Annotated in this window: 51 protein-coding genes, 3 tRNA genes, 1 pseudogene and 2 riboswitches; of the genes and pseudogenes, 19 read left to right on the top strand and 36 right to left on the bottom strand. The window is 65.0% G+C overall.

Features of this window, described 5'->3' with window-relative positions:
- The first annotated feature begins 470 nt into the window (after positions 1-470).
- The gene (locus tag V9L18_RS12835; RefSeq protein WP_337347555.1) at positions 471-917 is read left to right on the top strand and encodes a hypothetical protein; all 447 of its coding nucleotides are present in this window, start codon (positions 471-473) and stop codon (positions 915-917) included.
- 301 nt (positions 918-1,218) lie between these two features.
- Here V9L18_RS12835 and V9L18_RS12830 read toward each other — a convergent pair whose 3' ends face one another.
- A complete protein-coding gene (locus tag V9L18_RS12830; RefSeq protein ID WP_337347554.1) occupies positions 1,219-1,449 on the bottom strand; it encodes a hypothetical protein in 231 nt (76 codons plus the stop codon).
- 115 nt (positions 1,450-1,564) lie between these two features.
- The gene (locus V9L18_RS12825) at positions 1,565-2,458 is read right to left on the bottom strand and encodes a hypothetical protein (RefSeq protein WP_337347553.1); all 894 of its coding nucleotides are present in this window, start codon (positions 2,456-2,458) and stop codon (positions 1,565-1,567) included.
- Positions 2,459-3,314: 856 nt separating this feature from the next.
- On the opposite strand from V9L18_RS12825, the gene V9L18_RS12820 reads away from it, so the two are divergent.
- Entirely contained in the window at positions 3,315-4,157 is an 843-nt protein-coding gene (locus V9L18_RS12820; protein ID WP_337347552.1) for a class I SAM-dependent methyltransferase, read from the top strand.
- A gap of 145 nt (positions 4,158-4,302) precedes the next feature.
- Here the strand turns inward: V9L18_RS12820 and V9L18_RS12815 are convergent, their stop codons facing one another.
- Both V9L18_RS12815 and V9L18_RS12810 read right to left on the bottom strand, forming a co-directional pair.
- A complete protein-coding gene (locus V9L18_RS12815) occupies positions 4,303-6,651 on the bottom strand; it encodes a DUF262 domain-containing protein (RefSeq protein WP_337347551.1) in 2,349 nt (782 codons plus the stop codon).
- On the bottom strand, positions 6,648-8,492 hold the full coding sequence (locus V9L18_RS12810; RefSeq protein WP_337347550.1) for a DUF262 domain-containing protein: 1,845 nt from the start codon (positions 8,490-8,492) through the stop codon (positions 6,648-6,650). Before V9L18_RS12810 ends, V9L18_RS12815 begins: the two co-directional genes overlap by 4 nt.
- Positions 8,493-8,927: 435 nt before the next feature.
- Here V9L18_RS12810 and V9L18_RS12805 point away from each other — a divergent pair, with 435 nt between their 5' ends.
- The 3 genes from V9L18_RS12805 to V9L18_RS12795 all read left to right on the top strand — a co-directional run bounded on the left by V9L18_RS12805 (position 8,928) and on the right by V9L18_RS12795 (position 9,888).
- Entirely contained in the window at positions 8,928-9,119 is a 192-nt protein-coding gene (locus V9L18_RS12805; protein WP_337347549.1) for a hypothetical protein, read from the top strand.
- A gap of 164 nt (positions 9,120-9,283) precedes the next feature.
- Positions 9,284-9,733 carry a hypothetical protein gene (locus V9L18_RS12800; protein WP_337347548.1) on the top strand — a complete coding sequence of 150 codons (450 nt, stop codon included), beginning with the start codon at positions 9,284-9,286 and terminating at the stop codon, positions 9,731-9,733.
- Positions 9,734-9,741: 8 nt separating this feature from the next.
- Positions 9,742-9,888, top strand: coding sequence for a hypothetical protein (locus V9L18_RS12795; RefSeq protein WP_337347547.1), 147 nt, complete (start codon positions 9,742-9,744; stop codon positions 9,886-9,888).
- Positions 9,889-9,980: 92 nt separating this feature from the next.
- On the opposite strand, the gene V9L18_RS12790 is transcribed toward V9L18_RS12795, so the two are convergent.
- From V9L18_RS12790 to V9L18_RS12770, 5 genes are all read right to left on the bottom strand, one after another.
- A tRNA-Ile gene (locus V9L18_RS12790) sits at positions 9,981-10,054 on the bottom strand.
- A 79-nt stretch (positions 10,055-10,133) separates the two neighbouring features.
- Positions 10,134-11,330, bottom strand: coding sequence for a glycosyltransferase (locus tag V9L18_RS12785; RefSeq protein ID WP_337347546.1), 1,197 nt, complete (start codon positions 11,328-11,330; stop codon positions 10,134-10,136).
- A 96-nt stretch (positions 11,331-11,426) separates the two neighbouring features.
- A complete protein-coding gene (locus V9L18_RS12780; RefSeq protein ID WP_337347545.1) occupies positions 11,427-12,335 on the bottom strand; it encodes a DMT family transporter in 909 nt (302 codons plus the stop codon).
- A complete protein-coding gene (locus tag V9L18_RS12775; RefSeq protein WP_337347544.1) occupies positions 12,335-12,958 on the bottom strand; it encodes a CDP-alcohol phosphatidyltransferase family protein in 624 nt (207 codons plus the stop codon). The genes V9L18_RS12780 and V9L18_RS12775 overlap by 1 nt, the downstream gene beginning before the upstream one ends.
- A 45-nt stretch (positions 12,959-13,003) precedes the next feature.
- The gene (locus V9L18_RS12770; protein ID WP_337347543.1) at positions 13,004-13,858 is read right to left on the bottom strand and encodes a phage holin family protein; all 855 of its coding nucleotides are present in this window, start codon (positions 13,856-13,858) and stop codon (positions 13,004-13,006) included.
- A 178-nt stretch (positions 13,859-14,036) separates the two neighbouring features.
- Between V9L18_RS12770 and V9L18_RS12765 the strand changes: the two genes are divergently transcribed.
- The 3 genes from V9L18_RS12765 (at position 14,037) to V9L18_RS12755 (ending at position 15,984) form a co-directional block, all read left to right on the top strand.
- A complete protein-coding gene (locus V9L18_RS12765; protein WP_337347542.1) occupies positions 14,037-15,260 on the top strand; it encodes a multidrug effflux MFS transporter in 1,224 nt (407 codons plus the stop codon).
- A 41-nt stretch (positions 15,261-15,301) separates the two neighbouring features.
- On the top strand, positions 15,302-15,481 hold the full coding sequence (locus V9L18_RS12760; protein ID WP_337347541.1) for a hypothetical protein: 180 nt from the start codon (positions 15,302-15,304) through the stop codon (positions 15,479-15,481).
- 95 nt (positions 15,482-15,576) lie between these two features.
- Positions 15,577-15,984: a hypothetical protein gene (locus V9L18_RS12755; protein WP_337347540.1), complete on the top strand. Its 408-nt coding sequence runs from the start codon at positions 15,577-15,579 to the stop codon at positions 15,982-15,984.
- An 85-nt stretch (positions 15,985-16,069) separates the two neighbouring features.
- Here the strand turns inward: V9L18_RS12755 and V9L18_RS12750 are convergent.
- The 6 genes from V9L18_RS12750 to V9L18_RS12725 form a co-directional block, all read right to left on the bottom strand.
- Positions 16,070-16,142, bottom strand: a tRNA-Asn gene (locus V9L18_RS12750).
- A 127-nt stretch (positions 16,143-16,269) separates the two neighbouring features.
- Positions 16,270-16,342: transfer RNA gene (locus V9L18_RS12745), tRNA-Asn, on the bottom strand.
- An 88-nt stretch (positions 16,343-16,430) separates the two neighbouring features.
- Entirely contained in the window at positions 16,431-18,362 is a 1,932-nt protein-coding gene (gene dnaG / locus V9L18_RS12740) for a DNA primase (RefSeq protein WP_337347539.1), read from the bottom strand.
- A 49-nt stretch (positions 18,363-18,411) separates the two neighbouring features.
- Complete coding sequence (locus V9L18_RS12735; protein WP_337347688.1) at positions 18,412-19,710, bottom strand: deoxyguanosinetriphosphate triphosphohydrolase; 1,299 nt, start codon at positions 19,708-19,710, stop codon at positions 18,412-18,414.
- Complete coding sequence (gene dusB, locus V9L18_RS12730; protein ID WP_337347538.1) at positions 19,694-20,872, bottom strand: tRNA dihydrouridine synthase DusB; 1,179 nt, start codon at positions 20,870-20,872, stop codon at positions 19,694-19,696. The genes V9L18_RS12735 and dusB overlap by 17 nt, the downstream gene beginning before the upstream one ends.
- Before the next feature lie 80 nt (positions 20,873-20,952).
- The gene (locus V9L18_RS12725) at positions 20,953-22,476 is read right to left on the bottom strand and encodes a YibE/F family protein (protein WP_337347537.1); all 1,524 of its coding nucleotides are present in this window, start codon (positions 22,474-22,476) and stop codon (positions 20,953-20,955) included.
- Between the two features lie 115 nt (positions 22,477-22,591).
- On the opposite strand from V9L18_RS12725, the gene V9L18_RS12720 reads away from it, so the two are divergent.
- Together V9L18_RS12720 and V9L18_RS12715 are read left to right on the top strand one after the other, a co-directional pair.
- Positions 22,592-23,320 carry an alpha/beta hydrolase gene (locus V9L18_RS12720; protein WP_337347687.1) on the top strand — a complete coding sequence of 243 codons (729 nt, stop codon included), beginning with the start codon at positions 22,592-22,594 and terminating at the stop codon, positions 23,318-23,320.
- Positions 23,317-24,117, top strand: a complete 801-nt coding sequence (locus tag V9L18_RS12715) for a DUF1295 domain-containing protein (protein ID WP_337347536.1) — start codon at positions 23,317-23,319, stop codon at positions 24,115-24,117. Before V9L18_RS12720 ends, V9L18_RS12715 begins: the two co-directional genes overlap by 4 nt.
- Positions 24,118-24,196: 79 nt before the next feature.
- On the opposite strand, the gene V9L18_RS12710 is transcribed toward V9L18_RS12715, so the two are convergent.
- From V9L18_RS12710 to V9L18_RS12700, 3 genes are all read right to left on the bottom strand, one after another.
- Entirely contained in the window at positions 24,197-25,228 is a 1,032-nt protein-coding gene (locus V9L18_RS12710) for a GNAT family N-acetyltransferase (protein WP_337347535.1), read from the bottom strand.
- A 2-nt stretch (positions 25,229-25,230) separates the two neighbouring features.
- Positions 25,231-26,616, bottom strand: coding sequence for a glycine--tRNA ligase (locus V9L18_RS12705; protein ID WP_337347534.1), 1,386 nt, complete (start codon positions 26,614-26,616; stop codon positions 25,231-25,233).
- Between the two features lie 148 nt (positions 26,617-26,764).
- On the bottom strand, positions 26,765-27,754 hold the full coding sequence (locus tag V9L18_RS12700) for a DMT family transporter (RefSeq protein WP_337347533.1): 990 nt from the start codon (positions 27,752-27,754) through the stop codon (positions 26,765-26,767).
- A 33-nt stretch (positions 27,755-27,787) separates the two neighbouring features.
- Between V9L18_RS12700 and V9L18_RS12695 the strand changes: the two genes are divergently transcribed.
- On the top strand, positions 27,788-28,021 hold the full coding sequence (locus tag V9L18_RS12695; RefSeq protein ID WP_337347532.1) for an RNA-binding S4 domain-containing protein: 234 nt from the start codon (positions 27,788-27,790) through the stop codon (positions 28,019-28,021).
- A gap of 76 nt (positions 28,022-28,097) precedes the next feature.
- On the opposite strand, the gene V9L18_RS12690 is transcribed toward V9L18_RS12695, so the two are convergent.
- Positions 28,098-28,748, bottom strand: coding sequence for an alpha/beta hydrolase (locus tag V9L18_RS12690; RefSeq protein ID WP_337347531.1), 651 nt, complete (start codon positions 28,746-28,748; stop codon positions 28,098-28,100).
- A 95-nt stretch (positions 28,749-28,843) separates the two neighbouring features.
- Between V9L18_RS12690 and V9L18_RS12685 the strand changes: the two genes are divergently transcribed.
- Genes V9L18_RS12685 through V9L18_RS12675 form a run of 3 tightly spaced genes read left to right on the top strand, consistent with a single transcriptional unit; the run spans position 28,844 to position 31,453 of the window.
- Positions 28,844-29,695, top strand: coding sequence for an SGNH/GDSL hydrolase family protein (locus V9L18_RS12685; RefSeq protein WP_337347686.1), 852 nt, complete (start codon positions 28,844-28,846; stop codon positions 29,693-29,695).
- Between the two features lie 44 nt (positions 29,696-29,739).
- Positions 29,740-30,945: a winged helix DNA-binding domain-containing protein gene (locus tag V9L18_RS12680; protein ID WP_337347530.1), complete on the top strand. Its 1,206-nt coding sequence runs from the start codon at positions 29,740-29,742 to the stop codon at positions 30,943-30,945.
- A gap of 13 nt (positions 30,946-30,958) precedes the next feature.
- Positions 30,959-31,453: a hypothetical protein gene (locus V9L18_RS12675; protein ID WP_337347529.1), complete on the top strand. Its 495-nt coding sequence runs from the start codon at positions 30,959-30,961 to the stop codon at positions 31,451-31,453.
- A gap of 52 nt (positions 31,454-31,505) precedes the next feature.
- Here V9L18_RS12675 and metX read toward each other — a convergent pair whose 3' ends face one another.
- Together metX and V9L18_RS12665 are read right to left on the bottom strand one after the other, a co-directional pair.
- The gene (gene metX, locus V9L18_RS12670) at positions 31,506-32,621 is read right to left on the bottom strand and encodes a homoserine O-acetyltransferase MetX (RefSeq protein ID WP_337347528.1); all 1,116 of its coding nucleotides are present in this window, start codon (positions 32,619-32,621) and stop codon (positions 31,506-31,508) included.
- A 12-nt stretch (positions 32,622-32,633) separates the two neighbouring features.
- Positions 32,634-32,749, bottom strand: a riboswitch (SAM riboswitch).
- Positions 32,750-32,871: 122 nt separating this feature from the next.
- Entirely contained in the window at positions 32,872-34,191 is a 1,320-nt protein-coding gene (locus V9L18_RS12665) for a bifunctional o-acetylhomoserine/o-acetylserine sulfhydrylase (RefSeq protein WP_337347527.1), read from the bottom strand.
- Between the two features lie 43 nt (positions 34,192-34,234).
- A riboswitch (SAM riboswitch) is annotated at positions 34,235-34,350 on the bottom strand.
- A gap of 172 nt (positions 34,351-34,522) precedes the next feature.
- On the opposite strand from V9L18_RS12665, the gene V9L18_RS12660 reads away from it, so the two are divergent.
- Complete coding sequence (locus V9L18_RS12660) at positions 34,523-35,161, top strand: VOC family protein (RefSeq protein ID WP_337347526.1); 639 nt, start codon at positions 34,523-34,525, stop codon at positions 35,159-35,161.
- Between the two features lie 138 nt (positions 35,162-35,299).
- Here V9L18_RS12660 and V9L18_RS12655 read toward each other — a convergent pair whose 3' ends face one another.
- Positions 35,300-36,076 carry a CPBP family intramembrane glutamic endopeptidase gene (locus tag V9L18_RS12655; RefSeq protein WP_337347525.1) on the bottom strand — a complete coding sequence of 259 codons (777 nt, stop codon included), beginning with the start codon at positions 36,074-36,076 and terminating at the stop codon, positions 35,300-35,302.
- An 85-nt stretch (positions 36,077-36,161) separates the two neighbouring features.
- Here V9L18_RS12655 and V9L18_RS12650 point away from each other — a divergent pair, with 85 nt between their 5' ends.
- Positions 36,162-36,842 carry a histidine phosphatase family protein gene (locus tag V9L18_RS12650; protein WP_337347524.1) on the top strand — a complete coding sequence of 227 codons (681 nt, stop codon included), beginning with the start codon at positions 36,162-36,164 and terminating at the stop codon, positions 36,840-36,842.
- 12 nt (positions 36,843-36,854) lie between these two features.
- Here the strand turns inward: V9L18_RS12650 and V9L18_RS12645 are convergent, their stop codons facing one another.
- From V9L18_RS12645 to tdh, 5 genes are all read right to left on the bottom strand, one after another.
- On the bottom strand, positions 36,855-37,643 hold the full coding sequence (locus V9L18_RS12645) for a DeoR/GlpR family DNA-binding transcription regulator (protein ID WP_337347523.1): 789 nt from the start codon (positions 37,641-37,643) through the stop codon (positions 36,855-36,857).
- 95 nt (positions 37,644-37,738) lie between these two features.
- On the bottom strand, positions 37,739-38,950 hold the full coding sequence (gene hutI / locus V9L18_RS12640; protein ID WP_337347522.1) for an imidazolonepropionase: 1,212 nt from the start codon (positions 38,948-38,950) through the stop codon (positions 37,739-37,741).
- An 11-nt stretch (positions 38,951-38,961) separates the two neighbouring features.
- Positions 38,962-40,074 carry an NAD(P)/FAD-dependent oxidoreductase gene (locus tag V9L18_RS12635; RefSeq protein WP_337347521.1) on the bottom strand — a complete coding sequence of 371 codons (1,113 nt, stop codon included), beginning with the start codon at positions 40,072-40,074 and terminating at the stop codon, positions 38,962-38,964.
- Between the two features lie 65 nt (positions 40,075-40,139).
- Positions 40,140-41,336 carry a glycine C-acetyltransferase gene (locus V9L18_RS12630; protein ID WP_337347520.1) on the bottom strand — a complete coding sequence of 399 codons (1,197 nt, stop codon included), beginning with the start codon at positions 41,334-41,336 and terminating at the stop codon, positions 40,140-40,142.
- 8 nt (positions 41,337-41,344) lie between these two features.
- Complete coding sequence (gene tdh, locus V9L18_RS12625; RefSeq protein ID WP_337347519.1) at positions 41,345-42,391, bottom strand: L-threonine 3-dehydrogenase; 1,047 nt, start codon at positions 42,389-42,391, stop codon at positions 41,345-41,347.
- Positions 42,392-42,526: 135 nt separating this feature from the next.
- On the opposite strand from tdh, the gene V9L18_RS12620 reads away from it, so the two are divergent.
- Positions 42,527-43,447 (top strand): LysR family transcriptional regulator, encoded by a 921-nt coding sequence (locus tag V9L18_RS12620; protein WP_337347518.1) that lies wholly within the window; start codon positions 42,527-42,529, stop codon positions 43,445-43,447.
- Positions 43,448-43,491: 44 nt separating this feature from the next.
- Here the strand turns inward: V9L18_RS12620 and V9L18_RS12615 are convergent, their stop codons facing one another.
- From V9L18_RS12615 to V9L18_RS12595, 5 genes are all read right to left on the bottom strand, one after another.
- The gene (locus V9L18_RS12615) at positions 43,492-44,094 is read right to left on the bottom strand and encodes a hypothetical protein (RefSeq protein ID WP_337347517.1); all 603 of its coding nucleotides are present in this window, start codon (positions 44,092-44,094) and stop codon (positions 43,492-43,494) included.
- A 198-nt stretch (positions 44,095-44,292) separates the two neighbouring features.
- Positions 44,293-45,801 (bottom strand): Asp-tRNA(Asn)/Glu-tRNA(Gln) amidotransferase subunit GatB, encoded by a 1,509-nt coding sequence (gene gatB, locus V9L18_RS12610; protein WP_337347516.1) that lies wholly within the window; start codon positions 45,799-45,801, stop codon positions 44,293-44,295.
- Positions 45,801-47,390, bottom strand: a complete 1,590-nt coding sequence (gene gatA, locus V9L18_RS12605) for an Asp-tRNA(Asn)/Glu-tRNA(Gln) amidotransferase subunit GatA (RefSeq protein ID WP_337347515.1) — start codon at positions 47,388-47,390, stop codon at positions 45,801-45,803. The genes gatB and gatA overlap by 1 nt, the downstream gene beginning before the upstream one ends.
- Before the next feature lie 7 nt (positions 47,391-47,397).
- Entirely contained in the window at positions 47,398-47,694 is a 297-nt protein-coding gene (gatC, locus tag V9L18_RS12600) for an Asp-tRNA(Asn)/Glu-tRNA(Gln) amidotransferase subunit GatC (protein WP_066286151.1), read from the bottom strand.
- Positions 47,695-47,840: 146 nt separating this feature from the next.
- Positions 47,841-49,310 (bottom strand): CitMHS family transporter, encoded by a 1,470-nt coding sequence (locus V9L18_RS12595; RefSeq protein ID WP_337347514.1) that lies wholly within the window; start codon positions 49,308-49,310, stop codon positions 47,841-47,843.
- A 181-nt stretch (positions 49,311-49,491) separates the two neighbouring features.
- Here V9L18_RS12595 and V9L18_RS12590 point away from each other — a divergent pair, with 181 nt between their 5' ends.
- Both V9L18_RS12590 and V9L18_RS12585 read left to right on the top strand, forming a co-directional pair.
- Positions 49,492-51,222 (top strand): sensor histidine kinase, encoded by a 1,731-nt coding sequence (locus V9L18_RS12590; RefSeq protein ID WP_337347513.1) that lies wholly within the window; start codon positions 49,492-49,494, stop codon positions 51,220-51,222.
- Complete coding sequence (locus tag V9L18_RS12585) at positions 51,215-51,877, top strand: response regulator (RefSeq protein WP_337347512.1); 663 nt, start codon at positions 51,215-51,217, stop codon at positions 51,875-51,877. Before V9L18_RS12590 ends, V9L18_RS12585 begins: the two co-directional genes overlap by 8 nt.
- Positions 51,878-51,892: 15 nt before the next feature.
- Here V9L18_RS12585 and V9L18_RS12580 read toward each other — a convergent pair.
- From V9L18_RS12580 to ligA, 4 genes and pseudogenes are all read right to left on the bottom strand, one after another.
- Positions 51,893-52,276: pseudogene (locus V9L18_RS12580) on the bottom strand (RidA family protein).
- A gap of 46 nt (positions 52,277-52,322) precedes the next feature.
- Positions 52,323-52,826, bottom strand: coding sequence for a GNAT family N-acetyltransferase (locus tag V9L18_RS12575; protein ID WP_337347511.1), 504 nt, complete (start codon positions 52,824-52,826; stop codon positions 52,323-52,325).
- A 108-nt stretch (positions 52,827-52,934) separates the two neighbouring features.
- Positions 52,935-53,744, bottom strand: coding sequence for an inositol monophosphatase family protein (locus V9L18_RS12570; RefSeq protein ID WP_337347685.1), 810 nt, complete (start codon positions 53,742-53,744; stop codon positions 52,935-52,937).
- A 5-nt stretch (positions 53,745-53,749) separates the two neighbouring features.
- Positions 53,750-56,032 carry an NAD-dependent DNA ligase LigA gene (ligA, locus tag V9L18_RS12565; protein WP_376046385.1) on the bottom strand — a complete coding sequence of 761 codons (2,283 nt, stop codon included), beginning with the start codon at positions 56,030-56,032 and terminating at the stop codon, positions 53,750-53,752.
- Between the last annotated feature and the right edge of the window lie 96 nt (positions 56,033-56,128).

Here is a 56,128-nt window from a genome sequence, read left to right as displayed (position 1 = left end):
GGGATGGATGTCCCCGGAGTAAGTTACTGGTGAGTAACATACCGCATTGTCGGCCTTAAACAAAAGAAGCCGCGGCCTGATGTGGCCACGGTCCTCCGGCGGCATCCAGCCATGCCGCGCTCTCATGTAGATCATCATCAAAGAGCCCCGCGTAAGTATCCAGCGTAAGAACTGCTGTGGCATGGCCCGCTATCCGCTGCACAACGTCCACATTTGAGCCTACGCGGACATGCAGGCTAACAGCAGTGGGCAGGAGGTCATGCGGCGTCAGGGTAGGCAAGCCCTTTAGAGCGGCGCGGGGTGGCCGTCCAGTCAACCCGGGGAAAGCTGTTCACTCTGGCCCTGGTTCAGGTATTGCCCTGATCACCCGGGAGGAGTGCAATAGTACGAAGACACCACCGAGCGGGAGCCGCCATGATAGTCCGGGACACTTTTGTCATCCCAAGCTCAATATGGCTCGGTGCGACGTCATGAAAATGAAGGAGCATGCCGGTCTCATCTGGGGCCTTATAGGTGCAGCCATCGCAGTCTTGGGGACGATCAAGACGCTCCTGTCCATCTCGACCGGTAACGATTTCAGCCTGCAGAAGGCCGGCTTCTACGTGGGAGCCACTGCCGTGATCATTTACTTCGGCGCCTTTATGGCGATAATCGTCGCTGCCATTCTCCTTATGATCGCCAAGCTGATGGTAGGCGAGGAAAAGAGCGAGGGTGACTCCGTCATGTATCCAGTTCTGTGGGTCGCGGGAGCTGTGGGCCTGTGGTTCGCCGGGGCGATAGTGTTCTCAGACTGGCTGAAATACGAGGATACCGATGCTTTTGGCCAGGGCGCTTTTGCGCTTCTTGGCCTTGCGGCCCTAGCCGGAACAATTTATATGTGGCGCCAGAAGACGAAAACGGCGCAGACGGAACAGTAGGCCTCGCCCTGGGTGCGCATGCGCCTGCTTTAGCCTTACCCCACCCCACCTCCACTGGACGGCGGCATCGCTGGCGTGCAGACCTGCGCGTCGATTGCTTCCTGGTTTGCGTCCTACGGCTCGACAGTCTTTCGGTGCTGGAATACCGTGGCAGCAGAGCCAATCTTTGAGGTCTGGGTTCGCCCAGTGCTGCGGGAGCCGTGCCAGGCATGGGTGCAGGCGGCAGGCCCGTAACCGTGACCGCCGTCTCCGAAGGTGGCATCACGCCGCGGTCCCTGGACGGCGTCCGCTGGTCAACGACCTACCCGAAGGCCTGCCGTTCGGTGGCCTTCTCCTCGCAAGTCTCGGAGCAGAAGCCGCCGTCGAGTCGTGGCATGTGCCGGCAGTAGAGGCAAAGCGAACCGCGCTGCTCGAACCAGCGCGCAATGCGATGGACCACAGGCAGTTCGGTTGGGCTGGTGGCTGTATCGCCGACCAAGCCCGTCCGCCAAGGCGTCCCAGGGACGTGGCGGCCAGGTTTCATGACGCTCACGAGCGAAGTATATCCACGCGATGGACATTATTGACTTGACCGTCACGTAACAAAGCAGGTAGAACGCGCGCGCGCCCGTTTCACTTCTATGGGACGGGCGCCTTTGGTTGTTTGGTTAGGCCGTGCAGCCGACGGCGAAGGCTGCCAGGTCGCGTCCGTTGAAGTGGGACGCGTCGCCGTGTTCTCCGCTGACAGTCATCGATGAAACGCTGAAGCCGGCTGTCGAGAGGTATGCCGCCAGAGAGTTGGCGTTCGAGGCGGCGGGGACCATGGTGTCACCGGGCGATGCGACGATCCGGTACTGAGTGTTCTTAGGTAGGGCCGCTAAGTGGGCGGCCGGGTTGCCAGACGATAGCAGCGCCCCCGCGTAGGCTTCCGCGATCTGCTTAGCCGAATTCTGCACGGATCCAACGGCACTGAGATCAACGACAGGGTCAACGCCGTACCAGCACGACGGCGAGGCGCCATCGATCAGGGTGTTGAGTGACGTCGTGGAACCCATCGACGCCGCGATGAACAATCTGACAGGCTGCCCGGACTTCTCTTGGGCCCACGCCATCAGCTCCTTCGTGTCCTGCACGGCGGCGGCGTTGCCCCATGCGTTGCGGTGGTAATCCGACGATGCGATGGCCCAGCCCTGCGCCCGGATCGAGTTCAGCCATGAGGAGTTCATACGGCCGTTGGCGTCGCCACCCTGGCCGTGGAACCACAGTGCAGTACCAGCGGGGACGCCGCCTGTCGGCAGGTCAATGCGGACGGTCTGGCCGTTCAACCTCGCCATGATGGTCCGTTCGCCATCGGCGTTTGCGGGAAGGCCAGTCGTTATCGGCACGGCAACCGGGCCGCTCGGCGCCGAACCAGCAGGACCAGCGGGTCCCTCGGTCGCGACGGCTGTAGGAGCCGGCACGGCCACCGAGGCCTCCTTGGGCTTGTCGGATACAAACACCCAGGCGAGGACGCCGAGGACGGCAATGGCGAGCGCTGCCCGGATTCGATCAGTCGCGGTCACTCGACAACCATAGCGAAGAGGGATAGCCCCTAGCTCCCACTCGAACCAGCCCCAGCGCGGCCCCCATGGGCCGCGCACAAAAGCCGCTGTGACGCCCGGGGAGAGCCTCGCGCAAAGATCGAGGGGCTACCCCCACAGGAGCCACACGCGGCCTGCTGATAGCCTGCCGGCGGCGAATGTACGGCCGCCCACTGAGGGCCTTAGATAGGCAGTTGCGGCCGTGCGCCGTCAAGCCCCTTTTGACCACCTGCGCAGAACAGGCCTCCTTCCCTTTATTGCAAGGGATCCAGGCCTTTAAGGTTGGTAGGGCTACTCGGACTTGAACCGAGGACCTTAGGATTAGCAATTCCTGTCTTTCGTCCGTTTCCGGTGGATACCGTTCCCCCGTAGATCCCAGGCGATAACGCCCTTCGAGTGGTTCCAACTGATCGTTGTCTGTCGACCCTGCTCGTTGTTTCCGGTGGGTAAGCGGTGGGCGAAAGCCACCGTCTGTGTCTACCCCATTCGATGGAGGGCTGTCGGCAAGGATCTCGGTCGGCGGCGTCAGACGGGGAGCTTGGCACCCGGGTCGCCCGTGACCTCGGCAGGTCCAGGGCGACCCTGTACCGGCGATCCGAGAGTTGCCGCAAGCGTCGACCATCTGAGTTCGCCTTCTGCGGTGGATGGGTGGCGGTCTACGGGCATCTGCTGCGTCCCTCCGGGCCCGCCTACGAGCAAGACATGTCATCTATCGGTGCATCAGTCACCAGCACGCCAACGTCGCGACACCCTCCAACGACGTTGAGCAGCGGTTTTGTCGGAGGTGCCGTGCATCCTGAACTTACGAGACCGGACGCACGTAACTAGGAGAAGACAGATGACTGAGGGCCGGATTACCCAGCAGGACCTGGATTGGTGGCTGGAGTTTGCAACCTCCCGGGAGTGGACGTTCGCTAAGACCTATGCCGAGACGGCACCCCACCACTACATCGTCGAAGGGCGCACCTCGGGCGTGACCCACGAGGACATGGTTCGCGCCGCGCGCGTGATCCACACCTTCGGGCAGCCGGGCAAGTACTACTCGCTGACCAAGATCTATCTCCTCAGCCCCGACGGGAAGTACCGCTGGTGGACCGAGGACAACCACTTCACCGACACCACACTGGTCAACCGCGCAACCACTCGGCTGTTCTACGGAATCCAGAACGCACTCTCCACGGTCAGCGACATCGAGTCGCCGTACGACGCGGTCGCCACTATCTGGGACGTCGAGCACCCCATCGGCTCCGGGGAATCGAACCGTGTCAAGCGGCTCCTCGATGGTGCGCGGGGAAAGTACCCGCCCCACGTTCTCGACATCGGCTGCGGCACCGGTCGAGTGCTCGATCTTGGGCTCGCAAGTGCTGACCGCTACGCGGGCGTTGACTCCAGTCAGGCGATGCTCAACCTCCTGATCCGCAAGCACCCGAAGGCCGCAGCAATCTACCCGGTCGATTTCCGCGATGCACTCACCGCCAACACTTTCTCCCCGGGCCAGTTCGACTGGGTCTTCCTCGATGCTGCGGTCGAGATGACGGCCGAGCAGCGTGCCCAAGTAGAGCACATCGCCCGACTCGCGATGATCATTGTCGACGGGCACGAGTGGACTCTTCGTAATGTGAGAGAGAACTCTGCGGAGCGCGTCCGCGCGGAGTCCAACTCGATGAGGGCCGCGCCATGAACCGGACATCGGAGCCCTCATCGCTGTAGACCCTAGGACTTACGGATGGGGTTACACCCATCTCCTGCCGCCGGTATCTCCGTCACGATGCGCCATTTTGGAGCGAAGGTCGCAAACGCTCGGCTGGGGCGTCCTGCAACGACCGTCAGAGGCCCTCATCTGCTAAGGCGCGCACCAGTCGCACGCAGAGCTGTATCCGGTCCTCGCTATCCACTAGCCGGCCGCCTTGGGGATTCTGCTGGATCAGAACCCGCAACTGGTCATTAGAATCGAACGCCGTCAAGGCCTTGGCGACCTTGGTCTCGACGGTCTCACGGTCGTCTGGAAGGACGAGTTCGAAGGAGTCGTCATCACAGCGAATCTCGATGCGGGACTTCTTGAGCGTGAGGCCTGGGTCGTCGCGGCGCCACCAACTTGGTTTTTCGGCATCAGAACCAAGCGAGCCGTCGATCCAGGCCGCATGTAGCAGCGCGTCGCTGAAGTAGGCGGTGTAGTCGCTGCCGTGAAGCATCCGGAGGCGCTGATAAGCGAACCCGCCGGTCGTGGTGTCGTAGGTGCCGTGGTAGTAGCCATCACCCTTTGAGCTGCGGGCGCCGGAGTAGCGGACGAGGTAGTAGCGCCAGTCGTAGAAGTTGCGGGACTCGCGTTCAGGGAGCCACTGGGCGTGGATCGCATCGAGGGCGTCGCCCGGCTGGTTCGTGCCGGTCGCCGCCCGCGTGGCGACGTCGTCCAACAGAGCCATCAGCGGCTCGCGGATGTTCGCGAGATTCGCCCGAGACCCCGTGGTGAGCATGTCAGTCCAGGAGTCGTCCTTCTGGGAATTTCCGAGCTGGCGACGCGTTCCCTTCCAGCCAACATCGCGTGAGTAGTCCCCTTTCGTGAGCAGCGCGGCGCCGAGCAGGTCGCGCAGTTCCGGTCGGCTCACGTCTGCGAATGCTTCAGCCCGTGCTTCCAGCGTGGCTGCATCGAGCTCGAACGCCATGATGCGTCCCCGAACCAGTGGGTGGTCTTCGAGTTGATGCACGGCGTCAATGGCTTCTGGGTGCTCGTCCAGAAAGGACCACTTGAGGACCTCATCAGCGACCCAGTCGCTTCGGAAGGCCCCTGAATCCTCCAGTTCGCCGTGAACGATCAGCTTCTCGGTCTGTGCGACGTAGGCAGGCATGCGCTTGGAGTCGAGGAATGCGGCAGTGACATTGCGTAGAGAACGCAGGCGCTTGGCGATCTCGTCCTGACTGATCGTGTCGTCGGCCTGTCGCGCGAGCAGGACTCCGAAGAGGAGCAGCGTCTCTTGTGCCGTGAAGTCGGACCCGTACCGGACTATGCAGCCACCGAACAGGTCAGGAGTTGTGGAGAAGAGCGGAATCGATCCTTCCCCGGCGCCGCCGGCGGTGAACAGCTTGCTGAACTCGGCGCTCGGGTCGAGAGGAACTCTGATATGGGTGACGGGATCGGCGCCAACCCACGTGTCGAACGCGTGGAAGAAGAAGTCTCGATTCCGATCGGCATGTTTGTTGTCGGGGTCGGCGAGGGCGAGTCGGGCTCGTTCCTCGATCGGCCAAAGCCTTCGTGCCTGCTTGTCGTGCCACTTTCGGTCGGACTTCCCGTCGCGCCACTCGCAGATTTCGATGATGAAGGTGAGGTACCGCTCAAACTCGTCGTCGATCTTGTAGTCGCTCGCCGCTCGCTTCTCGTACTCCCAGAGCAGGTCGGCCCACACTCCGTCGATGCTCTCGACGAGGTGGTGGTGCCGGTCGGGGTCGGCTGACTTGATGATGCTTTCGAAGTCCGCCTTGAAGACCTCAAACGTCGTCAGTGGCTTCCCGCGCGAGTTCATCTTGATATAGAGGTCTTCCCCGTGGGCGATATCGACGACGGGGAGGAACAGGAACCAGATGGCACTGTTTTGGACCTCGGCGGGGCGAGCTGCGAGCCGGTCCCACACGGCGTCGATTTCGTCGGCGTGTGGGTCGAGCCGTCGATGGATCCCGTCGAGGACGACGAGCATCGACGAGATGGTCGGGTCGTGGCGCCACGGGTAGACGTACCACGGCTGGTCGCTGATCCAGTCCGATGGAGAGGCCGGCCCGCCTGGATACGGGTTCTTGGCGATCGTCTCGGTGAAGTCCCGGGCTGTCGGCCGGGTCGCGTAGGAGAAGCACAGCCAAGGGGGGGCCGGGTCGAGTTTGTCTGCGCGCGAAGCGACGTACCAATGCAACAAGAACAGGGTAGTGAGGCGTTGTTGACCGTCGAGTGGCTGCAGGACTCCGTCTCGAACGTCGCCGTACACGAAGTCGAGACCCATGTGCCTGTCAGTCGTGGCGGCTTCGATGACCTTGTCGAGGAAGCGGTCCCGGAGGAGGCTGACCTCTTCCTCAGCTCGGCCCTGCGCGAAGTCACGCTGGATGATCGGGATCTCGATCTCAGTGATGCGGGGACGGTCTCCAGCGGGTTCGTCGAATAGGCCGAGGAACGTGGTGGGGTAACCCTTCATGCGTGAACCTTGTCGGTGGGAGAGCTGTTGGCAAGCAAGAACGGCTCGACCTTAGCGATCAATGCAGTGCGGTAATTGTCTAAGTCTTGGGGACCCCACAAGGAGATCTGCTGGTCGGCTGCCGCCGTGTAGTACTTCAGGAAGACGTTTCGTGTGCAGGGCAGGATGTAGGCCCCGTCCTGGTCCAAAGCTATGACTTGTTCACGTTTCAATGCGAAGACCGCGTTGTTCAACTTGCTGTTGAGGTCCCTTTGCAGCAGTGCCAGGTTGCCTAGTCCGTGCATGTCTTCATCTGTGGTGTCAGTGCCCGGAGCACTGAATAGTGCTAGGACACGGCGGAAGATCCAGTCGAAACTCCGCTCATCGGTCTTACCGTCGGCCATGGCCAAATGGGCGACGATCTTGTCGATGATCTCCTCCACGTCGGCCCGCTGATCCGGCGGCCAGTCAGACTCTTCGATCTTCTTCTTGTGCGTCCGGAGCCAGTCTCGTCGCTCGGCCTCCTTCTCGAACGCTTCCGAGTTCTGAGCGTGGATGTGTTCCAGCGACCAGTTATCGACGTAGGCGTGGAACGAGAAGCGGCTCCCGATATCGCTGCTGCCGAGCACGGTCTCGACATTCATGAGGAGCAGGACGTGGGTGCACTTGCTGTTGTCCTTGCCGTAGCGCAGCAGCGAGACCTTGTTAGCAGTGAGATCAAGGCGCTTGCGGGTGCGGTCCACCAACGCCTCGCGGAAGGTCGAGTGGGTCTGAGATCTCGACAAGTCGATGAGGTCCTGGATCGAGTCGCCAATCTGGATGAGGTAGCCGATCCGGTGGTAGAGACAGCGGTCTTGGAACCACCCAGTCAGCAGTCCGTGGCGCTCGACGACGTCGCGCCAGAAGGCGGCCGTCGCTGTCGACCGACCATTCCTCATCTCGGCAGTGCGCCGCGCAATGTCCTTCGAGACTCGCTCAATGTCCTCCTGGACTTTGCTGAAGGTCCAGTAGCGGGGCCGTTCACGGAGGCCCGCCTTTGGCGTCATGGACTCGAAGAGGAAGTCGATGTGGGTCGACCTCTGGGTGGATGAGCGCGTGAGGAAGGCCCAGAACTGCGGATCACGGAGATCCCTCTCGAACCCGTCCCATTGGGCAGCGATCTCGTGTTGCCGCCCCGACTTGCCGCTGGCTGCGCCGCTGTTTGATAGCACCAGAGCCTTGATCAACTCCGAGTCCGTCAGCGGGATGCGATCACGGTTCAGGCGCGTAAAGAGTGCGGCGGCGTCGGTGCCCGGCGGCGCCTCGTACCAGATGACGTAGACCCAGTTAGCAAGTGCGGTGTAGAGATCGATGGCGGCCTGTCTGGCGTCCGGCTGTTCGTCGAACCACTCTTCGATAACGTCATACGCCTGTGCGATGTGATAGAAGTCAATGTTCTCATTACGGCGCGAGAAGTCGACGTTTTCGAGGAAGTCTCGACTGCCCTGTCGGGTTTCGTAGGTGAGCCGGTAGTCCAACTTGGAGTCGGAGTCGGACTTCCTGGCGACGTAATTCGTGATCAGGAACAGGGTTGTCAGGCGCTGCTGGCCGTCCACGAGTTCCCAGCTCCCATCATCGCGCTTTAGCACGACGATCGGCTGGAGGTAGTAGTCGGTGGGCTCTCCCCTGCCGGCTTTGCCCTTGTGGGTCTTGATGTCCTTCAGAAGCTGGCGCACTTCGTCGCGTCCCCACCGGTAGCCGCGCTGGTACGCGGCGACGAAGAACTCGCCTTGGATGAACGGCTTGTCGTCGTCGCCCTTCATCACGAGCCGGGGCTCAATCGTCGCCTCTGATCGAGCTGGTTGGTCAGCGTGTTTCCCCACGAGATAAGACTCTAGTGGGATGCCCCGACAGATTGGTGGATTGCGATGACGTGGGTCCCGACGGCGGGGCGCAGCGCACGCCTGACTCCTGAGAGAAACCGGCGGCTTCCAGATCCCGGACCTGCAGTGCCTTGTCCCGCTCGGCCGAGCTCACCCGCGCGGAACGCAGGCGCCCCACCGGTTCCGCTCCCCGGTGTCCCATCAAAGGTCCCATTGCAGAGATTCCGAGAACGCTGATGCGTCATGACTGAACCCCGCGCACATCTGTTGCATAAGGTCGGCAACCGACCCCAATGCAACGCAACCCTAGGGATACGAGATAGAGGCAAAGCCGACAGACCGCCGGCCTCGTCAAAGCTGCGAAAATGTCCCTATGACGCCACGCCTCTTCGATCCAAACTCCATCTGGCACCTGCCGGCCAGTCCGGAGCAGGTGTGGGCGATCATCGCGGAGGTGTCTTCTTCGCACCCAAGGAGATTGAGTTCGACGCCGGCGGCCACCTTGAAGGCATCGGCCGCGTCACGCTCAACGCAGAATCCCAGGGTGAGAAAACACGCATGGACATCGAATGGCGAGTCCGTCCGACCCAGGGTTGCATGAACTTCCTTTCCTGGGGTGGATGCTGATGGTGAGCGTATAACCCAGGTTCAGGTCGTGTTTGTGGTGTCGCATTCCCGTCCGGACAACAGCCTCCCTGAAGACAACGCCAGCCATGCCTAGGCCCCCACTCCAAATCGGCACTTGGGGGAGAATAAGCCGGGACGAGGTGAGCCCAGGAGTTTGGCGGGCCATGGCCCGGTTTCGTGACTTCGACGGCGTCACCCGGAAAGTAGAAGCGCGGGCTATAGCAACATCAAAGAATGACCGTGGCGCGAGAGCGGAGCGGCTGCTGATCGCTGCACTGACGGATCGGGCGATGCCGGCCGGGGAGGACATCACCGGTGACATGCGCATCACAAAGCTCGCCGTTATCTGGTGGGCGGAGTTTGAGGACACAGGCCGGGCGCTGAACACCCGGCGCCGGTACCGGGACATCATGGACAACTACGTCTGCCCGGGCGTCGGCGGCCTCCGGATCCGGGAAGCCACAGTCTCCACCCTGGACCGGTTCCTGAAGACCATGAGGACCAAGCACGGAAACGCCACCGCGAAGCTTTGCAAGACCGTCTTGTCAGTGGCGCTCAGCGTGACGAGCTCGGATTTGAGTGGGTCACTCCCCATACCTTCCGAAAGACGGTAGGAACCCTGTTGGAGGCTTCCTCAGGCATGGCCGTGGCATCCGCCCAGCTGGGGCACTCCAGCGAGAACGTCACGCGGAAGCACTACGTCCAGAAGACCCACGAGGCACCGGACAACACGACTCTGCTGGAGGCTTTCGGCCAGAGCATGGATTGAGTCCGGTGGGTTTCCGGTGGATGCCTACCTCAGAACTTCAAAAGAGAAGAGCCCCTGATCGGCGTTTCCGCAGCTCAGGGGCTCTTCTGGGGTAGGGCTACTCGGACTTGAACCGAGGACCTTAGGATTATGAGTCCCGCGCTCTAACCAGCTGAGCTATAGCCCCGTGCGCCCCGCGGATCCGCGTCCGTGCGGACTTCGGATCCCGCGGGGCAAAAACACTCTAGCAAATCCACGGAATGCCTTTAGACCACCTTGTCTTCGAAGCCGGCTCCCCGGTAGAGATCTTCAAAGGTCTGCAGCGTTCCCTGCATGCTGTGCGGCTCCACCATTCGACGGCTGGCCCGGCCCATTTCAGCCAACTGGTCTGCCGGCAGCTGAAGGACCCGCTTGATCTTCGCAGCGAGGTCGTCGCTGTCGTTGGGCGTGAAGAGATACCCGTTCTCGCCATCCCGCACCAGGTGCGGCAAAGCCATGGCATCGGCAAGCAAGACCGGCGTGGACGCCGACATGGCTTCCAGGGTGACGAGCGACTGCAGTTCAGCGGTGCCGGGCATGCAAAACAGGTCAGCCTTGATGTACGCCTCACGGAGATCTTCGTCGCTGGCCAGGCCCAGGAACTTCACCCGGTCCCCCAGTCCCAGCCGTTCCACCTGTGCCTCCAACGCGGGACGTACTTCACCGCCGCCAATGACCTCCAGATGGACGTTCATTTCCGCCGGTGTCTTGGACACGGCATCAATCAGCACGTCCACGTGTTTTTCCTCGGCCAGCCGCCCCACGAACAGCAACGTGGGGTGCTCGTGGCGTTCGATGACTTCCCCCGGCTGCAGCTCATAAGCCGACGAATCGATGCCATTGGAGAGCGGCAGCACCTTGCGGAGGAAGGCATGCTGGTGCATCGCCTTGGCGGCCAGCGGCGTGGGCGTGGTGATGACGTCGGCCTGGCCCATGACCTTGCCCATGTCCTTCCAGGAGATCTTGCCAATGATGTCCTTGAACCACTGCGGGAACGGCAGGAAGGGATTGAGGTTTTCCGGCATGAAGTGGTTGGTTGCCACAACCCTCACGCCGCGCTTCACGGCTTCGTACAGGACGTGCTCGCCGATCATGTAGTGGCTCTGGATGTGCACTACATCGGGCTTCACCCGATCGAACAAGAGACTGATTTCCTTTTTGATTTCCCACGGAAAGCAGATGCGGAAGTACTCGTGGGTCCACACACCGTGCGAGCGGAGCCGGTGCACCGTAGCTTCAGAGCGGAATTCCGTGAAGCTCTTCCCGTTGTCCGCCCGGCACGCCAGGACATGCACGTCATGGCCCCGTCCGGTCATTCCCTTGGCCAGGCGGTAGCCGAAAGTGGCGGCACCGTTGATGTGGGGCGGATACGTGTCCGCGGCGATCAGGATGGTCAGGGGAGGCTGGTCAGCGGGCGTTGTCACGTGGAGAGCTCCTGATGGTCTCGGTGCCGGCAGCTGAGGCTGACAGCACCGGTTGGCCGCTGGCACGGTGGTGCCGGGCCTCTTAGTGAAAATGATCTAGTGGGACGCCCGACCCGCGGCCTTCCGCGCATCCTTCTTGCGCTTGGTGACCTCGGGGTGGTGCCTGGAAAGGGCGATCACCCCAACGATAGCAAGGGAAGCAGCCGTACCCATGGCAATCGCCATCACGGCGTGGACGTCCGGGCGGAGTTCACCAAGGATGACGATGCCGATCGCGATCCCCACAATCGGGTCGATGACAGTGAGGCCAGCGATGACCAGGTCCGGTGGTCCGCCGGAATAGGCGTTCTGGACAAAGTAGGAACCCAATCCGCCGGCAGCCGCGATCGCCACGACGGAGTACCACTGCACGTTGAGCAGGACCAGCCCGTTGGGATCCAGCAGGTGCTTGCCGATGATCCGCGTCAGGACGGCCACGAAGCCGAACAGGACACCGGCACCCAGGATGTACACGAACGCGCTCATCCGGTGCCGGAACATGGCGGCCAGCGTACCGAAAACGCCCACCGCGAGGGTCAGCAACAGCACGATGGTGAGCTCGTCGTCGTAACTGACGTGATGGTTCTCCTGCGTGACGTTGACGGCAAGGAGGACAAACAGCGCCGACCCGGTGACACAGGCAGCGATGGCCACCCAGGTTGCCCTGTTGATGGTCAGGTCCTGGTCCCGGGCGTTGACCACTGTAGTAATCACCAGCGCAATAGCCCCGATCGGCTGCACCACGGTCAGCGGTGCGGAAACCAGGGCAACAGCGTTCATGCCCATCCCGGCGCAGAGCAGGAGCAGCCCGAGCACCCAGCGCGGGTTGCGAAGGAGCCGGAGGAAGCCGTTGGAACTCAGTGCCAGCCCGCCGGTATCGGCCTTGACGGCGCTTCCCTGCTTCTGGGCACCGATGGCCAGGAAGAATGCTCCAAGTACCGCGAGCAGAACGGCCACCCACACCATCAGGTGGTGCCGCCGTCGTGATGTGACTGCATTCTGCCCTTCCGCAGGATGGCCCAGAAGTAGTTATAGGCGGCAATCCAGTGCCCGGCCAGGCCGAGTCCCAGCACCACCCAGGCAGCAATATGCAGGGCACCGGCCAGCGGGACGTCCAGCCGCGACATGACCAGCATCGGGGTGCCGAGGAGCAGCAGTCCGGTGCGGATCTTGCCGATCCGGCTCACCGGAAGGTCCGGATGGCCGCCGAAAAAGGAAAGCGTCAGGACGAGCAGGACGGCGTCGGGAATGACCAGCGCGGCGAGGTAGAGCCAGTGCACGACGCCGGCGATCACCAGTGTGACTGCGACGGCAATCAGCGCCAGCCTGTCTGCGATCGGGTCCATGACCCGGCCCAGCCTGGATGCCTGGTCGAAGCGGCGTGCCACATAGCCATCCACCCAGTCGGTGCCCGCCATGACCACAAGGACCAGGACAGCCCACCCATACTCCTTCTGCGCGAGGACCAGCCAAATGAAGAGCGGGACGCCCATGAAACGCAGGACCGTGAGGGCGTTGGGCACGGTAAAAACAAGGTCGTGGTCAACCTGGGGGCGGCCCGGACGGGAGCCAGCACCGATGAACCTCATCCCGTCCCCCTTTCCTAAAGCATGATGTGCAGCAGAGCGTGTCGGTTACGGTTCTTTCAGAAGTTTGCGCAGGAGCACCACAAACACGGCCGCCGATCCGGCAAAGGCGGCCAGCGGCTTCCATCGAAGGGCCGTTCCGTCGGTGCCTTCTGACAAACCGGAAATCTTCTGCGCGGCGACGTCCCGGCCGTGGTTCATCAGCGCCTGGCCCTCCCGCAGCTTCTGTTGGGCGGCGCCCACGAGGAAGCGTACCTGGGGCTTGATGTCCAGTTCGGTGTCCAACTCGTCGCGGACCTCGGTGAGGTGGCGACGGCGCTGGTCCAGCCGGCGGTGCAGCTCGGGTTCGGACGCGTGCGGGAATTCCTTCTCGTGCGTCTCGGCCTTGGCTTCCTTCTCGGCCTTGGCCTTCGCAGCAGCTTCGGCCTTGGCAGCCTTGGCGGCTTTTGCCTCGGGGCTCGCCGGATCGAGCAGCGCGGCGTTGAAGTCCGAGCCCTCCTTGGCAACGCCAAGGTCATGCTTGATCCCCCGGATGGTTTCCTCCGGTACCAGTGGCATGGCCTTCTTGAACTTCTGGAGCCCCACCAGGCCGCCCACCAGGGCGATCAGCAGGAACGCGGCGCTGACAAGAAGTGCCGCAAGCCACGCCGGCATGATGGTGGCCAGCCCCATGATGGCTGCAACGATCAGTCCCACTACGAGGAATGCCACAAAAATCAACGCAATGGCGAAGAACGCTGCGGCGACTCCCAGCTGGATGCCCTTGCGCTTGATCTCAATCTTGGCGAGGGCGATCTCGTCATTAAGCTGGCGGGGGGCCAAACGGAAAAGGAGTTTTAGCGTCCTGGGCAGCGCGGTGATGCGCAGGCCCTGGCTGGTCCGCCCGCTGTGACGTCCGCTCATCGGTTCCGCCTAACTGGTTGCATGGTCGATTCGGCTTCCGTGTACTGCCGGAGAGTGCAAGTGCACAGTCCCGCCCACAAAACTATCATTCAGGTTCAGGACGAACTTCGGGGCATGCGGAGCGGCGTGCCCTGCAACGCTGTAAATGTACGACGCTTCGGGCCTAGGATTGGTCTCCGTGACCATAACCGCCAATCCGGGCGATCTGCTGACCCGCCGCCGGAAACTCCTGTACATCCTCCTGCTCGGTGCCCTGACCGCCCTGGGACCCTTCACCATAGACCTGTACTTGCCGGCTTTCCCCGCGCTCGAGGCCAGCCTGGGTGTCACTGAGGCGCAGGTCCAGCTGACCCTTGCCGGAACAACCGTGGGCTTTGCCTTGGGACAGTTGGTGGTGGGTCCCTTCAGCGACAGGTTTGGACGGCGTCTTCCACTGATTCTCGCCACTGCCCTGCACATCGCCGCGTCGGTGGGGGCAGCACTCTCCACGGACATCACCACACTGGGAATTTTCCGGGTACTGATGGGGGTCGGCGCTGCGGGTGGCGGGGTGGTAGCCATGGCTATGGTCCGGGACCTGTTCTCGGGCTACGCGATGGTGCGGATGTTCTCCCGGATGGCACTGGTGAACGGACTCGCGCCCATCCTGGCGCCCGTCATCGGCTCCCAACTGCTGCTGGTCATGCCGTGGCCCGGGATTTTTGTGTTCCTGGCCGGCTACGGCACTTTGGTGATCATTGCTGCGCTGTTCCTCGTGCGCGAGACGCTCCCGCCGGAAAAGCGTGGCCAATCCGGCTTGACGGCCGGCCAGCGCTACAAGGTCCTCTTCACGGACCGGATCTTCGTGGGGCTCCTTCTGGTGGGCGGCATGAACTTTGCCGGCCTATTTACCTACTTGTCCGCTTCGCCGTTCCTCTTCCAGGACGTGTTTGGCTTCTCCCCCCAGCAGTATGGCCTGCTTTTCGGCATCAATTCGCTGGGTATCGTCGCTGGCGTCCAGACGAGTTCCCGGCTGATCAAGCGCGTGCCGCCGCAGTGGATCCTGGCGTGCTCCACGGCCTGGATGTTCCTGATGTCCCTGCTGATCGTGCTGTTCGACCAGTTAGGAATGGGCTTGTGGGGGGTCATGGTGCCCCTCTGGTTCTACATCCTCGGCACAGGTTTTACTTTCCCGTGCGTGCAGGTCCTGGCACTGGCCAGCCATGGCGACAAGGCCGGGACGGCCGCTTCCCTCCTGGGGGCCGCCACGTTCATGATGGCCGGACTCATCTCGCCCGTAGTGGGCTGGCTGGGGATTGAGACGGCCACGCCCATGGGCGCCGTGCAAGCGGCGTGCATCCTCCTGGCCATCGCCGCTCTTTGGCTGGTCGTCAGGCCCCGCACCGTTCCGTCCATCCACTGATGCCCGGCACCCCTGGCGACCGACGGCAGTAGGGTGGGACGATGACTCGCAAGCCACACCGCAACCGAAGGGGACTCTTCCTCGGGGCGGTGCTGGGCGCCGTCGTGGGCTACTTTGCCGGCAGGGCGCTGGGTAGTCCGGCCATAGGCATCATCCTGGGCATGCTGGCCGGATCGGCCCTGTTGTACCGCGTTAACCCGGGCCCCTGGAACCGCTCCTGACGTTCCTGGGGCGGCCCTGCAAAGCCCCACTGGGCCGTTCACTGCCCCGGGACACCCCCTGCCGCGCCGGAGCCTTGGCGGGATAAAATAAGTCCGTGCACAGCTGGCAGGCCCATCCGCCACTTCCGGCCACGTGGCAACGATGCGACACCGGCATATTGCCCCTGTGGTGGGACCGGTTGTGCGCCCAGACCGGTGAGCAGTCCGCGGCTCTCTACGCCGCAGGGCTTTTTACCGAAGACCGGCGCCGGCCCATCGCCCAGTGGTTTAACCCGGCTTTCAACGCGGCGCTGCTGGTAGCCCCCGAAACCTCCCCCGAATGGCCCGTGCAGCGCTTCGGCATCTTCTACGCTCCACCGGACTCCGGCTTCGCCCGCGTCCACTCCGCACCCCATGAATGGCACCCGCGCGAGCCCCGCAAGTCCCCCACCGAGCAGGAGGCCTTCCAGGCTGCCATCGCCGAGGCAGAGCGCTTCCTGCAGGTGGAAATGGACTTCGTTTGAGTACCTTCCACAGGATGCAATGCCAGGTTTCTGTGCAAGCAAAAAAATCCCCGCCCTCACGAAGAGGGCGGGGATTTTGTGTTTGCTCCTCCTGCTGGACTTGAACCAGCAACCCTTCGATTAACAGTCGAATGCTCTGCCAATTGAGCTAAGGAGGAATGAAGCAGGTATGACATTAGCAAACGTTTCAGGGCTATGGGAAATCGGCGCCATCACAGGGAAGCAATACCCTCCCCGGGTATAGAAAAAGTCCCCGTTCCGGAAGCCCGGAACGGGGACTGAGCGCTCCTCCTGCTGGACTTGAACCAGCAACCCTTCGATTAACAGTCGAATGCTCTGCCAATTGAGCTAAGGAGGAATGAAGCGGGTACTAGCCTAGCAAACACCCCGCGCGGAAACGAAATTGAACCCCGGAGCCGGGCCTGCCACGATGGCGACGGCGTTGCCTACGCGTCCGAACGCAGCGCCCGGCGCTCCATTTCCAGCATCATCAGTTCCCTGTTCAGCCGCTGGAAATCCTCCCGGTCCGCGGCCGGATCCAGCCGCTGCAGCTGGCCCATTTTGTCCGCCTTCACCCGCGTGATCTGCAGCTCGAACAGCCTCGAAAGGATGTCCTTACAGTACTTTTGCACGGCTTCCTCGGTGCTCGCGGGCAACGGAACTACTGCGAGTTCGGACACGAGGGGCCGCAGGGGCTCCGGGACCTCGTGCATGACCTGCTCCACCCAGCGGACAGGGTCCCCGATGAGCCCGGACCCGGATGCCCGCATGGCATCATGAACCACTTGGAAGGCCGGTGTGACGAATCTCGCAGCCGAGAAACGCTCCCAGATGCCTCCGCCGAGCAGCGAGGGCTCCTGCAGCGCAACCTCGAGTGCCTGCCGCTCCATGGAAGCAACGGGATCCCGCGGGTCCGGACGGTGATAGGACGGAACAGCGCCCGACGCCGGTCCGGCAGCTACGCCGGGTCCGCCCGCCTGCGGCGTGGGAGCCGACGTGGGGGCAGCCGGGGCAGGACCGCCTCCCGGAGCGGCCGAGGGACCAGCGGCAGAACGCTTCATTGCTACCCCCACGGCGCGGCTGACGTCCTCCACGGACATGCCTAGCCAGCCGGCCAGTTCACGCGCGTACGCGGGCCGAATGCCGGCATCGCGGATCTGGGCCACCACCGGCGCGGACTCCCGCAGCGCGGCCACGCGGCCTTCCACGGTGTCCAGGTTATGCCGCTTCAGCGTGGCCCGGATGGCAAATTCAAACAGCGGCCGGCGGGTGTTGATAAGGTCCCGCACAGCGGCGTCACCCTTGGTCTGGCGCAGGTCACAGGGGTCGGCCCCCGTGGGCTCTACCGCCACGTAGGTCTGGGCCGTGAAGCGCTGGTCCTCCTCGAAAGCCCGCAGGGCAGCCTTCTGGCCGGCAGCGTCACCGTCGAAAGTGAAGATGACCTCTCCCCCGGTGCCGTCGTCGGACAGCAGGCGGCGGGCGATCTTGATGTGCTCGGTGCCGAACGCCGTGCCACAGGTGGCCACCGCCGTCGGGATTCCTGCGAGGTGGCAGGCCATCACGTCCGTGTAGCCTTCCACCACCACCAGTTGGCGGTCCTTGGCGATGTTCCGCTTGGCGAGGTCGATCCCGTAGAGCACCTGGGACTTCTTATAGAGCGTGGTTTCCGGGGTGTTGAGGTACTTGGGGCCTTGGTCGTCCTCGTAGAGCTTGCGGGCGCCGAAGCCGATGGTGTCCCCGGCTATGTCCCGGATGGGCCAGATGAGCCGCCCGCGGAAGCGGTCATATATACCGCGGTTGCCTTCCGAGAACATGCCCGTCAGCTTGAGTTCCTGGTCCGTAAACCCGCGCCCGCGGAGGTGCTTGAGCAGCGCGTCCCAGCCCTGCGGCGCATAACCGACGCCGAACTGTTCCGCGGCGGCGCGGTCAAAACCCCGGCCATGCAGGAAGCTTCGGCCCTCAGCCGCACCAGGAGTCAGCAGCTGGGCACGGAAGAATTCGTCGGCGATCTTGTGCGCATCGAGGAGCCGCTGGCGCTTGCCCACCTCTTCGCGGTTGGGCCCCGTGCCGCCATCCTCGTAGCGCAGTTCGTAGCCGATGCGGGCGGCCAGCTTCTCCACGGCTTCCTGGAAGGAGGTGTGGTCCTGTTTCTGGACAAAGGCGATGACGTCGCCGTCTTCACCGCAGCCGAAGCAGTGGTACCTGCCCACCTGGGGGCGCACCGTGAACGACGGCGAGCGCTCGTCATGGAAGGGGCACAGGCCTTTGTAGGTTCCCAGCCCGGCACCCTTGAGCGTGACGTAGCCGTCAATCACTTCCTTGATGTCCGTGCGCTGGCGTACTTCGTCAATGTCTTCGCGTTTGATCAGGCCAGCCACAAAGCCATCCTAGTCCCGGCCGACAAGCAGATTCGCGGTGTTGCCTCGGTCACCACAGAGACGGCAGGCTCCCCACTAGCCGTTCGTACATAGCCAGTGCCGAGCCGTCGGTCAGCGACGCCACCTGGTCGATGACCACCCTCAGCCGTGCGCCGTCGTCGGCCGCGTCCCGCCAGTCCGCGGCGAACATGGGTTCGAGGTGGCGGTCACCGGTGGCGCTCAGCGCTGTGACGAGGGAATGCAGCACCTCGCGCTGTCGCTCGTAGATCGGCTGGCGGTGTTCGGTGGTCATCACGAAAGTGGTGGCCAGGCCTTTCATCACGGCGATTTCCATCACCGTCTCGTCCGGGACCATCAGCTCGGCGTTGTACCGCGTCAGGTTTTCCGGTCCGTACAGGGCGCGGGTGGTCTCCAGGGCGCTCTGGCAGAACCGGCCGATCAGCTGGCTGGTCATGTTCTTCAGGGCGGCCATGGATTTGCGGCTGCCGTCGGCCTCGCGCACCCAGACATCGGTGGCTTCCAGCCGGGCGAGCGCGGCATCTATGGCGGCGGGGTCATTGTGCGGGAGGTACCACTGCTTGGCGTAGCCCACTACCCGGGCGCGGTGGTCCGGGTTGTCCATCCAGCGCAGCTGGAAGTGCCCGGCCACAATCGCGTCCTCAACATCGTGCACGGAGTACGAAATGTCGTCGGCCAGGTCCATGACCTGCGCTTCCAGGCAGGACCGGCGCACCGGCGCACCCTCCCGGAGCCAATTGAAAATGGGGAGGTCGTCCTCGTAGGCGCCAAACTTGCTGGTGCGCTGCCCATGGATCACCGGTGCGTCCAAGGCAGACCACGGATACTTCGCGGCGGCGTCCAGGCTGGCCCTGGTGAGGTTCAGGCCGGCCGGGCGGCCGTCCGTGGCCAGGACCTTGGGCTCGAGCCGGGTGAGCAGGCGGAGTGTCTGGGCATTGCCTTCGAACCCGCCAATGGCGTGCGCCACCTCATTCAGCGCGGACTCGCCGTTGTGACCGAAGGGCGGGTGGCCGAGGTCATGGCTGAGGCAGGCGGTGTCCACTACGTCGGGGTCGCAGCCCAGTGCGCGGCCGAGTTCACGGCCAACCTGGGCGACTTCGAGGCTGTGGGTCAGGCGGGTCCTGACGAAGTCGTCCGTGTCAGGTGCCACCACCTGGGTTTTGGCGCCCAGGCGCCGCAGCGCCGATGAGTGCAGCACCCGGGCGCGGTCCCGCTCGAAGTCGGAGCGGTAAGTGGTTTTGGGCGGTTCCTCCACCCAGCGGGCGGAATCGTGGGGTTCGTAGCCGGGGAGAACCGGTGCCGTGGTGCGGGTTTCAGCCACCGGAAACATCCAGTTCCGCAGCCGCGATGTCCTGGGACTGGGCGTCGTTGAGCGCGCGGGATTCAAGCCAGTCCTTGGGCAGCGCCGGCTTTTTGGGTGATCCGGCACGGCCGCGCGGGCCTTCGGCGTCCACTCCGGGGTACGGCGAATCATGGTCCAGTTCAGCCAGTGTCTCGCGCAGCACCTGCAGGCTGGTCACCAGTGCCAGCCGCGTGCGCAGCTCCCCGCCCACCACATAGCCCTTGAAGTACCAGGCCATGTGCTTGCGGATCTCGCGCAGGGCCTTGCCCTCGTCGCCGAAGGTCTCCACCATCAATTCCGCATGGCGGTACACTCCTTCAGCTACCTGGCGGAGGTTCGGCTTGTGCCTGGTGTCACTGCCTTCGAACGCCGCCTGGAGGTCCCCGAAAAGCCAGGGCCGCCCCTGGCAGCCGCGGCCCACCACCACGCCGTCAACCCCGGTCTCCCGGACCATGCGCACGGCGTCCTCGGCGGACCAGATATCGCCGTTGCCCAGCACGGGGATGTCCGGCAACGCCTCGCGGAGCCGCGCGATGGCGGTCCAGTCTGCCTGGCCGGAATAGAACTGAGCCGCGGTGCGGCCGTGGAGTGCGACGGCGGCGACGCCGGCATCGCGCGCAATCCGGCCGGCGTCGAGGTACGTCAGGTGGTCCTCGTCGATGCCCTTGCGCATCTTGATGGTCAGCGGGACGTTGCCTTTGGAAGCTTCCTTCACTGCGGTCTGCACGATCGAGGTGAAGAGGTCGATCTTCCAGGGCAGGGCCGAGCCGCCGCCGCGCCGGGTCACCTTCGGAACGGGGCAGCCGAAGTTCAGGTCGATGTGGTCCGCCCGGTCCTCCTCCACCAGCATTCGCACGGCGGCGCCCACCGTTACCGGGTCAACGCCGTACAGCTGTACCGAGCGGACCTTCTCGTCGTCGTCGTGCGAAATGATCCGCAGTGACTCGGGGGTGCGCTCCACGAGGGCGCGGGAGGTGACCATCTCCGCGACGTACATCCCTCCGCCGTATTCACGGCACAAGCGTCGGAAAGCGGAGTTGGTGATGCCAGCCATGGGAGCCAGGATCACGGGGGTGTCCACTGTGATGGGACCCAGCTTCAGGGGCGGGAGTTCCAGCTTGGGGGCGGGAGGCGTTGCAGTAACAGTCACCTGTCCATTGTCGCAAAGCCGGGCAAATCGGGGCGGCACCTCCGCGCAGCCGCTGTCACCGCGGGCGTAGCGCCTTCCAGTCAGCGGCGGTCTGCCCGACGGCCCCGCCGAGTTTCTGCGGTCCCCGTCTCTGCCACGCGCGTTCTTGCCGGCCCCGCCTCAGCAGTCCGCGTTTCTCCAGCTATGGCCGCCGCGGCCGCGAGCGCCCCGGTATCGTCCACATCGTCCGGGCTGACACTGTGGACCGGGCCGCCGTCGTGGTCATGGCCGTTACCGTGGTCCCCGGCACCGTGGCCGGACGGAAGACCGGTGTTGCGGATGCCCGTTGCCTTGACCACCAGCACGGCGATCAGGGTGGTCACGGGAATCGCGAGCACGAGGCCGATGGAGCCGACCAGGGTCCGGATGACTTCTTCGGAGAGCTCGGCACTGGTGAGGGTGTCTCCCAGCGGGCGGTCGTAAAGCATCACGATGATCAGGATGGGCAGGGCTGCCCCGGCGTAGGCGAAGGCAATGGTGTAGACGGTGGAGGCGATGTGGTCGCGTCCAATCCTCATGGCGGAGGTAAAGAGCTTCCGTGCGCTGGTGGCGGGCGCAAGTTCGTACAGTTCCCAGACTGCCGAGGACTGTGTGATGGTGACATCGTTCAGGACACCCAGGCCCGAGATGATGAGGCCGCACAGAATCACCCCGGAGATGGAAATGTTGGCCGACGTGTTGACCAGCGTGGCGGCGTCGTGGTTTCCCACGCCGGCGAGGTTTGCGGCGTCGGTGGCCCAAGCTGCCAGCAGCGCCGTGATGGCGAGGCCGAAGATCGTGCCCAGCAACGCCGTCGACGTCCGTGCCGAAAAGCCGTGGGCGAAATACAGGACCCCGATCATGATCACCGTGGAACCGACCAATGCCAGCAACAGCGGCGGTTTGCCCTCTACGAGGCCCGGAAGCATAAAGCTGACCAGCACAAAGTAGGCACCCACCAGTCCGATCAAGGCGCGGAGCCCTCGCCACCTGGCTACCGCGATCACCACCACCGCATAGAGCAGGGCGAGGAGCACAATGGGGAGGGTCCGAACGAAGTCAACGAAGATGTAGGCCGGCGAACCCTGCCCCGCGGATGCCCCTTGGGCGTTGGACAGGTTGAGGTAGCGGATCTGGTCCCCCGGCTTCACGCCGTGGGATTCGGCGACGTCGGGGTTGATGACCACCTTGACGGGGCTGCCTCCCTGGTCCGGTTCAGTGAAGGCGAACGTACAGTCTGAGCCTTGGCTGCCCGAACCGGCCTGGCCCGAATTCGGCTGGCCGGCATCCTGTCCGCCGGCGTCCGCCGGGTTTTGCGCCACGGAGCCCTGCATGCAGGGCTCCACCACCACGCTCTGGATTTTGCCGGTGTCGAACGTCACACCCGGCGCGGCCGAATACGGGTTTGCCAGCGAAATGCCTTCCTTGCTGCCGGACGGCCACAGCATGGCCATCGCGGCGAGGGTCAGCAGGGTGAGCGGCACCAGGATGGCAGCGAGGATGTAGTTCGCTTTCCTCCGGGCAGCAATCGCTTGAGCCGTCGGCTCCGAATGACCTTGTGAAACGTGGGTGTGACCGGAACCCATCAGCAGTTGAACCTCATACCTTGAACTCTACGTCCGGCGCCATAGGGTTGATAAATGGACCACCAGGAACCGGGAGGAACAGCGCGTGACCAAGCGCAAGGCTGAGGGAAATGGCTTGCTTCACTCCACCGGGGCCACAGGAAGGCCCTCCCGCCAGGCGGTCCTGAGCGTCCTGGAGCCTGCCGGGCCCACCCTGGGCGTGGCACTGGTACTGCACGGCGGCAAGTCGCACAGTTTCGAACCTGTGGAGGCCCGTCACCTGAGTCCGGCGCGGATGGTTCCCTTTGCCAGGCACCTGCACCGTGCCGGCAAGGACCATGGCCTGGCCGTGTGGTCGTTGCGAAACAGCACAAGGGGCTGGAACGGCCAGGACATGACGCCCCTGCAGGATGCCCGGTGGGCGTTGGAGCAGATCAGGCAGCAACACCCGGGCGTCCCGGTGTTCCTGCTGGGCCACTCCATGGGAGGGCTGACCGCCGTATCAGCGGCCGACGATCCCCAGGTGGCAGCCGTAGTTGCCCTCGCACCCTGGCTCAGCGGCGCGACGCCCTCCTCCCGGGTTGCAGGGAAAAGGGTACTGATCGTCCACGGGACCACCGACCGCTGGACCAGCCCCTTGGAGTCGCTTAAGTTTGCCCGCCGCGCAACCGGTGAGGCCGCGTCCATGCAGTACGTGACCCTCAGGGGGGCGGGGCACTTTATGTTCCGGCGGGTCCGCTTATGGCATGCCTTGGCGACAGGCTTCATCATTAAGGCCTTTGCCGAGGCAACCGGGGCGGGACCCATTTCGTCCAGGGCGCTGGATGAACTGTTGCCCGCATCATCGGTACAGGTCACCTTGTGAGCCCTTTCCCGTGGCCGGAATTCGTGGCTTCGCTCCCCTGGACGGCCTTAACCGTTGTCCTGGTCCTGGCCGTTACGTTCGCCGTAGCCGTCCGGCAGGACAGGCATTCCGTCATGGATGTCGCCTGGGGACCGGGTTTTGTGGCGGTTGCTGCAGTGTCCTGGTTTCTCTCCGCCAGCTCCGGCGATGACCTGAGGCGGCTGCTCCTGCTGGTCCTGACGGCCATCTGGGGACTCCGCCTGGGCACGCACATCGGCTGGCGCGCACGCGACGGCCACGAAGACCCCAGGTACAAGGCGATGCTGGACGCGGCGCCGCATTCGCGCAACGTCTATGCGCTCCGACGTGTCTACCTGCCCCAGGGCGTGGTCATGTTCTTTGTCTCCCTCACCCTCCAGGTGGGAATGTTCTCCACAGGCCCTGCGGGGTGGCTGGCAACGCTGGGAGTCATGTTCTGGCTGACCGGCTTCGTTTTCGAGACGGTGGGCGACTGGCAGCTGGCGCAGTTCAAGAACGATCCGTCCCGCCGGGGCACCGTGCTGGATTCGGGCCTCTGGCGCTACACGCGGCACCCCAACTACTTCGGTGATGCCGCGGTGTGGACTGGCCTGTTCCTCATTGTTGCCGAGTCCTGGCCGGGCGCCCTGACGCTGCTCTCACCAGCCCTGATGGTGTGGACGCTGGCGGGCAAGACGGGCAAGCCCCTGACTGAGAAGGCGATGTCCGGCCGCCCGGGCTACCGCGAGTACGTCGAGTCCACCAGCGGGTTCATCCCCTGGCCACCAAAGCGACGGTGACGCCCCCAAGTAGGTAGCAGCAGGTGTCGTTTTGAGGGCTCATAACGACATCTGCTGCTACCTAGTTGGGAAGGGCGGGTCAGTCCGAGACGATCAGCGTTTCCGCACCGGCCTGCCGCGCCTTGCCGCTGTCCAGCAAAGGCTCGACGGCGGCACGCAGGGCCGTCATGGAGTCGTCCAGTTCCAGCATGACCGGGTGCTGGTACGCGATGAGCGAGAGCAGGTCGCGGACCGCTTCGGCGGCGTCGGCGGCGTCAAGGGCCGGATCATGCCCAACAAAGACGTCCGTGGCCGCCGAACCAGGTGCGGAACCTTCCTGGGCCAGCGGGTCCTGGGATGCCTCGGCATAGCTCACTGCAAAGGCGCGGATCCTGCCTTTCTTACTGGGCGCGACCCCCGAGCCAAAGGCGGACTCCGGCTCGGCCCGCAGCACGATCGCACCGTGGGCGCCGGTGAGGTCGTCAAGGAAAAGCTTCTGCACCTGCCCCATGGACAGCACGCCCGGTGAATCCCAGTCGTGGATGGACGTGTAGTACCGCCCCACCACATCGGTCAGCTCGACGGACCCGGTGGCGAGGTCCATGACAACGTCGGAGCCGGCGTTTTCGTCGTTGGCGGGCCGGCCGCCGTCGTCCTTGGCCGGGAAAACCGGCAGCTTCAGGGCGCCGGGTTCCACTACCACCAGCCGGGAACGCTGGATGGGCGACAGTCCGAAGGCTTCGGCGAACGCGGCCCCGGGGCTGCCGGGCTGGACCTTCGCGCGGAGTTTGGTGACGCCCGACGGCGCGTGTTCGGCTTCGCGGCGGAGCATGGTCAGGAGCGTGGCACCGATGCCTGACCGGCGGTGGTCCCGCGCCACTTCGATGTAAGCCCACAGGCGTTCAGGGTGCAGCGAAGCCTCATAGACCACGCCTGCCGCCACCGGAATGCCGACGCCGTCAATGACGTCCTCGGCCACGATGGTCCGGCGCCAGGGAGTCCCATCCGTACCTGCTGAGGAAACCGTCAGGGCGCCGCGGAACTGGCCGGCCTGGAAGGTTTCCGGATCGCCCCAGATTTCCAGGAGCGCGAGGTCATCGCCCTCCCGCCACTCGCGGTATTCGATGGCCATGCTCAGGCGCCGATCAGGCGGGCGGCCAGGTAGCCTTCCACCTTGTCCAGGGACACGCGTTCCTGCGTCATGGTGTCCCGCTCGCGGATGGTCACGGCGTGGTCGTCCAGGGTGTCGAAGTCCACGGTGATGCAGAACGGGGTGCCGATCTCATCCTGGCGGCGGTAGCGGCGGCCGATCGCGCCGGCGTCGTCGAAGTCGATGTTCCAGTTCTTGCGCAGCTGCGTGCCAAGGTCCTTGGCCTTCGGCGACAGGTCCTCGTTGCGGCTCAGCGGCAGCACGGCTGCCTTGACCGGGGCGAGGCGCGGGTCCAGCTTCAGGACAGTGCGGACATCGACGCCGCCCTTGGCATTGGGAGCCTCGTCCTCGGTATAGGCGTCGATCAGGAACGCCATGAAGGACCGGGTGAGGCCGGCGGCGGGCTCGATCACGTAGGGCGTGTAGCGCTCGTTGGTGGCCTGGTTGAAGTAGCTCAGGTCCGTGCCGGAGGCTTTGGCATGGGTGGAGAGGTCAAAGTCCGTACGGTTGGCGATGCCCTCAAGCTCGCCCCACTCCGAACCCTGGAAGCCAAAGCGGTATTCGATGTCCGTGGTGCCCTTGGAATAGTGGCTGAGCTTCTCCAGCGGGTGCTCGAAGAACCGCAGGTTGTCCTCGCGGATGCCCAGTCCCGTGTACCAGGACATGCGCTCCTTCATCCAGTACTGGTGCCATTCCTCGTCCGTGCCGGGCTCCACGAAGAATTCCATTTCCATCTGCTCGAATTCACGGGTGCGGAAAATGAAGTTTCCGGGCGTGATCTCGTTGCGGAAGGACTTGCCGATCTGGCCGATGCCGAACGGTGGCTTCTTGCGCGAGGTGGTGAGGACGTTGTTGAAATTCACGAAGATGCCCTGCGCGGTTTCCGGGCGCAGGTAGTGCAGGCCTTCGTCGCTGGCGACGGGGCCCAGGAAGGTTTTGAGGAGGCCGGAGAATTCCTGCGGTTCGGTCCATTCGCCGCGGGTGCCGCAGTTGGCGCAGGCGATGTCCTTCAGGCCGTTTTCGGCCGGGCGGCCCTTCTTTTCCTCGTATTCTTCCTCGAGGTGGTCCGCGCGGTACCGCTTGTGGCAGGACAGGCACTCCACCAGCGGATCCGAGAAGACGTCAACGTGGCCGGAGGCTTCCCAGACCTGGCGGGGAAGGATGACGGACGAGTCCAGGCCAACTACGTCCTCACGGCCGCGGACCATGGACTGCCACCACTGGCGCTTGATGTTTTCCTTCAACTCGGCACCAAGGGGCCCGTAGTCCCATGCAGAACGTGAACCACCGTAGATCTCACCGGCCTGGAACACGAAGCCCCTCCGTTTGGAGAGGGAAATGACCTGATCGAGAACGGATTTTGGTGCCATGGTGGAACTCCAATTTCTACAGGGCCGCTGGGTGCGGTCCGCGGGTTATCTGGCCCCCGGGATCACCGTGGGCGAAACACCTCTGGTGGCCGGGCGGGGCGGGCGAAGGAAACATTGCAGAAAGCTGCGTGTCCTAGCCTACCGGCCGCTACCTCCGGAAGGCGCCCCGGGGCCAGGGCAGTGTGGCCAGGACGATGGCGGCCAACGTGAGGATGGTGCCCAGCACGGTGGCGGGCGCCACGATGGTACCCGGAGCTGGGATCAGGAGGTCAAGGCCAAGGGAACCCAGAAGTTGCCCGGCGATCATGCCAAGCCCCGTGACCAGGACCCCGAGGCTGCGGACCAGAAGAGCACCGAGTCCGATAAACACGCAGCCCATGGGTCCGCCGACGTAGTACCACCACTCCCCCGGCAGCGGGCTTCCCGGCCCTGCCAGCGCAACCTTGATTCCCCAGGCCGTCCACAGCACCAAAGTGCCTGCCACGAAGTTGACCAGCGTCGCGGCGATGGGCGTGCCGTAGTGGACGGTGGCGGTTCCGTTCATGGCCTGCTGGAAGCTCATCAGGAAACCCGCCGCCACGGGGAGCAGGAGCGGCAGCAGCAAGGCGGCGGGACCGCCGTCGGACGCTGTACCGGACCCGGACCCCGCTGCGAACCGCGGGGACACAGCCCAAGCCACAGCGGCGATGGTCAGGACGCAACCGATGATCCGGATGCCGGTCACCGGCTTCTTGCCGGCAGGGCCGATGCCCAAACGGTCCACCAGCAGGCCGCTCAGGGTCTGGCCGGTCACGGTGGCCACGGTGAACAGGGCAACGCCCAGGAGCCCGACCGTGAAGGACTGGGCAAAGACGAAGAGCGCCCCAATTCCGCCGGCCAGGACATAAACGGGAGGAAAGGCGCGGCTGCGGACGGCGGGAACGATCCTCGCCAGGCCAGCGCGCCCCTTAGGCAGGACCAGCGAAATCAGCACCATCAGGACCAGGCCTGTGCTGAAACTCACCACGGACGCGGCGATCCCGTCATTGAGCCTGGCACCGAGGGCGCCGTTGATCCTTCCCTGGACCGGGATGGCCAGGCCTGCTCCGACTGCCATCGGAAGGCCTGCCAGCAACGGCAGCCGGGGGGTGTGGGTCATTGAATTCACCTTACGTCAGGCATCATTGCTTGTATGAGCAACCCGGATATTGAAGAGATCCCCATCCGCGACAGCATGATCCGCCTCGGCCAGCTCCTGAAGCTTGCCAGCCTCGTGGAGGACGGCGTGGAGGCAGCCGAGCTGATCAAGAACGGTCTCGTCAAAGTCAACGGGGATATAGATGACCGCCGCGGGCGCCAGCTGCATAACGGCGACACCGTCACCGTCAACGGTCAGACCGTGAAGGTCGTCGCGCCGCAGGCCTGATATTCCCGACGGCGTGCGGCGGGCCGGACACTGCGGCCGCGCGCCGCCGTCGTCCGCTTTTCTGGCTCAGTAATCCTTACTTCTTCAGGACCTCGTGCGTCAGGAACTCGGACACGTGCCCGATCTCCTGCTGGTTGATGCCGTGCCACATGCCCGTGTAGAGCACCTTCGTGAGCTTCACGTGCTTGCGGACCCAGCCCATGGTGAAGTCGATCTTGTCCGGGGTGATCACAGGGTCCTGCTGGTCTCGGCCCCAGAACATGGGGATGCTGCCATCCAGTTCGGAGTCGCGGAACGTGGGATCATCGCCCGCGTCAATCGCAAAGCCGGAAAGGCCGACGACGGCAGCGAAGTCAGTGGGGCGCTGCCGCAGCAGCGTGGTAGCCATGGCCATGCCCATGGAGAAGCCGAGCAGCGTCACCGAGGGATGGCCAACCCTAATGGTGTCAATCCATTTCAGTAGGTAGCCGGAGGCCTTCTTCACGGCGTCCAGGGAGTAGTCGATCGACGCCGTCAGCGGGAACCAGGTAAAGCCCGGCCCCATGGCCATCGGAGCACGCACCGAAGCCACCGCAAAGTCCGCCGGCAGCATGTCTGCAAGGCTCAGGAGATCCTGCTCGTTGGCGCCGTACCCGTGAAGCAGCACCAGCAACGGCTTTCCGTCGCGCTGGTCCTCGGGCTGGGACCACAAAACAACAGGGGCAGGAAATACTTCGGCTTCAGTCATGGTTTCCATTCTTACAGTTACCCGACGGTAACAACCTACGTTGGCGTAGCTTGAGAACGAACAGGCAGGATAGGACCGTGAGTGAAGCCAAAGCCATGCAGAACCCGCCTTCCGCTGTGGAATCCCATCCCTGGACCCGCTATGTGGCCATGGGCGACTCCTTCACGGAGGGGATCGGCGACCCCGAACCGTCCCGCCCCGGTGGCTACCGCGGCTGGGCTGACCGGGTAGCAGAGGAGCTGGGCCGGGGCCAGGAGGATTTCGCCTACGCCAACCTCGCCGTGCGGGGCAGGCTCCTCCAGCAGATCGTGGACCAGCAGCTTGCACCGTGCCTTGCCCTGAAGCCTGATTTGGTGACGCTTTCAGCCGGCGGGAACGACCTCATCCGGCCCGGCGGCGACCCCGACGCCCTCGCGGAGAAGCTCGATTCGGTGGTGCAGATTTTGGGCATGGGCGGAGCCACGGTGGTGCTCTTCAATGGCCCGGACACCGGGTCGTCAGTCCTGGGCCGGGTCCGCAGCAAGGTGGCCATCTATAACGAGAACCTGCGGACCGTCGCGGCCCGGCATGACGCCATCATCGCCGACATGTGGTCCCTGCGGCAGCTCAGCGACCCGCAGATGTGGGACGAGGACCGGCTGCACTTCTCTCCCCTGGGACACCACACCATCGCGGCCATGGTCCTGGACGCACTCAACGTCAGCCATACACTGGAGCCGCTGCAGCCCAAGCCGCTGCCACCCCGCACCTGGCGTGAGGCCCGCACCGGGGACCTTGTGTGGGCACGCGAATACTTTGTGCCGTGGGTAGTGCGGAGGCTCCGTCACCGTTCCTCCGGCGATGGGATCACCGCTAAGCGCCCGACGCCGGGACCCGTGTTCGGTCCGGGCGTCCCCTTGGGATCCGGTGAAGGTCCGCTCGGTTCCACCGACGCGGGCCGGCACTAGCGGCGGAACGGCCCGGGGCCGGCAGGGTGCAACGGGGGATGGCCATGGAACCGGATACGGTGGTGCGGCTGCGTCTCCGGTCCCAGATGCTCCGGGGACCGGCCGCGGAATCTCCCGAGGCTGCCCTGCGCAAGCTGCTGGCCGTGCAGGCACAGGAATTTCCCTACGCCCGCTGGAGCCTGGCGCAGCGCGCCTCACAGCACACCTTCGGGGACCTGGACCATTCCATCGATGGAAGGCCAGCCGCAACGGCCGCGGACGTCGAGGAGGCCGTGGCAGACGGCCGGATCCTGCGCACGCATATCCTCCGGCCCACCTGGCATTTTGTCCACCGGGACGATCTGCGGTGGCTGCTGGCCCTGTCCGCGCCCCGGCTCCACCAAGGCAATGCCGGCATGTACCGCCGCACCGGCATCGACGCCGCCGTGGCCGCCCGGAGCGAGGAGGTGCTGGCCAGGGCCGTCGCCGACGGAAACCACAAGACCCGGGAACAGCTCGCGGCCACTCTTCAGTCTGCCGGCTACGCGGGAAAAGGACTGGAACTCGCCTACCTCATCATGCACGCCGAAATCAGCGGCGTGCTGGTGAGTGGTTCGCCGGTGCGGAGCCGGGGCGGTGCTCTGAAGCAGACCTACGCCCACTTTGATGAGCGGGTCCCGGCGGGACCTGTGAAAGTTCCCACCCGGGAAGACGCGCTGGCCGAACTCGCCGTGCGGTATTTCACGAGCCGCGGCCCCGCGACGGTCAAAGATTGCGCCGACTGGTCGGGGCTCACGATGGCCGATGTCCGGCAGGGCGTGCTTCTTGCCATGGACCGGGATCCCTGGGCCCTCGGCACAACAGCGATTGACGGCGTGGTGTTCTATCACAATGCCGGGCCTGGCGGCTCCGGTGACGAGACCGGCAGCCAGCCCAGCGGACCTCGGATCGACCTCATCCAGTGCTACGACGAATATGTGATGGGCTACTCCGCAACAAGGCACTACCTGGGCGGCTCCGCCCCGGCGCTTCCTGTCGACGGTGCCCTGATGCACGTGGTGCTGCTGGACGGTCGGATGGCGGGCTCCTGGCGGCACACACTGCTTTCGGGCCGCTGCGAACTGGATATCCGGCTGTTCGCCTCCACCGATCCGGCACCAGGCTCTGCGCTGGACGCTGCCATCGGCGACGCCGTGGACAGGTACGCGGCTTTCCTGGGCATCCCCGCGGTCCGGGTGCCGTCCGGGGCTAAGCTGGAAGGACACACATGAGAGGCGTTACACCGTGAACAGCTTGTTCTTCTGGATCATCATTTTGTCGTTCCTGATTCCGATGGCGATGCGGATGTACCGGAAATCCGTCAACAAGCGGAACCAGGACCAGAGCTTTTCCGGGCGTTACCCCGACCAGTTTCCGGGCGGGGGCCAGTTCCCCGGGCCCCAGAGCCGCCAGCCGCGGGACGGCTACACGCAGCAGGATTACATGAGCGGCGGATTCCGCCAGATCAACGGCCCGCAGCCCCTGCCGCCCAGCCAGCCGCTGCCGCCCATGATGCCAGTGCCGCCCGCAGACCAGCAGTTCCCGCCCTACGGCCAGCCTGTGCCGGGACAGGCAGCGGAGGCACCCCAAAAGCCTGCCGCCCCTGCAACTCCCCCGCCGCCGTCGGCCCCCCAGGGCTATCGGGCCCGCAAACTCGCGGAACTAGACCAGCAGTACAGCAACGGCGAGATGGCCGTGGACGAATACATGAAGCGGCGCTCCGAAATCATGGACGGCTGACCAGACGGCTTCCTAGGCTTCCGGAACGTTCGTGGCGCCGTGAGGTGCCCGGTCAGACCAGGAAATTCTTCCGGAGTTGGCTCCCCAGCTGGCCGATCTCGGTCAGGAAGCCGTCATGGCCAATGGGCGCTTCGATAACGTGGACATCCACGGCTCCCGGAAGCGCGGCAGCGAGCTCGTGCGACTGCGACGGGAAGTAAAGCCGGTCCGAGTCCACCGCGGCAACAAAGAACTTTGCGGAGGCCCTCGCCAGGGTTTCGCTGAGGGTTCCCCTCCCCCGGCAGACGTCGTGGCTCATGAGGGCCTCGGTGATGGCGATGTAGCTGTTGGCATCAAAGCGGCGGACAAGCTTGCTGCCCTGGTGGTCAAGGTAACTCTCCACCTGGTAGCGCCCACGGTCCCCCAGCGCGGCTGCCCGCAGCGGCGTTTCGGGAGTCTGGGCCGTCCGCCCGAACCGCCCATCGAACTCCTGGGCTGATCGATAGGTGATGTGGGCGATCCGCCGCGCCAGGGCCAGCCCGTCCTCCGGGAAAGGCCCTCCATAGTAGTCGCCACCGTTGAAGTTGGCGTCCTGGCGGATGGCGAGCGTCTGGGCCTGCGCAAAGGCGATCTGCTCGGCGGTGCTGGCGGCACCGATCGAGATCACGGCGCAACGCTCCACCCGTTCGGGGTAAATGAGCGCCCACTCCAAGGCACGGGCACCGCCCATGGAACCGCCCAGCACCGCGTACCAGCTCCGGATGCCCAGCTGGTCCGCCAACCGGGCCTCGGCGGCGGTGCTGTCACGGAGGGTCACCAGCGGAAAGCGGGAACCCCAGGGCCGGCCGTCGGGAGCAGGCGAGGACGGCCCGGTGGAACCGTAGCAGCCGCCCACAATGTTGATGGACACCACAAAGAACCTGTCCGTGTCCACCGGCGCACCTGGACCGGCAAGTTGCTCCCACCAGCCCGGCTCGTCGCTGTCACCGCGTGTCACGTGCGTGCTGCCGGTGAGGGCGTGCTCAATGAGGACGGCGTTGGAGCCGTCCTCATTGAGCGTTCCCCACGTTTCATAGGCGAGCGTGACCTCGGGCAGGTATCCGCCCGCTTCCAGTTCAAGGCCGCCGATGCTGGCGTAACGGACCACGCCGTTTTCGGGTACTGCGGTACGGGAGACGGTAATCGTCATGTGGAGACCTTTTCTACGCGCTTGCCGGCCGTCGAATGACCGGCAGGCCAGGTCTTCACCCGGGGCACCCCGCCGCGAAAGGAGGGTTGCCGGCCAGCAAGCCGGGGCTGTCGCTGGCACTCATGACCTTCTCCGAGTGTACGAAACCAGCCCCGGATCTGGCTAAGAGTGTGACTGGTTTGTGACTCCACAATGCCTCTCCTGCCGGGCGCCGGACTCCCGGGGCCGGGAATCCGGCGCTGAAACCGCCTTAGAGAGCGGCCTTGGCCGCCCGGAAACCTGCCTCCAGGTCCGCCAGGATGTCATCGATGTGTTCGATGCCCACGGAGAGGCGGACCAGCCCCGGCGTAACGCCCGCAATTGCCTGCTGCTCCGGGGAGAGCTGGCTATGGGTGGTGGACGCAGGGTGGATGACCAGGGACCTCACGTCGCCGATGTTCGCCACATGGCTGTGGAGCTCCAAGGCGTCCACAAACCGCTTGCCCGCCTCGGCCCCGCCGGCCAGGTTGAAGGCCACCACGGCTCCTGTGCCCTTGGGGCCGTACTTGCGTCCGCGCTCGTACCAGGGGCTCGAGGGCAGCCCCGCGTACGCTACCGACTCGACGTCGTCACGGGCTTCCAGCCACTGCGCCACCGCAACGGCGTTCTCAACGTGCCGCTCGACCCGCAGGCTCAGCGTCTCCAGGCCCTGGGCGATGAGGAACGCGTTGAAGGGCGATACTGCGGAGCCGAGGTCTCGGAGGAGCTGGACGCGGGCTTTGAGGATGTAGGACAGATTGGCGCCCAAGGCGCCGCCCGCGCCAAGGTCACGGGCATAGACCAGCCCGTTGTAGGTGGGATCCGGGGTGTTGAAACCAGGGAACCTATCCGGGTCTTGACCGAAGTCGAAGTTGCCGGAGTCCACGATCACCCCCGCGATCGCCGATCCGTGTCCGCCAAGGTATTTGGTGGCCGAGTGGACCACAATATCGGCGCCCCACTCCAGCGGGCGTATGAGGTACGGCGTGGAGAGCGTATTGTCCACCACCAACGGAACGCCGGCCTCGTGGGCGGTCCGGGACACCCCTTCGATATCGAGGACATCCTGGCGCGGGTTGGACACGACCTCGGCAAAGAACAGTTTGGTGTTCGGGCGGACGGCCTCGCGCCACTGGTCCAGGTTATCCGGGTCCTCGACGAACGTCACCGAGATGCCGAACTTCTTCAGCGTGTACCCCAGCAGGTTGTACGTGCCGCCATAAAGGCTGGGGCTTGCCACCACATGGTCCCCGGCTTCGGCGATATTGAGGATGGCGAAGGTTTCGGCCGCCTGCCCCGAGCTCAACAGGAGGGCGGCCAACCCGCCTTCCAGGCTGGCGATCCGTTGCTCCACGGCGTCCTGGGTGGGGTTGCCGATCCGCGTATAGATCGGTGCCAATTCTGCGAGCGCGAAGCGGTTGGCGGCGCTTTCGGCACTCGGGAAGACGAACGACGTCGTCTGGTAGATCGGGAGGGCACGCGCCCCTGTGGCGCTGTCCGGCTCCTGGCCGGCGTGGATCTGGCGGGTTTCAAAAGACCATCCGTCGGACATTCAAGGCTCCTTTGACATGGGCCCGGCATGCTGGGAGCACCACGGGCCGCGCTTGCCGCCCGGCCGTTGCCGGGCAGCCAGGTCCTCACCCGGGGCACCCCACCGCGGATGGAGGGTTGCCGGCCAGCGAGCCGGGGCTTGGCGCTGGCGCTCATGACCTGCGTTCAGTGTAGGAACCGTTCGACGGCGCGCAACAGCATTGTGACGAACATGGTCACCCGGCGCTCTTCCCGGGGGTGATGGAAAGCCCGATGTCCACTCGTGACGCACCCGAAAGTTGGTAAGGATACCCTTAGCTGAGAGCCCGATCACAAAGTGCCAAGATGAGGGCATGCGCATGGATCACGTCTCTTACGCCTGTGAACACGATGGCCTGGCTGCCACCACCGAACGTATTTCGTCCGCCCTCGGCGTTGAAGCCGTAAAGGGCGGAGTGCACCCCCGTTTCGGAACCCGGAACATGATCATCCCTCTCGCGGGGCACAAATATCTGGAAGTAGTCGAGGTGCTTGACCACCCGGCATCGGACAAGGCACCGTTCGGACAGGCAGTCCGGGCACGCTCCGCTGCCGGCGGCGGCTGGATGGGGTGGTGCGTCGAAGTTGACGACCTCGCCCCCTTCGAAGCACGCCTCGGCCGCTCCGCGGTCAACGGAAACCGCAAGTTTCCCGACGGCCGCGAACTGGTCTGGAAGCAGATCGGCATCCTGGGCCTGATCGCGGACCCGCAGGTCCCGTACATGCTCAAGTGGGAAGGCGATCCCGCCCTCCACCCGTCCAACGCCTACGACAGCAATGTCAAGATGTCCTGCCTGACCATCGCCGGTTCCGCTGCACGGGTGACCGAATGGCTGGGCGAACCGGTGGAGAAGCCACTTGAGGACGTCGCCGTGGACTGGGTAGCTCCGCACGGGACCCCCGGCATCCTGTCCGTCACGTTCGAGACCGCCTCCGGAGCAGTCACCATCTGATTGCTTTCTTCCGCCGGGCCAGCACGGCCTGCCAGGCAGCCATGCCCGGCAACATACTTCGGCCGCCATCAGCGGGTGCCAACGATGCCACCCACCGATGGCGGCCGAATCCCTTTAACTTCCCCGGCCTTAGTCTGCCTAACCGAGGCCGACGGCCTTCCCAAACAGGCTGAAGCCAACAAACGCCACGATGTCCAGCAGGGCGTGGGCAATGACCAGCGGCATAACGCGACGGGTCCTGGTGTACAGCCAGGCGAAGACCACCCCCATCACAGCGTTCCCAATGAAGGGCCCGAAGCCCTGGTAGAGGTGGTAGCTGCCGCGCAGCATGGAACTGGCGAAGATCGCCAGCGGAACGCTCCAGCCGAACGCGCCGAAGCGGTTCAGGAGGTACCCCACCACAATAACTTCCTCCACGACGGCATGCCGCAGTGCGGACAGGATCAGCACAGGCACCGTCCACCAGTACGCATCCAGTGCGCTGGGGATGATGGCGGTGGTGATGCCCAGGGCCCGGCCCGCAGCATATAGGCCGAGGGACGGAACGCCGATCAGCGCTGCGAGGCCCAGCCCCTGGAGCACGTCGCGACCGGGCCGGGCAAAGTCGAAGCCGAGCTTCCGGAACGCCGAGCCGCCCTGCGGGGCCCCGGAGGTGGACTGCCGGTGGTCAGTGAGGAAGTAGATGACCAGCAAGACCGGAACCAACGCGAAGATGATGTCCAGCAGCTGGTAGGTGAGGTCAAAGTATTCGCGGGTGCTCTGTGAGCGGTTAAGCGTGGAGGTACCTTCAGCCAGCGGGGCGCGCGTCATCTTATCCAGCAGCTGCACCACTGAGTAGACAGCGGACTGCCCCAGCGACAGGCCCAGGACGATCCATACTTCGAGCCGCAGCCGACGGCGGGAGGGAACCAGCATGTTCCCATCTTGCCTGCAGTTTCTGGTTCTTTCCTGATTTGGGCTTCCCGGGAGGGCGTGGGCACAGGACTTATGCTTGGGGCTTATGAGCGCGCCAGGGAAAATCATCATGATCCGGCATGGCCAGTCCATGGCCAACGCTGATACGTCCATTTACAACCGCGTGCCGGACTACCGGATCCCGCTGACTCCCCTGGGCCTGGAGCAGGCCACCGCGGCAGGCGAACGGATCCGCCGGGAACTTGATGGCCGCCAGGTCTGCGTCTACGTGTCGCCGTACCTGCGTGCCCATCAGACCCTGGAAGCACTCAACCTCGGCAACCTCACGGAACGGGTGATCGAAGAGCCGCGCCTCCGGGAACAGGACTGGGCCAACTTCCAGATCAGCGGAGACATCGAGGACCAGAAGGAACTGCGCAACGCCTACGGCCACTTCTTCTACCGCTTCCGCGAAGGCGAGTCCGGCTCCGATGTCTACGACCGGATCTCCTCCTTTATGGAAACCCTCTACCGCCACTGGTCCAAACCGGACTACGCGCCCAACACCCTGCTGGTGACCCACGGGCTGACGATGCGGCTGTTTTGCATGCGTTGGTTCCACTGGTCGGTGGAGTACTTCGAGTCCCTCAACAACCCGGACAACGCCGACGTGCGGACCCTGGTGCGGACCGACGCGGACAAGTACGAACTGGACATTCCGTTCAGCCAGTGGGTGGAACGCCGGGTGGACGAGACGGTCCTGGACGCCCCGCCCATGGTGTTCTAGCGCTGTGGCGTCCTAATGCGGCGCCACGATCACTTCGGTTCCGTTGGCCTCGAATGCGGCCTTGTCCTCGGCAGAAATCCCGGCATCGGTGATGAGGCGGGTGAAGTCATAGCCGTCCATAGTGGCGAAGGCACGTACACCCACCTTGGAGGAATCGGCCAGCACGTAGGACACGCGCGCCCGGCTGGCGAGGAGTGCGTTCACCGATGCCTCCCCTTCCCCGGTGTTCGTGGGGCCAACTACCGGGTCGATGCCGTTGACTCCGATGAACGCGATATCCAGGACCACCTTCTGCATGATGATGTCCGTGTACGGTCCCACGAGCTCGTAGGAGCGGGGATTCAGGATGCCGCCGGTCACCATGACCTTGATGTTGGGCCGGACGGCCAGCTGCGAGGCGATGTTGATCGCATTGGTGACGACGGTCAGCGTTGGCTGGTTGGCGGGGGTGTTGAGGTCCTCGCGGGTTGCCAGGATCTGCGCCAGGGCGGTGCTGGTGGTGCCGCCGCACAGGCCGATCACGGCCCCGGGCCTGATCAGTGCCGAGGCCGCCTGGGCGATTTGTTCCTTGGCTTCGGCGTGGTCGTCTCGGTTGTACCGCCCGGGAAGGTCGTAGGCGAGCGCTCCGGTGGTGGCGCCGCCCCGGGTGCGGGTCAGCAGCCGCCTCTTAGCCAGGCTGTCCAGGTCTCGGCGGGCCGTGGCGGGCGAAACAGCAAGCTGTGAGACGATCTCCTCAACCTCGACCTGGCCGGTCTTGGCGAGGATATCCAGGATGGCCGTCAGGCGGTCGGTACGGGTCATGGGGGCCTCTCAGCGTCAAACAGTCACTCAATTATGACGTTTTCTGATTGTATCAGACCCGCAACGATCACAAAACGTCAAAAACTGTCCGAGGCTCAACGCACCCGTACACCCGCCCGCCACACAGCGTACGTGAGCGGCATGCCCGGGCGGTAGGCGAGATGGGTGGCGGAGGGTGCGTTGAGCATGTGCAGATCCGCCCGGTGTCCGACGGCGAGGGATCCCACCGCCCGTTCGCCGTCGGCGTCGTGCCCGGAGTCCCGGTGCAACGCCAGCGCGCCGCCGTACGTCGCGGCCCGGACCGCCTCATGGACGCTGAGCCGCATCTGCAGCACGGCCGTCGCCACACAGAAGGCCATGGAACTGGTGTAGGAGGTGCCGGGGTTGCAGTTGGACGCCAGCGCCAGCTGCACGCCGGCGTCCAGCATTGCCCGTGCCGGGGGCAGCGCCTGCCGGGTAGAAAGGTCGCAGGCGGGAAGGCACGTGGCGACGGTCCCGCGCACGCCGGTGCCCGTTGCGGGGTCCCAGCCAGCCCAACTCTCAGCCAGCGCGGCTACGTCTTCAGCCGACAGGTAGTTGACGTGGTCCACGCTCGCCGCGCCCAGATCCACCGCCAGCTGCACCCCGGGGCCCTGGCCCAGCTGGTTGCCGTGTACCCGGATCCCCAGCCCGGCATCCCGGCACGCCTCAAGTACGCGGCGGGACTGCTCCGCAGTGAAGGCCCCCTCCTCACAGAAGACGTCCGCCCAGCGGACATAGGGGCGGACGGCGTCAAGCATGGGCCCGCAGACGAGCTCTGTGTAGGCATCGGCATCCGAGCCGGCGGGTACCAGGTGTGCTCCCAGGTAGGTGACTTCGTCGACCACGGTGGAGGCGATGCGGGCGCTCCGTGCCTCGTTTTCGGTGTCCAGCCCGTACCCCGTCTTCGTTTCGAGATACGTGGTGCCCAGGGAGACGGCCTCGGAAACCCGTGCCATCGCCAGCCTCGTGAGGTCGAAATCGGACGTCTGCCGGGTGGCGTCGACGGTAACAGCGATCCCACCGGCCGAATAGGACTCTCCCGCCATCCGGGCTTCGAACTCCGCGGTGCGGTCGCCGGCGAAGACCAGGTGCGTATGCGAGTCAACCCAGCCGGGCAGCACCGCGCGGCCGCCGGCATCGACGGTGTCATCGGCGGCCGGGGCTGAGGCGGCGGCACCCAGCCACGCAATCCGTTCCCCTTCGACCACTATGGCGGCGTTTTTCAGGACCCGGTGTTCCAGGTCCTGGGTCATCAGCTCGGCGATATTGGTGATCAGGGTGCTCATGAGTCTATTCTTCAACGCCGAATGGACCAGCGCGTGGCGGCCAGCGCCTCCGCTGTCCGGAATGCCGGACTGTGGTCGACGTCGGTCCCGGAGCCCTGCCCGGCGAGGATCTGGGCGGCCGCGAGCTCGGCCATGGCCGCCGAGGTCTGGAACCCGTAACCTCCCTGGCCGGCGAGCCAGTAGAACCCGCGGGCCTCCGCGTCGAAGCCGGCCACGGGCACGCCGTCGGCCGCTTCGGTCCGGAGCCCGGTCCAGGCACTGCGGATTTGGCCGATCCCGAGGGTGGTGACCTGGTTGAGCTTGGCGATCAGCCGCTCCACGTCGCCGGGCCGGGGCCGGGCGTCCTCCGGCCCGCTGGGGACAGTTTCAGAGGGCGAAACCAGCACGTCAGTCCCCTCTCGCCGAAAGTAGAACGTGTTGTCCGCTGCCGCCACCATGGGGCTGTGCTCAGGCAGGGGACGTTCGACGCCGACAATCGCCGCGGTGCGCCGGTACGGCTGCAACCCGAGCTTCTCCACTCCGCTGGTGACGGCGAGTTCGTCGGCCCAGGCGCCTGCGGCGTTGACCATCACACCGGACTGGAAAGCCTCCTGCCCGGCCCCGATCTCCCACCCTGAGCCCAACCGTTGGGCGGAATGCACTCGGGCGCCGGTAATAATGTCCGCGCCGGCGGCTTCCGCCCGCTCCCGGTGGTCGGTCAGCAGCAGGGGGGCGTCGCAGCCGAAGGATCCGGTATCCAGGCCCGCGGCGGAAAACGTGTCCGGCACCAGCGCCGGACACAGCTCCAGTGCTTCGGCCACTGAAATGGGGCTCATGTGGCCGCTGGCCTCGGCACGGACAGCCTCCTCAGTGCCGATGAGCATAAAGCTGCGCGGCGACAGGACCGGCCGGGGCAGTTCCGCATCCCTTGCCGCCATCAGCTCCAGCGTGCGGGCCGTCAACTGCTGCACTACGGCCGGACCGTAGCTGGGGATCAGCTGCCGGGCTGAGCGGGAGGACGTGTGGTACGCCAGCTCCTGTTCCGCCTCCACCAACGCAACGCTGCAGCTGGCGGCGAGTGCCGACGCCAGGGACAGGCCCGCGATACCGCCGCCGACAATGAGGACATCATAATGTGCTGCCATGGCTCCATCCTTGCAGAGTTGCCGTGCGGCCGCGCCGAGCCTGGCGCCAGTCCAGCCCCGGGGGCCTAGCCCGCTACGGCGGCACGGCTGGCGACGAAGGCACCCACGCACGCTTCGACGTCGTCCGCCGAATGTGAGGCTGAGAGCTGCACCCGGATCCGGGCCGCACCGCGCGGGACCACCGGGAAACTGAACGCAGTGACGAAGACGCCGTGCTGGAGCATCTGGTCAGCCACCTTGGCGGCCATCACGGCGTCCCCGAACATGACGGGGACAATCGCGTGTTCGCCATCCAGGAGTTCGAAGCCTTCCTCGGTCATCCGGGACCGGAAAAGCCGGGCGTTCTCGAACAGCCTGGTCCGCAGTTCGCCGGAATTCTCCACCAGGTCCAGGGCCTTGATGGTGGCTGCCACGATCGCGGGGGCCAGGGAGTTGGAGAACAGGTAGGGGCGCGCCTTCTGGCGGAGCATGGCCACCACTTCGCTGCGGCCAGAAACGTAGCCTCCGGACGCGCCGCCCAGGGCCTTGCCGAACGTGCCGGTGTAGATATCAACGCGGTGGGACACACCGGCGTGTTCGGGGGTTCCGGCTCCGGTGGCACCCATAAAGCCGACAGCGTGGGAGTCGTCCACCATGACCAGGGCGTCGTGCTTCTCCGCGAGGTCGCAGATCGCCTCCAGCGGGGCGAGGTAGCCGTCCATGGAGAACACGCCGTCGGTCACGATGATCTTGCGCCGGGCATCTTTGGCTTCGAGGAGCTTGGCTTCGAGATCGGCCATGTCCTGGTTCGCGTACCGGAAGCGCTGGGCCTTGCAGAGCCGGATGCCGTCGATGATGGAGGCATGGTTGAGGGCGTCGGAAATGATGGCGTCCTCCGGCCCGAAGAGGGATTCGAAGACCCCACCGTTGGCGTCAAAGCAGCTGGAGAACAGGATGGTGTCCTCGGTCCCGAGGAATCTGGAGACCCTGGCTTCGAGTTCCAGATGCAGGTCCTGGGTGCCGCAGATGAAGCGGACACTGGCCATGCCAAAGCCACGGGTGTCCATGGCTTCCTTGGCTGCGGCGATGATTTCCGGGTGGTCTGCCAAGCCTAAGTAGTTGTTGGCGCAGAAATTCAGCACCGAGGTGCCGGGCTGGCCAATCTGCCCCGCGGTGACGTGGCTGGACTGCGGGGAGTTGATGCTCCGTTCGGTCTTGAAGAGCCCGGCGGTTCGGATGTCGTCCAGCTCTGCCTGGAGTTGGTCCTTGATGGCGGTGTACATGGTGCTCCTTAGAGTTCGGTCCAGTCGAGGACAACTTTGCCGCCGACGCCGGCGCGGGCAATGTCAAAGCCTTTTTCCCAATCCTTGGCGGGAAGCCTGTCCGTCACGACGGCCGAGATGCCGGCGTGCAGCACCGGGTTGGAGGACAGCATGGCACTCATGGCGTACCAGGTTTCATACATCTCGCGGCCGTAGATGCCCTTCAGGGTCAGCATGTGCGTGACCACCTTGCCCCAGTCGATGGTGATGTCCTGGCTGGGCAGGCCGAGCATGGCAATACGCCCGCCGTGGTTCATGTTGTCGATCATCTCAGGAAGCGCGGTGGGGTGGCCCGACATTTCCATGCCGATGTCAAAGCCTTCCCGCATGCCCAGTTCCCGCTGGGCATCGCGGACCCGGGTAGTGGAGACGTCGATGGCGAGGTCCACGCCGAGTTGCCGGGCCAGGTCCAGGCGGGGCTGGGACACATCGGTGATGGCGATCTTGCGCGCCCCTGCGTGGCGGGCCACCGCGATGGCCATGAGTCCGATGGGTCCGGCACCGGTGATCAGCACGTCCTCGCCCACCAGGGGGAAGCTGAGGGCGGTGTGCACGGCGTTGCCGAACGGATCGAAGATCGCGCCGAGCTCGGGGGTGATGGAGGGATCGTGATGGACCCAGACGTTGGTCTCGGGGATAACGACGAACTCGGCGAAGGCTCCGTCCCGCTGAACACCCACGCTGACGGTGTGGATGCACATCTGCCGCCGGCCGGCGCGGCAGTTGCGGCAGATCCCGCACACCACATGGCCTTCACCGGACACCCGGTCGCCCACCTTGACGTCGCGGACGTCCTTGCCGGTTTCCACTACTTCGCCATAGAACTCGTGGCCGGGAATGAGTGGCGCTTCGATAATGCCCTGGGCCCATGAGTCCCAGGACTGGATGTGCAGGTCTGTGCCGCAGATGCCGGTAGTCAGGACGCGGATCTTGACATCGTCAGGCCCCGCCTCGGGTTCCGGACGGTCAACCAGTTCGAACCCGGCGTGTGCGCCGGACTTGTAAAGGGCCTTCATTGGCTTCCTAACTCTTGGTTGTCGCCCTGGGCTGCGGGCGGAGATCTCCCTTCATTAGAGCTATTACAAAGCGTTAGCACAAGCAGTATTTTCTCAATCGACGATGAAGCTACGGCTTATGCGTAGACTGGCTGAATGGAAATTCACCAGCTGGAAATCCTCCGCGAGCTTGGAGCCCTTGGCAGCGTGAAAGCGGTGGCGGAGACGCTGATGGTCACACCCTCCGCCGTGTCCCAGCAGCTGTCCCTGCTGCAACGGAACGTCGAGGTGCCGCTGACGCGCAAAGAGGGCAGGAACCTGGTGCTCACGGAAGCCGGCCAGGTGCTCGCCGACGCCGGCGCCGCCGTCGTCAGTGCCATGGCGGATGCGCGCACCGCCATCGGCGCGTACCACGGTTCGCCGGTGGCGCCAGTGACGCTCTGCGGGTTCCACAGCGTGGGCCAGGCTTTGTTCGCCCCGCTCGCGCGGATGCTGGACGCGCCGGGCCAGCCGAGGATCCAGCTCTCCGACGAGGACGTGGCGCAGCACGACTTCCCGGCGTTGACCGCCCGCTACGATTTGGTGCTCGCCCACCGCATGGACCACAGCCCGCGCTGGCCGCAGGAGCGGGTCGCGGTGATCCCGCTGGCTCATGAACCGCTGGATGTTGCCCTGCCGGCGGACCACCGCCTCGCCGGCCAGGCCACGGTGACCGCGGCCGACGTCGTGGGCGAAGCCTGGGTGACCAGCCACACCGGTTACTCTCCCGCGGACGTGCTATCCGCCGTCGCGGCCGTGTCCAGCAAGGAACTGAACATCGTGCACCGGATCAATGATTACTCCACCGTGGCGGCCCTGGTGGCGGCGGGCGGCGTGGTGGGACTGTTGCCGCGGCATACGGCGCGGCCTGTGCTCAATCCCGGGATTGTGCTGCGGCCGCTCGAGGGCATCAGCACCCGGCGGCGGATCGACATCCTGGCCCGCCCGGAGAACCTGAAGCGGCGTGCGGTGACGATGGTGTGCGAGGCGCTGCAGGCGATCATGACCGGGCTGGTGGACCCTCCCCCAACTAAGTAGCAGCAGATGTCGTTATGAGGGCTCAAAACGACATCTGCTGCTACCTACTTTTCGAGCCCTTTCCCGTGGCCTTTGCGTGCTTCCTTGCCGAGGCCCTTGCCCATGCCTTTGCCCAGGCCAAGTCCCGGACCCGTTCCCGCGCCCTCGACGATCTTGTCCGCCGTGGCAGAGTCGCCGCTTTTCACACCGGAGACCCGGACCGACTCACCCGTAGCGATCTCCGCGATGGTTACCTCTGAGGGCTTAAGCCGCTTGCCGTCCTCCCCCGTGGCAGGAGATCCGTCCGCCGCTGGAGCGGGGAACTTGATGATCTTAGTCTCTGCGTTGACGGCGTAACTCTGCGTGAAACCGTCCTCGCTCTTGACGGTGACTGAGGTCTCGCTGACGGCCTCCACTGTGCCCTGCTGGCTCAGGTGGGTTTCAAACGTCCCGTCGGCCTTCTTCACTACGCTCTCGCTATGCAAGTGCTGGGGTCGCTCGGCCTTGTCCTGCTTCTTGTCCTGCTTGCCCGGGGCCGACTCCGACGGAGAAGGCGACGGCGAGTCAGTGGCGGACCATGCGATCGCCACCCCCGTACCGGTCAGGCCCAGCGCCACCACGCCGGCCAGCAATGCCTTGCGGATTCTCAACGGTTCTCGGACCGACATGGCCATACCTCCACAGCACGGGCAGGGCCCCTGTGCCCTGGAACTTCAGTGTAGGACCGGGAACCGCCGCTGAACACGAGTACTTTTACGCCCGCAGGATGCGAGTACTACCTAGAAACAAAACTGGGTCGCAGCAAGTGTCGTTATGAGCGTTCTCAACGACATTTACTGCGACCCAGTTGGGTTAAATCAGGCGAGTCAGCCCTCGACGCCAAGCTTCTGCAGGATCAGTTCCTTCACGCGGCCAGCATCTGCCTGCCCGCGGGTGGCCTTCATGACACCGCCCACGATCGCACCGATGGCCTGGAGCTTGCCTGCGCGGATCTTGTCCGCGACGTCGGGCTGCGCGGCGAGGGCGGCATCGATGGCTTCAAGCAGGGGGCCGTCGTCGGAAACGACGGCCAGGCCGCGCTTCTCGACGATTTCCGCCGGGCTGCCTTCACCAGCGAGCACGCCGTCAAGGACCTCGGTGGCCATCTTGTTGTTGATCTTGCCGTCTTCCACCAGTTTGTTCAGTTCAACAATGGTGGCGGGCTGGACGCCCAGCTGGCCGGGATCGACGTCCGCGTTCTTGGCGCGGCCCACGATCTCGCCCATCCACCACTTGCGGGCCACGGAGGCCGAGGCGCCGGCCGCAATGGTTTCCTCGATTTCGTCCATGACACCGGCGTTGACGACGTCCCGGAATTCCAGGTCCGAGTAGCCCCAGTCGGCCTGCAGCCGCTTGCGCCGGGCCGCGGGCGGCTCGGGCAGGGTGGCACGCAGTTCCTCAACCCACTCACGCGAGGGAACAACCGGAACCAGGTCCGGCTCCGGGAAGTAGCGGTAGTCGTCGGCGTCGGACTTGGCCCGGCCCGACGTCGTCGTGCGCGTGTCCTCGTGCCAGTGGCGGGTCTCCTGGATAACCGGCTCGCCGGACTCCAGAACGGCAGCGTGCCGCCTGATTTCGTAGTGCACAGCGTGCTCGACGGCGCGCAGCGAGTTCACGTTCTTGGTTTCGGAGCGAATGCCGAAGCGTTCGCGGCCGTGCGGGCGGAGCGAGACGTTGGCGTCGCAGCGGACGTTGCCGCGTTCCATCTTCGCGTCGGACACACCAAGGTTCTTGACGATCTCACGGACCGCAGCCACGTATGCCTTGGCCAGCTCGGGGGCACGGGAACCGGCACCTTCGATGGGCTTGGTGACGATCTCGACGAGCGGCACGCCAGCGCGGTTGTAGTCCACCAGCGAGAAGTCCGCGCCCTGGATGCGGCCGGTGGCTCCACCCATGTGGGTCAGCTTTCCGGCGTCCTCCTCCATGTGGGCGCGCTCGATCTCCACGCGGAACAGGGTGCCGTCGGAGAGCTCGATGTCCAGGTAACCGTCGTACGCGATGGGTTCGTCGTACTGGGATGTCTGGAAGTTCTTCGGAGTATCCGGGTAGAAGTAGTTCTTCCGGGCGAAGCGGCAGGACTCAGCGATCTTGCAGTTGAGCGCGAGGCCGATCTTGATAGAGGACTCGATCGCGGTCTTGTTCACCACCGGCAGCACGCCGGGCATGCCAAGGTCCACCTCGTTGACGTTGGTGTTCGGCTCGTCGCCGAAGACGTTGGGCGCCGAAGAGAACATCTTGGTCTTGGTGTTGAGCTCAACGTGGACCTCAAAGCCCAGGACGGGATCGTACTTCTCCATGGCCTCTTCGAAGCTCAGGGTAGCGTCAGTGCTCATTATTTTGCCTCCTTGGCGTCGACAAGGGTGGGGACCGGTCCGGCCAACGTGGACTCAGCCAGGTCCGGGGCCTGGGCGAGGAGCGGTCCGCCCCACTTCGCCTCCAGGAGGGATTCCAAAACCGCACCCACCCGGTAGAGGCGGGCATCCTGGCGGGCCGGTGCCAGCAGCTGGATGCCGACGGGCAGGCCGTCCTCGTCAGCCAGGCCGCCCGGAAGGGACAGTCCGGGGACGCCGGCCAGGTTGGCAGGGATGGTGGCGACGTCGTTGAGGTACATCGCCAGGGGGTCATCGAGCTTCTCCCCCAGCTTGAAGGCCGTGGTGGGGGCCGTGGGCGAGATCAGGACGTCGGCCACCGTGAACGCGGCGTCGAAGTCGCGCTGGACCAGCGTGCGCACCTTCTGGGCCGAGCCGTAGTAGGCGTCGTAGTAGCCTGCGCTCAGGGCGTACGTGCCAAGGATGATGCGGCGTTTGACTTCGTCGCCGAAGCCGGCGGCGCGGGTGGCCCCCATGACGCGTTCGATGGTCATGGGCCCGTCTTCGGGGAGGACGCGCAGGCCGTAACGGACGCCGTCGAACTTTGCCAGGTTGGAGGACGCCTCCGACGGCATGATCAGGTAGTAGGCGCCGAGGGCGTACTGGAAGTTGGGGCAGGAAACCTCAACGATTTCCGCGCCGGCCTGCTTGAGCAGTTCCAGCGAATCGTTGAAGCGGTTCTCGACGCCGGCCTGGTAGCCCTCGCCGTGGAGTTCCTTGATGATGCCGATCCGCATGCCGTCCACGTTGCCCAGCCGGGCGGCAGCCACGAGGTCCTCCAGGGGGTCGGGCAGGGAGGTGGAGTCGAAGGGGTCGTGCCCGCCGATGACCTGGTGCAGGAGCGCCGAGTCCAGCACTGTCCGCGAGACCGGGCCTATCTGGTCCAGCGAGGAGGCCATGGCGATGGCCCCGTAGCGGGACACGCTGCCGTACGTGGGCTTGACGCCCACGGTGCCGGTGACGGCACCGGGCTGGCGGATGGAGCCGCCGGTGTCGGTACCGAGGGCCAAGGGTGCTTCAAAGGCGGCGACGGCGGCTGCCGAACCGCCGCCGGACCCGCCCGGGATCCGGTCCAGGTCCCAGGGGTTCCTGGTGGGCCCGTACGCGGAGTGCTCCGTGGAGGAGCCCATGGCGAATTCGTCCAGGTTGGTCTTGCCCAGGATGGGCATTTTGGCCTCGCGCAGCCGCTTGACCACCGTGGCGTCATACGGGCTGTGCCAGCCCTCAAGGATCTTCGAACCGGCCGTGGTGGGCTGGCCGATAGTGACAATGAGGTCCTTGACCGCGATCGGCACGCCGGCGAGCTCGTGGAGCGCCTCGGCCGCGGCGCCGCCGGCGGCGCGGATGGCGTCAACTTCGGCGGCAACGGCAAGCGCCTCTTCCGTGTTGACGTGGAGGAAGGCGTTCACGCCGCGTTCGCCGCCGTCGACCTCTGCGATCCGGTCCAGGTGGGCCTGCACTACCTCGACGGAGGTGATTTCGCGGGCGGCGAGCTTCTCGGCCAGCTGCGCTGCGGAGAGGCGGATGAGCTGGTTGGTATTGGTTTCAGTCATTGGTGTCTTATGCCTCATCCAGGATGGCCGGGACCTTGAAACGGTTCTCATCGGAGTCCGGAGCTCCCGAAAGTGCCTGGTCCGCGGTGAAGGTGTGACCCACAACGTCCTCGCGGAACACGTTGCTCAGCGGGATCGGGTGCGAGGTTGCCGGGACGTCGTCTCCGGCGGCTTCGCTCACGGATTTGACTGATTCAACGATGACGGCGAGTTCGCCGGCCATCCTGTCCAGCTCTTCAGCACTCATCTCGATGTGAGCGAGCCGCGCGAGGTGCGCGACGTCGTCACGGTTGATCGCAGCCATGGATCTCCCCTGCAAAGTTCGAATTGTTTTCCGAACCAGTCTAGTGGGGAAACGTCGGTGCCCGTCTGACGACCCCCAGCGGGCGTCAGACGGGCACGTCGGTGCCGTGGTCCCGGCCACGAGGGCCAGCCACAGGCAGGACAAGACTAACCGATTCCGATGGCTCCAGTCAGCATTCCCACACCAAGCATTACGAGGGAGATGACGGCCGTACGCCAGAGGACCTTTTTGTGGTGATCGCCCAGGTCAACCTTGGCCAGGGAGACGAGCAGCAGGATGGCCGGAACAAGTGGGCTCTGCAGGTGGAACGGCTGGCCGGTGATGGAGGCACGGGCCATCTCGGCGGCGCTGATGCCATAGTGGCCGGCCGTCTCGCTGAGTACCGGCAGGACACCGAAGTAGAAGGCGTCATTGCTCATGAAGAAGGTCATGGGGATGCTGAGCACACCGGTGATCACCGCCATGAAGGGGCCCATGCTCGAGGGGATGATCTGGACCAGCCAGGCGGACATTGCCTCCACCATGCCGGTTCCGGTGAGGACGCCGGTCAGGACTGCGGCGGCCATGACCATGCTCACCACGGCCACGATGGACGGTGCGTGGGCGATCAGCTGCGCGCCCTGCTCCTTGACGTTAGGGAAGTTCACCACCAGCGCGATGGCGGAACCGACCATAAAGACGAACGGCAACGGCACGAGGTCGGCCACCAGCATGACCATCACCGCGATGGTCAGGCCCAGGTTGAACCAGATGAGCTTGGGACGCAGGGTGCTGCGGTTGGGGTCCAAAGCGGTGTCCGCCATCGCGGAGTCGTGGTCGTCCACGAGGGTTTCGGTGCGTTCCAGGACGGCAACGGAGGACCCCTCCGGGAAACCGCCGACGGCGGGAGTGCCACTTGCGGGGGTACCTGACCCCGAACGGCCGGTTCCCGACCCACCAGGGGTGGTGCCGCCGTCGAACGCTTCCGGTGAATCCGGCACTCCCCAGATTTCCGGCTCAGTGGCGCGGAGGCGGTTGCGCTCCTGCAGTCCCAGCAGCCAGGAGAAGGCGAATACCACCACGAGGCCGGCGATCAGCGACGGAATCATGGGGACAAAAACGTCATTGACGTCCAGGTGGAGCGCGGTGGCGGCGCGGGCCGTGGGGCCGCCCCACGGAAGGATGTTCATGGTGCCGTTGGCCAGGCCGGCCACGCAGGTGAGGACCACCGGGCTCATCTTCAGGCGCAGGTAGACGGGCAGCATGGCCGCGGTGGTGAGGATGAAGGTGGTGGAGCCGTCACCATCCAGGGAAACTGCGGCCGCAAGGATCGCGGTGCCGAGCACCACCTTGGCGGGGTCGTTGCCCAGCTTGCGGAGGATGAACTTCACCAGCGGGTCGAACAGCCCGACGTCGATCATCAGGCCAAAGTAGATGATCGCGAACATCAACAGGGCTGCGGTGGACGTCATTGACTTCATCGAATCAAGGACCATGTCCCCGATGCCAAGCCCGGCGCCTGCAAAGAGGCCAAAAACGGTGGGGACGATGATCAGCGCCAGCACTGGCGTCAACTTCTTCGTCATGATCAGCACCATGAATACCGCGATCATGGCGAATCCAAGTAATACCAGCACGGCCGGCTCCTTCTTGTGAACAGCGACACAACGGTGTGACGCGTGCTACAGACGTTATAGTGGCGGCCATCACCGCCGTGCCTTTGCCTCAATTGATTGGCATACTGCTTATTGCGAGCATTTTGCGCATTGTGCTCACGGCATCCCATCAGCCGACGACACCAGGAAATCAAGGAGGATCATGCAGCGTTCCGCGCCCCGGCCGCCCTTGCGGTTCTCCACCCAGACGCTGCTCCTGCAGCTTGGCGTGGTTCTTTTGGTGGTTCTGCTCAGCGCCGCCGTCCACGCCTGGCTGACGTACGACAGGGTTGGCGCCGAGGCTGAGAACCAGGCGCTGACGCTGGCGCGCACTGTCGCGTCGGACCCGTCCGTCCGTGCCGACGTGTTTGCCATCAGTGAGCAGGCCGGCACTCCCCCGGCCAGCGAACTTTCGGCCGGGCCCCTGATGGCCGCCGCCGAAGCCGCCCGCGCCCGCACCGGAGCCCTTTTTGTGGTCATCACCGACGAAACCGGCCTGCGGCTCGCCCACCCGGACCCTGCCCGGCTCGGCGAAAAAGTCAGCACCGATCCCACCGAAGCACTGGCCGGCCAGGAGGTGACCACCCGCAACACGGGCACGCTAGGCCCGTCGGCCGGGGCCAAGGTCCCGGTGTACGCACCGGGAACAGAGACTGTGGTGGGCGAGGTCAGTGTTGGCTACTCCATGGAAACGGTGGGCCAGAGCGTGCAACGCGACATCGGGCCTGTTGCGCTGACCGCTGCCGGCGCCCTGCTGGCAGGCGTGCTGGCGTCCTTCCTGCTGCGGCGCAGGCTGCAGCGCCTGACCCTGGGCCTGGAGCCTGAGGAGATCAGCACCCTGGTCCATGACCAGGTGGCAGTGCTGCAAGGCGTGGACGACGGCGTGATCGGCGTTTCCGCCGACGGCAGGATCAGCGTCTTCAATGCAGCAGCACAGCGGCTCCTGGGGCAGCGCGACCTCGCTGGGGGCCTGTGGGCGGATGCTCCGGTCCCCGGCCAGCTGAAGTCGTTGACGCTGCCGGACGCCGAAGAGGCGGATGCCATCGAGCTGGTGGCGGGCGGGCGCGTGCTGGTGGCCAGTGCGCGGAAGGCCCTGCACCGGCGCGAGGACCTGGGCTGGGTGGTGATGCTGCGGGACCGCACCGAGCTGCAGCAGCTCACCCGGCAGCTGGACGCCGTGGGCACCATGTCCACCGCTCTCCGGGCCCAGCGCCACGAGTTTGCCAACCAGCTGCACACCATCGCCGGGTTCATGAGCATCGGCCAGCACCACCGGGCCCGGGAGTACCTGGCCCGGCTCGCCGCAACGGGCCCGCTAAAGTTCCCCGTCGACCAGGCCGAGCTGCTCCAGGACCCCTACCTTCAGGCTTTTGTGGGCGCCAAGGGCGTGGAAGCCGACGAACGCGGGGTCACACTCCGCGTCGGGCCGGAGACGCTGGTCCGGAGCCAGGTCACCGAGCCCCAGGACGTGACAACCGTGCTCGGAAACCTGATCGACAACGCGGTGAACGCCGCCGTCGCCGGTACTTCTCCGGACCGCTGGGTGGAACTGGAAGTTTTGGATGAACCGGACGACGCCGGCGGCACCCTGCACATCGTCGTCGCCGACTCCGGTGACGGGTTGGGGGCTGGGACGGAACCCGAAGCGGTGTTTGCGGAGGGGTTTACGACGGCGGCCTCCGGAACGCGTGCGTCCGGTCCGGCTGTGTCCGCCCGGGCCGGGGGCCAGGGACTGGGACTCGCCCTGGCCCGTCAGCTGGCCCGGCGCCGCGGCGGGGACGTGAAGGTCCTGGAGCCGGGCTCCGAAGGCGGACCTGGCGCCGTCTTCATGGCCTCCCTTCCGCACACTACGGCGGGAATAAAGCCTTCCGCCGGAGAGGATGACGATGCCTGAGGATTTCAGGGTGCTCATAGTGGACGACGATTTCCACGTGGCCAAGCTGCACGCCGCGTACGTGGATTCGGTGCCGGGTTTCCTGGCGCTGTCGCCGGTAGGCTCGGCGTCCCTTGCGCTGCAGGCCATCCACAGCCTGCGCCCGGACCTGGTCCTGTTGGATGTCTACCTGCCGGACGGGTCAGGGCTGGACCTGCTCCAGCAACTGGACGTGGACACCATGATCCTGAGTGCGGCCTCGGATGCCGCCTCGGTCAGCAGGGCCTTCCGCCGGGGAGCCCTGGGCTACCTGCTCAAGCCCTTTACGGCCGAATCCCTGTCCCAGCAGCTGCGGTCCTACGCCCGGTACCGGCGCATCCTGGGCCAGGCGGGCGCACTGGACCAGGACGCGGTGGAACGCGTGAAGCGGTCCCTCATTCCCGGCGAAGCGGCACCATCAACCAAGCCCAGGTCCGCCACGGAAGCCGCCGTCCTGGAGTCACTGGTTCCAGGGGAGCAGTACTCAGCCGCCGAAGTAGCCACCCGGGTAGGCGTCTCCCGGGCCACGGCGCAACGGTACCTGTCCTCGCTGGCCGACGACGGCGCCGTCGACATCCAGCTGCGCTACGGAACCACGGGCCGCCCCGAACACCGCTACGGCCTCCCGGCCCGCTAAGCCCTGGACGGCTTCTTAGCTGGCGCTCTTCTGGGCTACGAGCTCGATCTCCACGAGCATTTTCGGGTCCAGGAACGGCAGGACGTGTACCAGGGAGAGCGTGGGGCGGATCTCGCCGAAGACTTCGCCGTGGGCACGGCCGGCCTCTTCCCACTTGCTGATGTCCGTGAGGTAGAGCTTGGACTGCACAACATCGCCGAAGCCGAAGCCGGCGTCGGCCAGGACAGCGCCGAGCTTCTGAAGGATGTACTGGGTCTGGGTGTAGAAGTCTTCGCCCACAATGCCGTCTTCGCCGCTGGCAGCCGTCGCCGAGATGTACAGCGTGTTATCCACCTGGACGGCTCGGGAGTATCCGAGGGTCTATTCCCAGACGGAGCCGGTGCCGAATGTTTTGCGCATGGTGGGCCTTTCAGTCCTGAAATGAGTCGGCACCACTCTAGGGCGGCTAGACGTCCAGCCGGTAAACCAGCAGCTTTATGTCAGTGCCGGGAACGAACCAGTCGCGCTTTGGCACTCGCTGGAACCCGGTCTTGCGGTATAGCCCGTGGGCGCTTTCCCATGTTTTTCCCGTCGTGAGCGCCACCGCGTTGATGCCCTCCAGGGACCGGGCATGGTCAATAATGGCCTCCACCATGGCCTTGCCGGCTCCGCTGCGCTGCGCTGCGGGGTCCACCACCAGCATGCGGAACTCCAGCTCATCGGCAAGGGCAATGTCCGCATACGGCTCACCCGCCACCGCCAGCGTCACGGAGCCCACCACCTGGCCGTCACGCTCGGCTACCCAGATGGTGGCCTTCGCCGCACGCTCGGCGACTTCCTGGACCTGCCGCATATATGGGTGGTCCGCGTCCTCGAAGTAGCCCGCGGCGAGGTAGGAATCCCGGGTGATCCGGGCGATGACGTCAAAGTCGGACTCGACGGCGGGACGGACGGTTATCTGCGGCTGCACCTGACAATGCTAGTAGCGTCCGCCGGGCGGCGGCCTTGAAAGGGCACTTTCCGTGACTGAACTATCACTGCCCGCCGATGTGGCACTCCAGCCGTGGCGGGGATGCCCTCAGAGGGGGAACTTCCCCGAGAGCTCCAGGCTCGCGGCGCACGTCCAGGCTGCCAGCCTGTCGCCGTCCTTGGGCCCGCCCCGGAGCGGGCTGGTGAGGCGCGGCCGCCGTACCCAGCAGCCTGCCTCCTCGGCGATCAGCGCTCCAGCGGAGAAATCGTGTTCGTTGAGGCCGCGTTCGCCAAAGGCGTCGATGGTTCCGTCAGCAACCATGCAGAGGTCCAGGGCGGCGGAGCCCAGGCGGCGGACGTCCGCGAAACCGTCCATGAGTCCGCCCAGGGCAACGGCCTGTTGCGCGCGGACGGTGGGATCGTAACTGAATCCGGTGGCCAGGATCTGCCCCTTCCGTCCGGCTACCGGGCCTTCCAGCCGGGTCACCCTGCCGCGCGCTTCAAGCCAGGCGCCCTGCCCACGGGAGGCGTAGTACACGCGGTCCAGTGCAGGTGCGTGGACGACGCCGGCCAGCCAGACGCCGTCGGGATCGGCCACCGCCACGGACGTGGCGTAGTAGACGATATTCCTGATGAAGTTGGTGGTTCCGTCCAGCGGGTCGATGGACCAGCGGTAGCCGCTGGGAGCCTCCGGCTTTGTGGTGCCATGCTCCTCGCCCGTGATGGTGTCCTGCGGCCGCGCCGCGGTAATGGCGCGGCGTACCGCGTCCTCGGCCGCGACGTCGTAGGCCGTGACCCAGTCCCCGGCGTCGCCCTTGTTGCTGACGCCCAGCGCATCACCGTTCCGCGACGCCAGTACAGCGGCGCCGGCAGCGGCGGCCAGCCGGGCCACCGCCAGCAACTCAACGGTGAGGTCCAGGCGGCTCACTCCGCTGCCTGTTCGGATTCGCCGGCTTCTGCCTCGGTTGAAGGAGCAGGACCGTTTTCCAGGAGTTCCCGGAAGCCGTCCTCGTCGAGCACCGGAATGCCGAGCTGCTCCGCCTTGTCCAACTTGGTGCCCGCATTTTCCCCGGCCACTACATAGCTGGTGTTTTTGGAGACGGAGCCGGCAGCCTTGCCGCCCCGGGTGAGGATGGCTTCCTTGGCTTCGTCCCGGCTGAAGTTGGGCAGCGAACCGGTGACGACGATAGTGAGGCCTTCGAGGGTGCGGGGCGTGGATTCGTCCCGTTCGTCCTCCATCCGGACCCCGGCAGCAGCCCAGCGGTCGATGATTTCGAGGTGCCAGTCCTCGGCAAACCATTCCTTCAACGCAGCGGCGATGGTGGGACCCACGCCGTCAACGTGAGCGAGTTCTTCCTCGGAGGCCTGCCGGATGGCGTCCATGCTGCCGAAGGCCTGCGCGAGGGCCCGGGACGCCCGCGGTCCCACGTGCCGGATGGAGAGCGCCACGAGCAGCCGCCACAGGGGCTGGGTCTTGGCTTTTTCCAGCTCCCGGAACAGCTTTTCGGTGGTGGCCGTGGGCTTGGAAGGAGTTTTTGCCGTCCCTTTGCTCCAGAAATACGGCACCAGCTCAAACTCGCCGGTGGCCACGCCCTTGGAGCGTTTTTCCCGCCTGATGCGTACGTCCGCCAGGGATTCCGGGGTGAGGTCAAAAAGGGCCGCTTCGGTGGTCAGCGGCGGTACCTCGGGTTCGGCGGGCTGCGTGAGCGCTATGGCCGCTTCCCAGCCGAGGGCCTCGATGTCGAACCCTCCGCGGCCTGCCAGATGGAAGACCCGCTCACGCAACTGGGCCGGACAGGACCGTGCGTTGGGGCAGCGGATATCCACGTCCCCTTCCTTGCCGGGCGCCAGCGGCGTTCCGCAGGAAGGGCATTCGGTGGGCATCACGAAGTCGCGTACCGGCGGATCCTGCTGCTCGCGCAGGGCGAGGACAGGGCCCACGATTTCGGGGATGACGTCGCCGGCTTTCCGCAGGACCACGATGTCGCCGATTTTTACGCCTTTGGCTTTGACTACATCCTGGTTGTGCAGGGTGGCCATCCCCACCGTGGAGCCTGCCACCTTGACGGGCTCCATAATGCCGAACGGGGTCACCCGCCCGGTGCGCCCAACGTTGACGGCAATGTCCAGGAGCTTGGTGTGGACTTCCTCCGGCGGATACTTGTACGCCACCGCCCAGCGCGGAACCCGGGTGGTGTATCCCAACGCCCTTTGGGTGGCGAAGTTATCCACCTTGACCACGATGCCGTCGATTTCGTGGAGGAGCTTGTGCCGCTGATCGCCGTATTTCCTGATGAAGCCCAGGACCTCGTCCAGGTTGTTCAAGACCTCGAAGTATGGGCTGACCGGAAGGCCCCACTTTTCCAGGAGGGCATAGGTGTCGGACTGGCTCTGTGCTTCCAGGCCCTCCCGGGCGCCGATGCCGTGGACGAACATCCGCAGCGGCCGCTTGGCGGTTTCGGCGGGGTCCTTTTGCCGGAGTGAACCGGCCGCGGCGTTCCGTGGATTAGCCAGCGGGGCCTTTCCGGCCTCGATCAGGGCTTCGTTGAATTCCGCGAAAGCCTTGGACGGTATGAAAACCTCGCCGCGGATCTCCATCTCGGCCGGGAAGTCGGTTCCCCTGAGTTCCTGCGGGATTTCCTTGATGGTGAGGACGTTGTGGGTGATGTCCTCACCCGTAAAGCCGTCTCCGCGGGTTGCCGCGCGGACCAGTTTTCCATCGCGGTACAGCAGGTTGACGGCGAGGCCGTCGATTTTCAGTTCCGTCAGCCAGACGGGGCCGGCCGTGCCGTTCCCGATTTTTGCGACGGAGGCTTCTGCCTTGGCCAGCCAGGCCTCCAACTCCTCGAGGGAAAAGACGTCCTCGAGGCTGTACATGCGCTGCAGGTGCTCGACGGCGGCAAACGCCGCGGAGACCTCGCCGCCCACTTCCTGCGTCGGGGAGTCATTGGACACCAGCTCGGGGTGCAGGGCCTCGATCTCCTCCAGCCTGCGGAAGAGGTCATCAAATTCGGCATCCGAAACCAGGGGCTCGTCCTCCTGGTAGTAGGCGAACCTGTACTTCCTGACGAGATCGGCCAGGTTCTCGTACTCCTCACGCACGGACTCGGAAGGGATCACCTCCGGAGCCGTGATTCCTGGCTCAGTCCTGGTGGTGGTCTGTTCTGCGGGGCCTGGTGCTGTGCTCACAGACCTATCTTGCCTCATGGCACTGACATCCCGCCGGAATGCCCGCGGGCCCCGGACACTGTGCTGTGTCCGGGGCCCGCGGTTCGCGTGCTGCGTGGTGGCGCGGCAGTGGCT

Source organism: Pseudarthrobacter sp. CCNWLW217 (assembly GCF_037203985.1).
Lineage (GTDB): Bacteria > Actinomycetota > Actinomycetes > Actinomycetales > Micrococcaceae > Arthrobacter.
Note: the sequence above shows the minus strand (reverse complement) of the source record. Positions and strands in the feature narration are given on the sequence as shown.

What these genes read in the sequence shown, in the direction of transcription:
- V9L18_RS12835 (WP_337347555.1), top strand. Translation starts at nt 471, where the DNA reads ATGAAAATGAAGGAGCATGCCGGTCTCATCTGGGGCCTTATAGGTGCA.
- V9L18_RS12820 (WP_337347552.1), top strand. Translation starts at nt 3,315, where the DNA reads ATGACTGAGGGCCGGATTACCCAGCAGGACCTGGATTGGTGGCTGGAG.
- V9L18_RS12815 (WP_337347551.1), bottom strand. Translation starts at nt 6,651, where the DNA reads ATGAAGGGTTACCCCACCACGTTCCTCGGCCTATTCGACGAACCCGCT.
- V9L18_RS12800 (WP_337347548.1), top strand. Translation starts at nt 9,284, where the DNA reads ATGGCCCGGTTTCGTGACTTCGACGGCGTCACCCGGAAAGTAGAAGCG.
- V9L18_RS12780 (WP_337347545.1), bottom strand. Translation starts at nt 12,335, where the DNA reads ATGGTGTGGGTGGCCGTTCTGCTCGCGGTACTTGGAGCATTCTTCCTG.
- V9L18_RS12775 (WP_337347544.1), bottom strand. Translation starts at nt 12,958, where the DNA reads ATGAGGTTCATCGGTGCTGGCTCCCGTCCGGGCCGCCCCCAGGTTGAC.
- V9L18_RS12770 (WP_337347543.1), bottom strand. Translation starts at nt 13,858, where the DNA reads ATGAGCGGACGTCACAGCGGGCGGACCAGCCAGGGCCTGCGCATCACC.
- V9L18_RS12760 (WP_337347541.1), top strand. Translation starts at nt 15,302, where the DNA reads ATGACTCGCAAGCCACACCGCAACCGAAGGGGACTCTTCCTCGGGGCG.
- V9L18_RS12735 (WP_337347688.1), bottom strand. Translation starts at nt 19,710, where the DNA reads ATGTTTCCGGTGGCTGAAACCCGCACCACGGCACCGGTTCTCCCCGGC.
- V9L18_RS12725 (WP_337347537.1), bottom strand. Translation starts at nt 22,476, where the DNA reads ATGGGTTCCGGTCACACCCACGTTTCACAAGGTCATTCGGAGCCGACG.
- V9L18_RS12710 (WP_337347535.1), bottom strand. Translation starts at nt 25,228, where the DNA reads ATGGCCATCGAATACCGCGAGTGGCGGGAGGGCGATGACCTCGCGCTC.
- V9L18_RS12705 (WP_337347534.1), bottom strand. Translation starts at nt 26,616, where the DNA reads ATGGCACCAAAATCCGTTCTCGATCAGGTCATTTCCCTCTCCAAACGG.
- V9L18_RS12700 (WP_337347533.1), bottom strand. Translation starts at nt 27,754, where the DNA reads ATGACCCACACCCCCCGGCTGCCGTTGCTGGCAGGCCTTCCGATGGCA.
- V9L18_RS12695 (WP_337347532.1), top strand. Translation starts at nt 27,788, where the DNA reads ATGAGCAACCCGGATATTGAAGAGATCCCCATCCGCGACAGCATGATC.
- V9L18_RS12690 (WP_337347531.1), bottom strand. Translation starts at nt 28,748, where the DNA reads ATGACTGAAGCCGAAGTATTTCCTGCCCCTGTTGTTTTGTGGTCCCAG.
- V9L18_RS12685 (WP_337347686.1), top strand. Translation starts at nt 28,844, where the DNA reads ATGCAGAACCCGCCTTCCGCTGTGGAATCCCATCCCTGGACCCGCTAT.
- V9L18_RS12680 (WP_337347530.1), top strand. Translation starts at nt 29,740, where the DNA reads ATGGAACCGGATACGGTGGTGCGGCTGCGTCTCCGGTCCCAGATGCTC.
- metX (WP_337347528.1), bottom strand. Translation starts at nt 32,621, where the DNA reads ATGACGATTACCGTCTCCCGTACCGCAGTACCCGAAAACGGCGTGGTC.
- V9L18_RS12665 (WP_337347527.1), bottom strand. Translation starts at nt 34,191, where the DNA reads ATGTCCGACGGATGGTCTTTTGAAACCCGCCAGATCCACGCCGGCCAG.
- V9L18_RS12660 (WP_337347526.1), top strand. Translation starts at nt 34,523, where the DNA reads ATGCGCATGGATCACGTCTCTTACGCCTGTGAACACGATGGCCTGGCT.
- V9L18_RS12655 (WP_337347525.1), bottom strand. Translation starts at nt 36,076, where the DNA reads ATGCTGGTTCCCTCCCGCCGTCGGCTGCGGCTCGAAGTATGGATCGTC.
- V9L18_RS12650 (WP_337347524.1), top strand. Translation starts at nt 36,162, where the DNA reads ATGAGCGCGCCAGGGAAAATCATCATGATCCGGCATGGCCAGTCCATG.
- V9L18_RS12645 (WP_337347523.1), bottom strand. Translation starts at nt 37,643, where the DNA reads ATGACCCGTACCGACCGCCTGACGGCCATCCTGGATATCCTCGCCAAG.
- hutI (WP_337347522.1), bottom strand. Translation starts at nt 38,950, where the DNA reads ATGAGCACCCTGATCACCAATATCGCCGAGCTGATGACCCAGGACCTG.
- V9L18_RS12635 (WP_337347521.1), bottom strand. Translation starts at nt 40,074, where the DNA reads ATGGCAGCACATTATGATGTCCTCATTGTCGGCGGCGGTATCGCGGGC.
- V9L18_RS12630 (WP_337347520.1), bottom strand. Translation starts at nt 41,336, where the DNA reads ATGTACACCGCCATCAAGGACCAACTCCAGGCAGAGCTGGACGACATC.
- tdh (WP_337347519.1), bottom strand. Translation starts at nt 42,391, where the DNA reads ATGAAGGCCCTTTACAAGTCCGGCGCACACGCCGGGTTCGAACTGGTT.
- V9L18_RS12620 (WP_337347518.1), top strand. Translation starts at nt 42,527, where the DNA reads ATGGAAATTCACCAGCTGGAAATCCTCCGCGAGCTTGGAGCCCTTGGC.
- V9L18_RS12615 (WP_337347517.1), bottom strand. Translation starts at nt 44,094, where the DNA reads ATGTCGGTCCGAGAACCGTTGAGAATCCGCAAGGCATTGCTGGCCGGC.
- gatB (WP_337347516.1), bottom strand. Translation starts at nt 45,801, where the DNA reads ATGAGCACTGACGCTACCCTGAGCTTCGAAGAGGCCATGGAGAAGTAC.
- gatA (WP_337347515.1), bottom strand. Translation starts at nt 47,390, where the DNA reads ATGACTGAAACCAATACCAACCAGCTCATCCGCCTCTCCGCAGCGCAG.
- gatC (WP_066286151.1), bottom strand. Translation starts at nt 47,694, where the DNA reads ATGGCTGCGATCAACCGTGACGACGTCGCGCACCTCGCGCGGCTCGCT.
- V9L18_RS12590 (WP_337347513.1), top strand. Translation starts at nt 49,492, where the DNA reads ATGCAGCGTTCCGCGCCCCGGCCGCCCTTGCGGTTCTCCACCCAGACG.
- V9L18_RS12585 (WP_337347512.1), top strand. Translation starts at nt 51,215, where the DNA reads ATGCCTGAGGATTTCAGGGTGCTCATAGTGGACGACGATTTCCACGTG.
- ligA (WP_376046385.1), bottom strand. Translation starts at nt 56,032, where the DNA reads ATGAGGCAAGATAGGTCTGTGAGCACAGCACCAGGCCCCGCAGAACAG.